The sequence below is a fragment of the Curtobacterium ammoniigenes NBRC 101786 genome, assembly GCF_001571045.1.
Classification (GTDB): domain Bacteria; phylum Actinomycetota; class Actinomycetes; order Actinomycetales; family Microbacteriaceae; genus Curtobacterium; species Curtobacterium ammoniigenes.
On sequence record NZ_BCSV01000008.1, the window covers coordinates 1 to 56,787 of the forward strand.

General features: G+C 67.6%; 50 protein-coding genes and 2 pseudogenes (1 of these 52 only partly in view). 25 read left to right on the top strand and 27 right to left on the bottom strand.

Going from position 1 to position 56,787, the window contains the following annotated elements; translation table 11 throughout:
- Positions 1-726, bottom strand: a pseudogene (locus CAM01S_RS13570) (DDE-type integrase/transposase/recombinase); the annotation flags it as partial.
- Positions 727-1,042: 316 nt separating this feature from the next.
- Here CAM01S_RS13570 and CAM01S_RS13575 point away from each other — a divergent pair.
- Together CAM01S_RS13575 and CAM01S_RS13580 are read left to right on the top strand one after the other, a co-directional pair.
- Positions 1,043-1,618 (top strand): hypothetical protein, encoded by a 576-nt coding sequence (locus tag CAM01S_RS13575; protein WP_157071588.1) that lies wholly within the window; start codon positions 1,043-1,045, stop codon positions 1,616-1,618.
- Positions 1,599-2,714, top strand: coding sequence for an XRE family transcriptional regulator (locus CAM01S_RS13580; RefSeq protein WP_066522912.1), 1,116 nt, complete (start codon positions 1,599-1,601; stop codon positions 2,712-2,714). The genes CAM01S_RS13575 and CAM01S_RS13580 overlap by 20 nt, the downstream gene beginning before the upstream one ends.
- A 215-nt stretch (positions 2,715-2,929) precedes the next feature.
- Here the strand turns inward: CAM01S_RS13580 and CAM01S_RS13585 are convergent, their stop codons facing one another.
- Both CAM01S_RS13585 and CAM01S_RS13590 read right to left on the bottom strand, forming a co-directional pair.
- A complete protein-coding gene (locus CAM01S_RS13585; RefSeq protein WP_169795881.1) occupies positions 2,930-3,328 on the bottom strand; it encodes a sigma factor-like helix-turn-helix DNA-binding protein in 399 nt (132 codons plus the stop codon).
- Between the two features lie 328 nt (positions 3,329-3,656).
- A complete protein-coding gene (locus tag CAM01S_RS13590; protein ID WP_066522916.1) occupies positions 3,657-3,938 on the bottom strand; it encodes a hypothetical protein in 282 nt (93 codons plus the stop codon).
- 599 nt (positions 3,939-4,537) lie between these two features.
- Here CAM01S_RS13590 and CAM01S_RS13600 point away from each other — a divergent pair.
- Both CAM01S_RS13600 and CAM01S_RS13605 read left to right on the top strand, forming a co-directional pair.
- A protein-coding gene (locus CAM01S_RS13600; protein WP_157071589.1) for an IS3 family transposase occupies positions 4,538-5,775 on the top strand; the annotation gives its coding sequence in 2 pieces (ribosomal slippage) (positions 4,538-4,814 and positions 4,814-5,775; 1,239 coding nt in all).
- 260 nt (positions 5,776-6,035) lie between these two features.
- The gene (locus tag CAM01S_RS13605; RefSeq protein WP_066522921.1) at positions 6,036-8,036 is read left to right on the top strand and encodes a nuclease-related domain-containing DEAD/DEAH box helicase; all 2,001 of its coding nucleotides are present in this window, start codon (positions 6,036-6,038) and stop codon (positions 8,034-8,036) included.
- Between the two features lie 762 nt (positions 8,037-8,798).
- Here the strand turns inward: CAM01S_RS13605 and CAM01S_RS14755 are convergent.
- Positions 8,799-8,966, bottom strand: a complete 168-nt coding sequence (locus tag CAM01S_RS14755; RefSeq protein WP_157071590.1) for a hypothetical protein — start codon at positions 8,964-8,966, stop codon at positions 8,799-8,801.
- 188 nt (positions 8,967-9,154) lie between these two features.
- Between CAM01S_RS14755 and CAM01S_RS13610 the strand changes: the two genes are divergently transcribed.
- Positions 9,155-9,442 carry a hypothetical protein gene (locus tag CAM01S_RS13610; RefSeq protein ID WP_066522924.1) on the top strand — a complete coding sequence of 96 codons (288 nt, stop codon included), beginning with the start codon at positions 9,155-9,157 and terminating at the stop codon, positions 9,440-9,442.
- A gap of 303 nt (positions 9,443-9,745) precedes the next feature.
- On the opposite strand, the gene CAM01S_RS13615 is transcribed toward CAM01S_RS13610, so the two are convergent.
- Together CAM01S_RS13615 and CAM01S_RS15215 are read right to left on the bottom strand one after the other, a co-directional pair.
- Positions 9,746-10,483 carry an MBL fold metallo-hydrolase gene (locus CAM01S_RS13615; protein WP_066522926.1) on the bottom strand — a complete coding sequence of 246 codons (738 nt, stop codon included), beginning with the start codon at positions 10,481-10,483 and terminating at the stop codon, positions 9,746-9,748.
- 234 nt (positions 10,484-10,717) lie between these two features.
- Entirely contained in the window at positions 10,718-10,918 is a 201-nt protein-coding gene (locus CAM01S_RS15215; RefSeq protein WP_083528068.1) for a DUF3761 domain-containing protein, read from the bottom strand.
- Between CAM01S_RS15215 and CAM01S_RS13620 the strand changes: the two genes are divergently transcribed.
- A complete protein-coding gene (locus tag CAM01S_RS13620; RefSeq protein ID WP_083528069.1) occupies positions 10,874-12,091 on the top strand; it encodes an MFS transporter in 1,218 nt (405 codons plus the stop codon). The two genes, CAM01S_RS15215 and CAM01S_RS13620, sit on opposite strands and share 45 nt — an antisense overlap.
- A 31-nt stretch (positions 12,092-12,122) precedes the next feature.
- On the opposite strand, the gene CAM01S_RS13625 is transcribed toward CAM01S_RS13620, so the two are convergent.
- Positions 12,123-12,689: a YbhB/YbcL family Raf kinase inhibitor-like protein gene (locus tag CAM01S_RS13625; protein WP_066522928.1), complete on the bottom strand. Its 567-nt coding sequence runs from the start codon at positions 12,687-12,689 to the stop codon at positions 12,123-12,125.
- A 95-nt stretch (positions 12,690-12,784) separates the two neighbouring features.
- Between CAM01S_RS13625 and CAM01S_RS13630 the strand changes: the two are divergent.
- Both CAM01S_RS13630 and CAM01S_RS13635 read left to right on the top strand, forming a co-directional pair.
- Positions 12,785-13,243, top strand: a pseudogene (locus tag CAM01S_RS13630) (ribose-5-phosphate isomerase); the annotation flags it as partial.
- Between the two features lie 152 nt (positions 13,244-13,395).
- Positions 13,396-14,196, top strand: coding sequence for a triose-phosphate isomerase family protein (locus CAM01S_RS13635; protein WP_066522932.1), 801 nt, complete (start codon positions 13,396-13,398; stop codon positions 14,194-14,196).
- A gap of 97 nt (positions 14,197-14,293) precedes the next feature.
- On the opposite strand, the gene CAM01S_RS13640 is transcribed toward CAM01S_RS13635, so the two are convergent.
- Positions 14,294-15,499 (bottom strand): low temperature requirement protein A, encoded by a 1,206-nt coding sequence (locus tag CAM01S_RS13640; protein WP_306306293.1) that lies wholly within the window; start codon positions 15,497-15,499, stop codon positions 14,294-14,296.
- A gap of 96 nt (positions 15,500-15,595) precedes the next feature.
- On the opposite strand from CAM01S_RS13640, the gene CAM01S_RS13645 reads away from it, so the two are divergent.
- Positions 15,596-16,354, top strand: coding sequence for a GntR family transcriptional regulator (locus CAM01S_RS13645; RefSeq protein WP_066522939.1), 759 nt, complete (start codon positions 15,596-15,598; stop codon positions 16,352-16,354).
- Here CAM01S_RS13645 and tcuA read toward each other — a convergent pair.
- From tcuA to CAM01S_RS13660, 3 genes are all read right to left on the bottom strand, one after another.
- Entirely contained in the window at positions 16,335-17,870 is a 1,536-nt protein-coding gene (tcuA, locus tag CAM01S_RS13650) for an FAD-dependent tricarballylate dehydrogenase TcuA (RefSeq protein WP_066522941.1), read from the bottom strand. The two genes, CAM01S_RS13645 and tcuA, sit on opposite strands and share 20 nt — an antisense overlap.
- A 152-nt stretch (positions 17,871-18,022) precedes the next feature.
- A complete protein-coding gene (locus tag CAM01S_RS13655) occupies positions 18,023-19,456 on the bottom strand; it encodes an MFS transporter (RefSeq protein WP_083528071.1) in 1,434 nt (477 codons plus the stop codon).
- An 80-nt stretch (positions 19,457-19,536) separates the two neighbouring features.
- On the bottom strand, positions 19,537-20,760 hold the full coding sequence (locus tag CAM01S_RS13660; RefSeq protein WP_083528072.1) for a PrpF domain-containing protein: 1,224 nt from the start codon (positions 20,758-20,760) through the stop codon (positions 19,537-19,539).
- A 90-nt stretch (positions 20,761-20,850) separates the two neighbouring features.
- On the opposite strand from CAM01S_RS13660, the gene CAM01S_RS13665 reads away from it, so the two are divergent.
- Positions 20,851-21,771 (top strand): LysR family transcriptional regulator, encoded by a 921-nt coding sequence (locus tag CAM01S_RS13665; protein WP_066522948.1) that lies wholly within the window; start codon positions 20,851-20,853, stop codon positions 21,769-21,771.
- A gap of 72 nt (positions 21,772-21,843) precedes the next feature.
- On the opposite strand, the gene CAM01S_RS13670 is transcribed toward CAM01S_RS13665, so the two are convergent.
- The 8 genes from CAM01S_RS13670 to iolC form a co-directional block, all read right to left on the bottom strand.
- A complete protein-coding gene (locus CAM01S_RS13670; RefSeq protein WP_083528073.1) occupies positions 21,844-23,007 on the bottom strand; it encodes a transaldolase family protein in 1,164 nt (387 codons plus the stop codon).
- On the bottom strand, positions 23,004-24,059 hold the full coding sequence (locus CAM01S_RS13675; RefSeq protein WP_281176714.1) for a Gfo/Idh/MocA family protein: 1,056 nt from the start codon (positions 24,057-24,059) through the stop codon (positions 23,004-23,006). The genes CAM01S_RS13670 and CAM01S_RS13675 overlap by 4 nt, the downstream gene beginning before the upstream one ends.
- Before the next feature lie 13 nt (positions 24,060-24,072).
- Positions 24,073-25,029 carry a sugar phosphate isomerase/epimerase family protein gene (locus CAM01S_RS13680; RefSeq protein WP_066522952.1) on the bottom strand — a complete coding sequence of 319 codons (957 nt, stop codon included), beginning with the start codon at positions 25,027-25,029 and terminating at the stop codon, positions 24,073-24,075.
- A gap of 85 nt (positions 25,030-25,114) precedes the next feature.
- On the bottom strand, positions 25,115-27,013 hold the full coding sequence (gene iolD / locus CAM01S_RS13685; protein WP_066522955.1) for a 3D-(3,5/4)-trihydroxycyclohexane-1,2-dione acylhydrolase (decyclizing): 1,899 nt from the start codon (positions 27,011-27,013) through the stop codon (positions 25,115-25,117).
- A complete protein-coding gene (gene iolB, locus CAM01S_RS13690) occupies positions 27,010-27,921 on the bottom strand; it encodes a 5-deoxy-glucuronate isomerase (protein WP_373277715.1) in 912 nt (303 codons plus the stop codon). Before iolB ends, iolD begins: the two co-directional genes overlap by 4 nt.
- Before the next feature lie 14 nt (positions 27,922-27,935).
- Entirely contained in the window at positions 27,936-29,471 is a 1,536-nt protein-coding gene (locus CAM01S_RS13695; RefSeq protein WP_066522960.1) for a CoA-acylating methylmalonate-semialdehyde dehydrogenase, read from the bottom strand.
- Between the two features lie 9 nt (positions 29,472-29,480).
- A complete protein-coding gene (locus tag CAM01S_RS13700; RefSeq protein ID WP_066522961.1) occupies positions 29,481-30,443 on the bottom strand; it encodes a class I fructose-bisphosphate aldolase in 963 nt (320 codons plus the stop codon).
- Positions 30,436-31,470 (bottom strand): 5-dehydro-2-deoxygluconokinase, encoded by a 1,035-nt coding sequence (iolC, locus tag CAM01S_RS13705; RefSeq protein WP_066522964.1) that lies wholly within the window; start codon positions 31,468-31,470, stop codon positions 30,436-30,438. The genes CAM01S_RS13700 and iolC overlap by 8 nt, the downstream gene beginning before the upstream one ends.
- Positions 31,471-31,631: 161 nt before the next feature.
- On the opposite strand from iolC, the gene CAM01S_RS13710 reads away from it, so the two are divergent.
- From CAM01S_RS13710 to CAM01S_RS13735, 6 genes are all read left to right on the top strand, one after another.
- On the top strand, positions 31,632-32,645 hold the full coding sequence (locus CAM01S_RS13710; RefSeq protein WP_066522965.1) for an alcohol dehydrogenase catalytic domain-containing protein: 1,014 nt from the start codon (positions 31,632-31,634) through the stop codon (positions 32,643-32,645).
- A 70-nt stretch (positions 32,646-32,715) separates the two neighbouring features.
- A complete protein-coding gene (locus CAM01S_RS13715; protein ID WP_245631653.1) occupies positions 32,716-34,371 on the top strand; it encodes a molybdopterin-dependent oxidoreductase in 1,656 nt (551 codons plus the stop codon).
- A 2-nt stretch (positions 34,372-34,373) separates the two neighbouring features.
- Positions 34,374-35,297 (top strand): phosphotransferase, encoded by a 924-nt coding sequence (locus CAM01S_RS13720; RefSeq protein WP_066522967.1) that lies wholly within the window; start codon positions 34,374-34,376, stop codon positions 35,295-35,297.
- Positions 35,298-35,865: 568 nt separating this feature from the next.
- Complete coding sequence (locus CAM01S_RS13725; RefSeq protein WP_169795882.1) at positions 35,866-36,306, top strand: SdpI family protein; 441 nt, start codon at positions 35,866-35,868, stop codon at positions 36,304-36,306.
- Positions 36,307-36,616: 310 nt separating this feature from the next.
- Positions 36,617-38,224: an ABC-F family ATP-binding cassette domain-containing protein gene (locus CAM01S_RS13730; RefSeq protein WP_066522975.1), complete on the top strand. Its 1,608-nt coding sequence runs from the start codon at positions 36,617-36,619 to the stop codon at positions 38,222-38,224.
- 33 nt (positions 38,225-38,257) lie between these two features.
- Positions 38,258-39,061 (top strand): MerR family transcriptional regulator, encoded by an 804-nt coding sequence (locus CAM01S_RS13735; protein WP_066522980.1) that lies wholly within the window; start codon positions 38,258-38,260, stop codon positions 39,059-39,061.
- A 66-nt stretch (positions 39,062-39,127) separates the two neighbouring features.
- Here CAM01S_RS13735 and CAM01S_RS13740 read toward each other — a convergent pair whose 3' ends face one another.
- A complete protein-coding gene (locus tag CAM01S_RS13740; RefSeq protein WP_066522982.1) occupies positions 39,128-40,108 on the bottom strand; it encodes an aldo/keto reductase in 981 nt (326 codons plus the stop codon).
- A gap of 57 nt (positions 40,109-40,165) precedes the next feature.
- Positions 40,166-41,887 (bottom strand): alpha-keto acid decarboxylase family protein, encoded by a 1,722-nt coding sequence (locus CAM01S_RS13745; protein WP_066522984.1) that lies wholly within the window; start codon positions 41,885-41,887, stop codon positions 40,166-40,168.
- 102 nt (positions 41,888-41,989) lie between these two features.
- Here CAM01S_RS13745 and CAM01S_RS13750 point away from each other — a divergent pair, with 102 nt between their 5' ends.
- The 5 genes from CAM01S_RS13750 to CAM01S_RS13770 are packed head-to-tail and all read left to right on the top strand — an operon-like array spanning position 41,990 to position 45,284.
- Positions 41,990-42,451 carry an Lrp/AsnC family transcriptional regulator gene (locus CAM01S_RS13750; RefSeq protein WP_066523028.1) on the top strand — a complete coding sequence of 154 codons (462 nt, stop codon included), beginning with the start codon at positions 41,990-41,992 and terminating at the stop codon, positions 42,449-42,451.
- A 26-nt stretch (positions 42,452-42,477) separates the two neighbouring features.
- Positions 42,478-43,743, top strand: a complete 1,266-nt coding sequence (locus CAM01S_RS13755) for an MFS transporter (RefSeq protein ID WP_066522986.1) — start codon at positions 42,478-42,480, stop codon at positions 43,741-43,743.
- Between the two features lie 8 nt (positions 43,744-43,751).
- A complete protein-coding gene (locus CAM01S_RS13760; protein WP_066522987.1) occupies positions 43,752-44,318 on the top strand; it encodes an RNA polymerase sigma factor in 567 nt (188 codons plus the stop codon).
- Positions 44,315-44,971, top strand: coding sequence for an Asp23/Gls24 family envelope stress response protein (locus tag CAM01S_RS13765; protein ID WP_245631654.1), 657 nt, complete (start codon positions 44,315-44,317; stop codon positions 44,969-44,971). The genes CAM01S_RS13760 and CAM01S_RS13765 overlap by 4 nt, the downstream gene beginning before the upstream one ends.
- Positions 44,964-45,284 (top strand): hypothetical protein, encoded by a 321-nt coding sequence (locus tag CAM01S_RS13770; protein ID WP_157071592.1) that lies wholly within the window; start codon positions 44,964-44,966, stop codon positions 45,282-45,284. Before CAM01S_RS13765 ends, CAM01S_RS13770 begins: the two co-directional genes overlap by 8 nt.
- A gap of 102 nt (positions 45,285-45,386) precedes the next feature.
- On the opposite strand, the gene nagB is transcribed toward CAM01S_RS13770, so the two are convergent.
- The 5 genes from nagB to CAM01S_RS13795 are packed head-to-tail and all read right to left on the bottom strand — an operon-like array spanning position 45,387 to position 50,386.
- Positions 45,387-46,154: a glucosamine-6-phosphate deaminase gene (nagB, locus tag CAM01S_RS13775; RefSeq protein ID WP_066522995.1), complete on the bottom strand. Its 768-nt coding sequence runs from the start codon at positions 46,152-46,154 to the stop codon at positions 45,387-45,389.
- A 59-nt stretch (positions 46,155-46,213) separates the two neighbouring features.
- Positions 46,214-47,038, bottom strand: a complete 825-nt coding sequence (locus CAM01S_RS13780) for a carbohydrate ABC transporter permease (protein WP_066522999.1) — start codon at positions 47,036-47,038, stop codon at positions 46,214-46,216.
- Positions 47,035-47,994 (bottom strand): carbohydrate ABC transporter permease, encoded by a 960-nt coding sequence (locus CAM01S_RS13785; protein ID WP_083528076.1) that lies wholly within the window; start codon positions 47,992-47,994, stop codon positions 47,035-47,037. Before CAM01S_RS13785 ends, CAM01S_RS13780 begins: the two co-directional genes overlap by 4 nt.
- Positions 47,994-49,352 carry an extracellular solute-binding protein gene (locus tag CAM01S_RS13790; RefSeq protein WP_066523002.1) on the bottom strand — a complete coding sequence of 453 codons (1,359 nt, stop codon included), beginning with the start codon at positions 49,350-49,352 and terminating at the stop codon, positions 47,994-47,996. Before CAM01S_RS13790 ends, CAM01S_RS13785 begins: the two co-directional genes overlap by 1 nt.
- Before the next feature lie 56 nt (positions 49,353-49,408).
- Positions 49,409-50,386, bottom strand: coding sequence for a carbohydrate kinase family protein (locus CAM01S_RS13795; protein WP_066523005.1), 978 nt, complete (start codon positions 50,384-50,386; stop codon positions 49,409-49,411).
- A gap of 209 nt (positions 50,387-50,595) precedes the next feature.
- Between CAM01S_RS13795 and CAM01S_RS13800 the strand changes: the two genes are divergently transcribed.
- Positions 50,596-51,372: a DeoR/GlpR family DNA-binding transcription regulator gene (locus tag CAM01S_RS13800; protein ID WP_066523007.1), complete on the top strand. Its 777-nt coding sequence runs from the start codon at positions 50,596-50,598 to the stop codon at positions 51,370-51,372.
- Positions 51,369-52,727 (top strand): 6-phospho-beta-glucosidase, encoded by a 1,359-nt coding sequence (locus CAM01S_RS13805; RefSeq protein WP_066523009.1) that lies wholly within the window; start codon positions 51,369-51,371, stop codon positions 52,725-52,727. The genes CAM01S_RS13800 and CAM01S_RS13805 overlap by 4 nt, the downstream gene beginning before the upstream one ends.
- 119 nt (positions 52,728-52,846) lie before the next feature.
- On the opposite strand, the gene CAM01S_RS13810 is transcribed toward CAM01S_RS13805, so the two are convergent.
- Positions 52,847-53,455: an RICIN domain-containing protein gene (locus tag CAM01S_RS13810; RefSeq protein WP_066523011.1), complete on the bottom strand. Its 609-nt coding sequence runs from the start codon at positions 53,453-53,455 to the stop codon at positions 52,847-52,849.
- Between the two features lie 56 nt (positions 53,456-53,511).
- Here CAM01S_RS13810 and CAM01S_RS13815 point away from each other — a divergent pair, with 56 nt between their 5' ends.
- Together CAM01S_RS13815 and CAM01S_RS13820 are read left to right on the top strand one after the other, a co-directional pair.
- Positions 53,512-55,326, top strand: a complete 1,815-nt coding sequence (locus tag CAM01S_RS13815; RefSeq protein WP_174520437.1) for a Na+/H+ antiporter — start codon at positions 53,512-53,514, stop codon at positions 55,324-55,326.
- Between the two features lie 285 nt (positions 55,327-55,611).
- A protein-coding gene (locus CAM01S_RS13820; protein WP_217999746.1) for an ABC transporter substrate-binding protein crosses the window boundary here: on the top strand, positions 55,612-56,787 show its 5' portion. It continues 153 nt past the right edge of the window; the window shows 1,176 of its 1,329 coding nt (coding positions 1-1,176); it begins with the start codon at positions 55,612-55,614; its stop codon lies off the right edge, out of view.

Here is a 56,787-nt window from a genome sequence, read left to right on the forward strand (position 1 = left end):
GAAGGACCGGCCGGGCAGGAACGAGGTCTCCAGGAACCCGTTCGCGCGTTCCACGACGCCCTTGGTCTCCGGATCGAACGGCTTCGCCTGCACCAGCTTCGTCGCGAGGGTCCCAGTGAACGCGGCGACCCCATCGGCGAGGCGTCCGTGCCTACCGATGCCAGCCTCGTTGTCCCAGAGCAGCCGCTTCGGGATCGCGCCGACCTGCTCGGACAGCAGCGACCACATGCCCGCGAGCAGGTCCGGCGTCGTCCGGGACGGCAGCATCCTGGCGGTGATCAGCCGCGAGTACGACGCCACGACCACCAGCACCGGCGGCGACCCCGTCTGCCCGGAACCGAGCGGGATCCGAGCCGGCGGGAACCACAGATCGCACTGCGCCTGATCGCCCGGCGCATGCTCCAGCCGATCCGCGGGATCCCTCGGCGCATACTCCGGCCGCAGCAACGCGACCCGCTTCCGGAACCACGACGCCGACCCCACCCAACCGACGCGTTCCGCGATCACCGTCGCGGGCATCGTGGGGAACGACGTCAGCAGCGCACGGACCCTCGGCTCGAACACGTCGAACGCGGACGGGCCCGACGGACGCGAATACTCCGGCGGTCCCTCCGACCCTAGGGCTCTGGCGACGGTCTTCCGCGCCACACCCAACCGGTCAGCGATCGCTCGCTGCGACAGTCCCTCCGCCACATGAAGATGACGGTTCTCCGCCCACTCCTGCACGTTGATCACCCAGCCAATCTCGGCCTCAGGTGGTCCCCTTTTCAACGAGCGCTACTGGCAACCTTTTCGAAGAGCGTCGACACCGATGTTTAGAGGCGCGGTGCGCCGTGACTGTTGCTGCCACCTCGGCCGCCGAGTGTGGCGGCTGGACATATCTGCCGCGCCCGGGGTGCATCGCCCACTAAATGGCGACGCTCGACACAGCCGTCTCTAGCGGAGTAACAATCGGTGCGATATTATCGGCGGCGTGGATACATCAACGGCCGAGGAGATCGCTCGGGTTTTCGCGCCAGTGGGCACCGCTCTTCACTCGGTAATGCCGCGCGGCGTCAGCCTGGCGAACGACATGATGAAGCTCGGCGGCTTGAGCATCAGCACCTATCGCACGCAGTTCGCGCACAACATCGTCGGCTGCACGCACAGCCTGCTCGGCGTCACCGACATCGGTGACTGGGTGCTTGATCCGAAGGCGCACAAGAAGCAGCTTCATCTCTCGCGCGACCTTTGGTCGGCTCGCATGCTCGCGAGCACGTACGACGGATTGGTCCCGACCGCTGGGTCGAACCACGCGCGTCAAGGCTTTTACTCGAACCCGTCGGTGGTCTCCAAGTCGGGGCAGCAGGTGCTGGTTGAACAGCATGGCTTCATCATCGTATGGACTCTGGATCGACAGTCTGGCGATGTTGCGCTTGAGTTAGTCCACACTCTGTCGCCTTGGCGGTATGGTCAGGCCGAGCGGATCGATCTCCGGATGCCGCTCGTTCCGACCGAGGGGGACCTCTCGACTCTCCGGTTCGTTCCTGCCGACGACGACGACCTTGACGGCCTCGGCCTGATTGATCCGCGTGGCCGCTTCCAGGGAGGCACTTCCAATGGCGCCGCCTCGTCCTGAACGGATTCTTGCCGCGCGTGATCTTCTGGGGGAAACACTCCAGAGCATTGCCGCGTCGGCGGGAATCAGCCAAAGCTATCTATCCGAGATCGCAGGCGGCACACGGCCATTTACGACCGAGCAAGCGGAACGGCTGGCAGAGGCCACGAAACTCCCAGTTGAGTTCTTCGAGGTCGAGGCGCCGGATATTGAGGGGACAACTCTTCAGTTCCGAAAGCTGAAGTCCACCAAGGTCAAAACCACCAAGAAGGCGATTCAGTACTTCCGCGAGGCGTCACGTATCGCCCAGCGGGCGGCAATCATCGCAGGACTCAAGAGCAAGGCACTGCCCTTCGTCGAGTCATCAACCGGCCAACTGCTTGATGACGATGAGATCGAGTCAGTTGCTGAACGCACTCGGGCACTCATGGGGGTGGACGCGCTGGCTCCTGTGCCGAATGTGATGCGCGCCATCGAGCGCCTCGGCGTTGTTGTCGTGCCAGTACTACTCGACCCGACCGACGACGTGCATGTTGTTGGCCAGGGTCACTTCGGCATCTCACATGGGGACGAACACGGAGTGTCGATGGTCGGGTATTTCCCCGGTGCATCGCCGGACCGGGACAGGTTCACGCTGAGCCACGAGGTGGGCCACGTGCTGCTTCACGCTCATAGGAAGTCGGACGATCCCGAGCGCGAGGCCAACCGTTTCGCAGGCGCGTTTCTACTCCCGGAGAGGGTGGCGCGACGTGAACTCCACTCGCAGATTACGCTCAATCAGCTCGCTCACGTGAAGGCTGCCTACGGCGTCTCGATCCAGGCGCTCATCATGCGCGCGGTGGCCTTAGGAATCATCGACGCGCAGCGGCAGCGTTCGCTCTTTGTGCAGCTGAGCGCGCGAGGCTGGCGGCAAAACGAACCAGTCGAGATCGGGCCTGAGCACCCTGTTCTGATGGGTCGTCTGCTCGACATCGCGGTCTCTGAGAATGCTCCCGTGCGTGAGATTGAGCGCATTACGGCACTCCCACGTGCCTACCTTCGTGCAATGGCGCCAAGCCGTCCGCGCCGCGAGTCTCCCATCGGTAACGTCGTGCCGATTCGTTCGGCGACAGCCTGAAGGCTGGGCGGCGCATTCGGCTGCGAAGCAGCTCCGCACCGGCTGGATTGCGGCCAGCCACGTCCAGACGACCCGGTCGAGGTAGGTGTCCTTATCGGTCTCTTTGTGAAGGCGAATCCCAAACGGAATGAAGATCGGAAAGAGATCACTTTCATCGCCGGTGGCGAACTGAATCCGGCATGCCCGGCCGAGATGGCGGTCGCCCAACTCACCCGTCAAGATGGCAGCGCGTCGCTAAAGGACACACTCCTGGTGGTGGTGTCGAAGCTCTCGCTGCCGAGCTTCTTTCGGAGTACTCGCTTCTTGCCGCTCGGAGATGAGGGCTCGCTCCCGGCTTTGCGCCGCATCGCATCAAGGGCCTTCGTCTCCAACTGGCGGATTCGCTCTCTGGTGACCCGCCAGACTTCGCCGATTTCGTCAAGCGTCATAGGGCCGTCGAGACCGTCGAGGAGGCCGAAGCGACGCTCGATAATGTCCAGCGATCGCTCATCGAGACCGTCGAAGAGGCCGCGCATAAGACGCTCGCGATCGATTCGATCCTCAAGTGCTTCGAGCCCACCGTCCCACGGTTCATCTTCTCCGCGGTCGTAAAGCATCGCCTCGAGAGACGCCAAGTCCTGCGCCCGCTCGTCCGACGCGCGCAGTGAATCGGTAAGATCCGCGGCGTTAGAGCCGAGTGCTTCCCTGACCTGGATTTCCCGTTTGAGTGTCCCGCAAAAGCCCGTTGAAGGGGCGCCAAACGCTAGGCGCGCGGCCGTGGGTCTTCGCCACCGGGGAGCTCCGGCAGTGCGTCCCGGAGCGTCTCCTGACTGGAGAGATGCTTGCCGTCCGCACCACTGGGATGTCCCGACTTCACTCGGATCAGCCGGTTCCGAGGCTGACTATTTTCCGCTTGGCGCGGGTCGGGGCTGTTTGCGTGCCAGGTCCTGCCGAGATCGATGGTCAGGCGAGGTCAGGGGGCAGCGTGATGTCCAGTTGTTGAGCTGCCCAGCGGAAAAAGCCCATTCCGCTGAGGCGCTTATGGTCCCGGTCATGGGATGACAGGTCTTCCTCGTCTGTGACCCATCGGCCGTCCTGGCGGTCAGCCCACGTCCATGGCCAGCCGTTGTATCCAGACCGACCCTTGTAGCCGGCGGCCGTGCCAATGGCTCGCTGCTCCTCTATGGTCGCTCCCCGCCCCTGGCGGACGTTGATGGCATGGACTCGACCGAAGAACACGACCATGCTCCATTGCTGCTCCTCCGACGTTCCCTTCGGTTTTGGTGGAAGGCGTGGCGCATCGAACTCCGGGTCGAACGTCGCCCCAGGCTGAATTGGAGCCGCGGCCGCGGGGCCTGCGGTTGATCGAGGCGACCGTCCGCCTTGCGTCCGGAGTGCCTCGAGTTGATCTGCGATTGCTCGGTGCCCTTCGATGAGGATTGTGAGGGCGTCTTCGTGCAGTGACATTTGGTTGTCCGATTGACTTGTCGCTAACTTCTTAATGAATAGCTTCAACGTACGCCAGCCGCCCCGCTTCGTCAAGAAGCCACCGACTTCTAGCTGCTCCAAAGCACCGCGGGCAGTTCGTCGGGTCCATGACCTGGGCGGAGAGGCGAACCGCTGGGGGCCGGCCCATCTGGGCAGGTTTGCTCCTCCGCCTCTAGAACAGCCATGGCGAGGGCACCTGTGGTGGCTCGAGCGTTCCCGCCGCCTTCCATCGACACCAGGTAGATCGTGTTCGTCGGCGTGACTAACTTCCAGGTCGAACTGCGGCCGGTTGTCGCCGGTGTCCGTGCTGAATAGGCCTGGCTTTCGTTCCGTTCTTTATCTCAGGATGGATGACGATGCCGAAGAAGTTTGACCCGGGGATGCGGGAGCGTGCGTTGCGGATGCTCGCTGAGGCGATGCCGGACCACAAGAACAAGACCGCAGCAGTGCAGCATGTGGCGGGGCTGCTTGGGATGAGTCCGGAGACGTTGCGCACGTGGGCGCGGAGGATGGACATCGACGCGGGCCGGGTGCCTGGCCCGACGAGCGAGATGCTCGAGGAGAACCGGCGGCTTCGGCGTGAGAATGCGGAGCTGCGGAAAGCGAACGACGTGCTGAAGGCTGCGAGTGTGTCTTTCGCGAAGGAGCCAGGCCGGCCCTCGACGAGATGATCCGGTTCATCGACATGCACCGGCATCGTCTCGGGGTCGAGCTCATCTGCCGGGTGCTGCGCCCGGCGGTCCGAGGGTTTCTCACCGCTCGTGGGTATCGGGCCGCGAAAGCCCGTGTCCCGTCCGCACGGCAGCTGCGTGACGACCTGCTGGTGCCGGAGGTGACCCGGCTGCACGCGGAGAACTATGGCGTCTACGGGCGCCGGAAAATGCACGCGCTGCTGCGCCGGCACGGGTGGGACGTCGGCCGCGACCAGACCGAACGGCTCATGCGGCTGGCCGGGGTGCGTGGCGTGCAGAAGTCGAAGCGGGTGTTCACCACTCGCCCTGACAAGTCGGGGCCGCTGCCCAGCGATCTTGTGAACAGGCGGTTCAGCGCCCAGGCGCCGCGGCGTCTCTGGGTGTGTGACGTGACCTACGTCGCAACGTGGTCCGGGTTCGCCTATGTCGCGTTCGTCACTGACGTGTACTCCCGGCGCATCGTCGACTGGAACGTCGCGGCGACGTTGCGGTCGGAGATCCTGCCGATGCAAGCGCTCGATATGGCCGCCTGGAACGCAGGTGGTCGACTGGACGGGCTGATCCATCACGCCGATCACGGATCGAACTACACCGCGATGGTCTACACCGACCGGATCGTCGAACTCGGCGCCATCCCGTCGACCGGGACCGTCGGCGACAGTTTCGATAATGCGATGGCGGAGGCGATCAACAACCTCTACAAGACCGAGCTGATCCGCCAGCAGGGCCCGTGGCGCACGGTCGAGCAGGTCGAGCTCGCGACCCTCGAATGGGTGTGGTGGTGGAACAACTCCCGCCTCCACGGCGAGCTCGACATGCGCACCCCGATCGAGGTCGAGAACGCGTACTACGCCGACCACGAATCAGGCCTACCGGCAACCGCCGGACAGGAAACCGGATAGGAACCAAAGCCAGGCCTATTCATGCCGCGGCGAGTGTCAGTAATCGGAAGCGAGCGTGGCCTAACGGACCCGGGCTCTACAAGGAAGAGCGGCGGGGCGACGAAATTCTTCCCCTTGTACCTCGAATTGGGAATGCTCCTTCCGTGCGCCGCCCGGAAGACTAACTGCGAAGCTGATCATCGTTCGGGTCTGCAGGCGGGGAGCATCGCGTGAGCACGGCGGGGAATTCTGCCCGTGAAGAGGGGCGACGCCTTCAAGCGATGGCTGCCGAGCATGAGCGGCTCGCGGTCCAAGCGCGGGAAGCAGCCGAACGCTGGATGCTGGCCCACCGAACCGAGCGCCACGTCGCCGGGAGCTTGGCCCCGCTCACCGCCGCCGGCTATTCGTTCCTGCACGATCGCGGGTGGCCCGGATCCCGGTCGCGAGCGCAGATTGACCATGTGCTTGTTGGCCCCGGCGGACTGTTCATCGTCGATACGAAGGCTTGGGCGGACGTTGAAATCGCAGCGGGGCATATCTTCCGCGGGCAAGCCGACGTCACCGACGAGCTCGGTGGTCTCGCCGACGTTGGCTACGGCACCGAGGCGGTCATGGCCGACCTCGGCCTGGCCCCGGGAGAGGTCCACGTTGGTGTGGTCCTTGCGGGCCGGGCGCTGCCGCCGACGGAGGTCAGTGGGGTCGTGGTGGTCGGCGAGAAGCAAGCTGCCCGACACGTGAACAGCTACGGCAAGCGGCTGACCGACACCCAGGTCAACGCGGTCTTGGGCGCCGCGCTGGTTCACTTTCCCGTCCTCGACTCATCGCCGATCTTCCTCGATACGAGTATCGCCGAGCCCGTTCTCGCCGAGGCGGAGCCCGAACCGCTCCTCGACATCGAGGAGGTCACCGACATATTGCTTGCGGGCCTGCTGGCCGCGCCGATCGAAGAGTGGATGGCGTTCCTCCATCCGTCGCAAGCAAAGCTCGTGCGGCGTGGGTTTAACGGACCGGCGCGCATCCGGGGAGCTGCGGGGACTGGGAAGACGGTGGTGGGCCTCCATCGCGCTGCATACCTGGCACGAGCGCAGGGTTCTAGGGTGCTGTTCACGTCCTACGTGCGGACACTTCCGGAGGTGCAGCGCAACTTGCTTGCACGGCTCGCGCCGGAGGCCGTCGAGCGTGTCGAGTTCGTCGGCGTTCACGCGTTCGCGCTTCGCCTGCTCAAGCAGCGTGGGATTCGTCTCAACGTTGATCCGGTCGAAGAGGAGCGGAGTTTTGTCGCTGCGTGGCGAACCGTCGGGCTCGGTGCGGCGCTCGCCCAGAGCGATCCGAACCCGAACTATTGGCGTGACGAAATCCGCTACGTGATCAAGGGTCGAGGGCTCAGTCGGTTCGAGCAGTACGCGGATCTCGTGAGGACGGGACGCAAGCGCCCGCTCGGGCTCGAACTCCGGCGCGAAGTCTGGAGGCTCTTCGTCGCGTACGAAGCCGAACTCCGAGCCCGCCATCTCCACGATTTCGACGACGTAATCTTGCGAGCCGAAGCATCACTCCGCGAGACTCCGACGGCCGACTACGGGTCGGTGATCATCGACGAGGCGCAAGACCTGACGTGCGCGATGGTGCGGATGCTCTTCCTGCTTGTCGGTGACCGTCCGGATGGCTTGACGCTCATCGGCGACGGCCAGCAGTCGATCTATCCCGGCGGCTTTTCTCTGACGGAGGCCGGCGTCTCAATCGCGGGACGCGGTGTCGTGATGTCGACCAACTACAGGAATACGAAGGAGATCGCCGCGTTCGCTGCGTCCGTGATCGAGGGCGACCAATACGCGGACATCGAGGGCAACGACCGTAGCCGCGACGAAGCGGCAGATATCCCGCGCACTGGCCCTGAACCGACGTCGCGCCGGTTCAGCAGTCGGCGCGAGCACGACAAGGAATTCGTCGCACAACTCAAGGCGCTTCCCTGTCCGCCCGGTGATGTTGGCGTTCTCTGCCTGACGAATCAGGGTGTTCGAGAGGCAGCCCGCGCGTTATCTGCCGCAGGCATTCCGGTTCTCGAATTGACCAAGTACGAGGGTCTGCCCGTCGACGCGGTAAAGGTCGGGACGATCAAGCGCGCCAAAGGACTCGAGTTCAAGCAGGTGCTGCTGCCGCGTGTCCCTCCGGCGCTCATGGAGCAAGCCGACGCGGACGACGAAGCGATGACGATTCATCGGCGAGAGCTCTACGTCGGGATGACGCGCGCGCGAGACGGGTTGTGGGTCGGCGTGTGCGCGTGACCGGGCGGAGCAGAAGTCGTGTTGACAGGGAGCCGAGTGGGTCTTGTGGCTATCAATAATTGGTGGGCGGCTGACACGTCCGAATCATTCTGGATGGAAATCACTGATCGGGATGACCTGGGGGAATCGCTTTGGGCCCCTCAAAGAGACGCGAGCGGAAAGGAATCTTGGTCCTACTCACTCGTGAACTATGTTCAGCCGGGCGATAAAATTTACCACTGGCATTCCGACCGGGCCGGAGAGCCGGCGATAGTGGGCTCCTCAATTGCGGTAGGGCCCTGGTCTGTAGAGCAAAGATCCTGGCAGGCGCACGGCACGAGAGGACGAGCGCGTGGCGTTCCAACCGTCGGACCGGCTTGGGTGATGCCACTCCAGGGGTTTGTCGAGCTTGAAAAACCCGTAACTAGGAAGCACCTCAATTCCATGTACGCGGAGGTGGCTCAGGTCCTCGAAGACGTTGCACTGGAGGCCGGCGGGCGTTCCTACGCGCCGTTTCAGCGGTACGGTGGCCGGGAGATTCGCGCTCAGCAGGCGTATCTCACGAAGTTCCCTCGTGCCTTGCTTGAACTCGTACTCGGTTCGAACCGCGATGCTCTTGCAAATATGCAGACTGAATCGATCCCAGCTCGCTCACCGTCTCAAGGTTACCTACGGGATGGGGAAGCTCGGTCGGCTATTGAACGCCATGCAGTCAGACTGGTTAAACGGCATTACCTTGATATGGGCGCGGTTCGCATTGAGGAGCGCGGGAAGCCATTCGATCTATTGATTGAGCTCGCCGGAGTAGAACGACATGTCGAGGTGAACGGTTCTACCGGTGCGGATATAGCCACAGTTCAGCTCACTCAGGGAGAAGTGCTGCACGCGGAACGCTTTGGAGTCACGGATCTCGTAGTGGTCGACGAAATCAAGTGCTGGCGAGATCAGCATGGTGAGATCCGCACTGACGGCGGGCGCGTCCGAGTCTGGCGAGAATGGATTCCACTCGCCCGTAACTTAACCCCCACTCACCTCAGATATGAGCTGCCGAGCTAACCGGCTCGCCTGGCAAGGGTCCGCTCGAACCCCCACTCGGGGGCTCGCCTCACGCCGTACCCGCCCGCTACCGTCACCCCGTGATGACAAATCCTCCTGTTCCTGTCGTTCCTTCGCCGACGGGAGGTGGCTTCCTCGCCGCACTGCTCGGTGCGGGCCTCGTCGGCTTCTTGCTCATGCTCGCGATCGTCGTGGTCGCGTTCGTCCTGAACGCCTGGATCGCCGGAATCTGGCTCCGGCTGCTCGTCCGGTTCCATCGCGGCTGGTTCGACCGCGAGTACGCGAGGGCGAGGGGTGTGTGGGGGCCGAACGTGCCTCCGTCTCCCGAGGGCCGACGGTTCCTTCGCGAGCGCGGCCCCCGGGACTGGTAGGGAACCCGACGCGCAAGCGGCACCGCTCAGCCGATCCCGCGCCTCCGGCCGAGCCCCGACTGCGCATCCCGGCTGTCCGATGGTCGCCCGACGCGGTGCGCCCGTTATGCTGAATCCGGCTTGCGGAGATCCCCCCATCTGCGCAGGTCCGACGCCCGGCGAGTCCCCCCACTTTGCCGGGCGTCTTCTCGTTTTCGGGCCGCATCGAGCATCGCAGCCCTCGCGTCAGTCGCTCAACCGCTCAACCGCTCAACCGCTCAGACACTCACGTGCGCACGCGCACAGACGCACAGGCGCAAGCGCTCAAGCCCCGCTGTGCCGCCCCGAGAGCAGTGCCGGCCCGTGCCCGGGGAGGATCGTGAACGATCGCGAGATCCGCTCCGCCGTCTGCCGCGCCTTCGCCGGGTCGGCGCTGAACATCGGATCGATCGCGCCGGCGCGCGGACGACGATAGATGGCGTGGTCGGTGACGAACGCGTCGCCGGTGATGAGGACGTCATCGCCGAGCACCTCGAACACGGTGCTGCCCGCAGTGTGCCCGGGCGCTGCGACCGCGCGGAGGCCCATCCGCGCAAGCTCCTGCGGCGTGAACGCGCGTGCGGACGGGATCGCGGTTTCGCGCAGACCGCCCGCCCCGATGGCCGCACGCAACCACGTGATCACGCGCGGGCTCAGCAGCTTCAGCCCGATCTTGCCGACCGTGATCTGCTCACGGTCTGGCCCGCGGACGGCGGTGACTTCCGCCTCCGCTGCGATCACTGCAACATCCGGATGCCGCTCGAGGATCGCCGGAATCGCGCCGATGTGGTCCGTATGCGCGTGGGTGACGAGGATCGCAATAAGGTCCGGCATCGCCGCCCCATCGGCAGCGGTCGCGATGGAAGCGAGCACCGCCTCCGCCTGGTCCGCGTACCCGGCGTCGACGAGCACGATCCCGCGGGGCGTGCGCACCACCGACCAGTTCACGAGCTCCGAATGCGCGAACCACGCGCGCTCTGAAATGCGCTTGACCGTCGCAGCGGCAAGGGGTGAGGCGGGCATCGGACTCCGTCGGGATTTCGGGTAGGCGGAGGAGACCGAAACCGCTGCACACACGTCGAGCCTGGGCGACTCAGCCGATCCGCGCCCGTGGGTGGCGTGCGTGGATCTCGTGCGTGCGGCGGGAAAGCCCCCAACTGCTCTGACCATAGACCGGTCGGTGCACCGCAACAAATTCGAGACGACTCAGGAGGAGCGGTGTGCGTTCAGCGTCCACATTGCGCTGTGGAGACTTCGCTAGAGCCAGGCGGCCACGCCACCGTGCGACGAGCAGGTGCCGCGGCGGCTCTGGCTGAAGCTGTAGGTGCCGTCGTTGCACTTCGCGGTCGCACCGCTCGGCGCGATCTGTACAGTGGCGCCCCGGGACTGATCACCGAAAGGACCCGCCATTCCATGAGCAGCAGCGCGCAACGCCGAGCAGCGCACCCGGCGCCGCATACCGCGATGACGCGCGGCCGCACCCTGCTGTTCGCGATCGGCGCGGGCGCTGCGGTCGGCAACTTGTATTGGGCGCAGCCACTGCTCGACGACATCGCGTCCGCCCTCCACACGTCCACGGCGGCGGCGGGCCTCCTCGTGACGCTCACGCAGATCGGCTACGCGATCGGCATCTTCTTCGTCGTACCGCTCGGCGATGTCCTGAACCGCAAGCGGCTGATCCCGGGGATCCTGCTCGGCTCGGCGGTGGCGCTGCTGTTCGCGGCAGTCGCGCCGACGTTCGGCGTGCTGCTGCTCGCGTTGGCGCTCGTCGGCGTGACGACCGTCGCCGGGCAGCTGCTCACGCCGCTCGCGGGCGATCTCGCCGATCCGGAGCGCCGCGGACACGTCGTCGGCACCGTGACCTCCGGGATTCTGACCGGCATCCTCATCTCCCGCACCGTGAGCGGGTTCGTCGCGGACCTCCTCGGCTGGCGCGCGATCTACGTGATCGCGGCGATCGCAGCCGTCGTGCTCGCCGGTCTCCTGCGGCGTGCGATCCCCGCGTTGCCGCCGAAGGACCATCTGCCGTATCCGTCGCTCATCGGATCGGTGTTCCGTGTTGTCGCCGATCATCGCACGGTCCGCGTAACGCTCGTCATCGGTTCCACGGGCTTCGCCGTGTTCACGATGTTCTGGACTGCCCTCACGTTCCTGCTGAGCGGAGCGCCGTACCACTACTCCACGAGCGCGATCGGGCTCGTCGGACTGGCCGGTCTCGCTGGTGCGCTGGCGGCGCAACGGGTGGGGCGCCTCCACGACCGCGGCCTGTCGGTGCCCGCCACGGGAGGTGCGCTCGCCGTCGCCCTGCTCGCCATGGTGGTCGCCGGGCTCGCGCCGCACTCCATCGTGGTGATCATCATCGCGGTGATCCTGCTCGATATCGGCGTGCAGGCCACGAACGTGCTCAATCAGACGCGCGTGTTCGCGATCGACCCCTCTGCCCGGAGCCGACTCAACACCGCGGTCGTCACCGTGAACTTCGTCGCGGGGGCGATCGGATCGGCGCTCGCGTCCGTGCTGTGGAACGCCGGCGGCTGGGTAGCCGTGTCGATCGGGGGAGCAGTGCTGTTCGGATTCGCGCTCACCGTGTGGGCCGTGCACCGGAAGGGTGCGCTCGTCCTCGGGGAGTGACGGAGGCGCGTCGGCGGCAGGACCGGTCAGCTCAGCTGATCTCGTACGTGCCGTCGAGCCGACCGCGCCCGATCACGTGCCCGCGCATGGCGGCGATCACATCGTCGAGCCCGAACGACTCCGGCATCTCCAACGCCGTATCGACCGCGTACAGCTGGAAGACGTAGCTGTGGGGTCCGTGGGACCGGACGGGGAGCGGTCCGGCGTATCCGCGCCTCCCGAGCGCCGCGCGACCATGCCGCAACCCGCGGACCGGGCTCGGATGCACGAGGGCGCCCTCCGGAATGCTCTGGAGGCTCGGCCCGATTCCCACGGTCAACACATGCACCGCAGGTCGCTTGGTTGGTGCGTCGGGGTCCTCGGCGATCAGTACGAGCTCCTCCGTGCCAGGCGGGGGAACGGTCCACTCGAGCGGCGGTGACACGTTCGTGCCTCGGATCCGCCCGCGGTACCGCTCAGGGATGGGGGTGCGGTGGTCGAACGCCGGACTCGTGAGCGTGATCGATGCGTCGGCCTGCAGCTCCGGGCGGTGCCAGGCGAGCGACTGCTCACCGGCACGCCGGTTGCGGAGCAGGACGCCAAGAGGGTTCGCGGGCATGTGTCGAGTATCCGCTCTTCTCCACAGCTTGCGTCTTCGTGCGTCCGCGGCCAGGTGGCAGGGCCGACAATTGATCCGACACGGAAGGAAGACTGATGAGCGAGCAGCTTCGTCTTGTCGTCGGCTGCGACGATGCAGGATTCGAATACAAGGAAGCCATCAAGCGTGACCTGGAGGCGGACCCGAGGGTCGCCTCCGTGGTGGACGTCGGCGTCGACGCGGACGGCCACACTGCCTACCCGCACATCGCGGTCGACGCCGCCCGAAAGGTCGCCGCGGGTGAGGCCGACCGCGCGATCCTGATCTGTGGCACCGGGCTCGGCGTCGCGATCTCCGCGAACAAGGTGCCGGGGATCCGAGCGGTCACCGCGCACGACTCGTTCTCGGTGGAGCGATCGATCCTGTCGAACGACGCCCAAGTGCTGTGCATGGGGCAGCGCGTCATCGGAATCGAGCTGGCGCGGCGCCTCGCGAAGGAGTGGCTCGGGTACCGATTCGACACCGCGAGCGCATCCGCCGAAAAGGTCGCCGCGATCTGCCAGTACGACGGGTCACAGCCCGTCGGCGTTGACGCCGTCGGCGGCACAGGCGCAGGCGCAGGCGCCGCGGACGCAGGCGCCGCGGACGCAGTCGGAGACGCAGCAGCGGCCGGCGTCGACGAAGGTTCCGCTGGAGTGAGCGTCAGCAGCGGCGCGCACGCAGGCTGATGGCGCTCGCCGCGGTGCGGCCGCCCTACACGGTCGGGGTGTCGCTGAAGATGTACTTCGGCCACGCCCAGACCGTGACCTGGGCGACCGACGTCGCATCCATCGCCCGCACGCACCAAGCGGTGCAATCCGGCCTTGTCGAACTGTTCGTCATGCCGACATTTCCGTCGCTCGTGCCTGTTCGGGAGGCCCTGATCGGCTCCGGCGTGATCCTCGGCGCGCAAGACCTCGCCACCGCCGACTCCGGCGCGTTCACGGGAGAAGTCTCGGGCAGCGAACTCCGCGAACTCGGCTGCGACCTCGTCGAGATCGGCCACGCCGAACGACGCCGCCTCTTCCACGAAGACGACACTGTGGTCGCCGCGAAGGTCGACGCCGCATTCCGAAACGACCTCACCCCACTTATCTGCGTCGGCGAGGGAGTAGAGCAGGATGCCACCTCAGCCATCGCCGCAGTGACGCAGCAACTCGCCGCATCGCTCGACGGACCGGAGGCGCGTGCCGAGTCTCACACGCACGCCGCGCCCCGACGCGGTCCGGTCGTCGTCGCCTACGAGCCGGTCTGGGCGATCGGAGCCGCAGAGCCCGCCCCCCGACCGCACATCGTCGCCGTGCTCGACGGCATCGAAGCATGGCTCGACAAACGCCCAGAGCTCGCCGGATCGCGTGTGCTCTACGGCGGAAGCGCCGGCCCCGGACTCCTCACCGCTGGCGAAGGCCGCATCCGCGGGCTGTTCCTCGGCCGCTTCGCACACGACCCATCGGCGCTCGCCGGAGTCCTCGACGAAGTGCACGACTGACTCCGATATCGACGTCAGGCACACTGACTCCGATATTGACGTCAAGTGCGTCGACTGCGATGCCGATGTCAGGTGCGTTGATCATGAGATCCGCAGGTCAGCGGCCGGCGGCAGCATTCACCGGCCGCCGCCACACCAGCACCGCGACCGTCGCAGCGAGCACGACACCGGTCACCGCGACTGGCACGGGGGTCAACGGATCGACGAGGACCAGTGTCGCCGCGACTGGTACCGCCGTGTTCACGATTCGGTCCGCATTCGGACGGATTAGGACCAACCAGGCGGCAAGAACGAACACGGCGACCGGAATCGAATACGCGAACGCGGCAAACGTCGAATGCGCCGCCCCGCGGCCCTCCAGTGCGTCGATCTCCAACTCGATCCCGGCCGAGAATGCGCCAGCAGCCGCGAAGACGAAATAGTGCCCGTAGCCGTAGACGAGCGAACTGCGCAGATTCCGAATGGCACGGTGATGCGGCGGCCAGAAATACATCCACCACAGCGCCGCCGTCACGACCAGTGTCAGCGCGCCAAGACCGACTAGCCCGAGCAGTCTCGCGTTCGCCCCGACCGAATCAGCGCCTCCGCTTCCGCCGCCGTCGAGCGCGGCGATGATTGCGTTCGCGGACGCCAGCAGGCTCTCGCCCAACACGATCAACGCGAACTCGCCATATCGCTCCGTGATGTGATGCGGATGCCATGGCGTCTGACCATTGCGCTCGCTCACGATCGGAACCGCCAACTCCGCAGCGACGAGCGGCACCAGCACGAACGGGAACACCGACCCCGGCAGCAACAGCGCACCCAGCCAGCAGATCTGGACGAGGCCGACGCCGATCGCGTACACACGCGCGGTTCGGTGAATGGCCTGATCCGAGCCTCCGGCCCGAAGCCATTGCGCGACCAACGCAGCACGCATCACCACATACGCAAGAACGAGCAGCCGGAAGTCTTGATGATCGGAGGCCGGCGCAATGCCCGCCGCAAGCACCAGCACGCCTGCCATCTGCACGAATGTCAGGAGCCGATACAGCCAATCGTCGGTGGCGAACGAGGTCGCGAACCACGTGAAATTCATCCACGCCCACCAGATCGCGAAGAAGACCATCGCGTAATTGGCAATAGCGGAGCCAACATGGCCCCCAGCCAGCCCGTGATGCATTGTCGACGCGCCAATGCCCACCGCGATCACGAACACCAAGTCGAAGAACAGCTCCAACGACGACGCGGTGCGGCCCGGCTCATGGGGATCGCGGGCGCGCATGGGAATCAGCCGCAGCCTCCCGACCGGCGGAGCAGTCACGGGACGAGCGTAACGCCGAGGCGGCGCAGCAGCACGAGACGATGACGCCGGTCGTCTCGCAGTAACATTGTCACAACAAAGTGCAGCGAGGACCCCATGCCCGACGATGGCCGACTTCCCGCCGACCTGTTCCTCGATCTGGACCGGTCGGGCCCGGTGCCGCTGTACTTCCAGGTCGGATCGCGCCTCGAGGAAGCGATCCGCTCCGGAAGGATCCCGCCCGGCAGCCGACTCGAGAACGAGATCGCGCTCGGGGAGCGCCTGAGCCTGTCGCGCCCGACGATTCGTCGCGCGATTCAGGACCTCGTCGACAAGGGCCTCCTGGTTCGGAGGCGCGGGATCGGCACGCAGGTCGTCCACGGCCCCGTATCGCGCAAGGTCGAGCTGACGAGCCTGTGGGACGACCTGCAGGCCGGATCGCAGGGGCCGTCGACAAAGCTGCTCGACCGCACCACAGTCGGCGCGTCGGGAGCGGTCGCGGAAGCGCTCGGCGTTCCGCAGGGCAGCGCTGTGCTGCATATTCGCCGCGTCCGGTTCGCAGATGACGCCCCGATGGCGGTCCTCGAGAACTATCTGCCGCCGGAACTCCTCGACGCCACCGACGAGGAGCTCGCCGCGCACGGCCTCTACCAACTGCTGCGCATGCGCGGGGTGACGATGCGCGTGGCGAAGCAGCGGATCGGCGCCCGCGCAGCGAGCCGTGAGGAGTCGAAGCTGCTCGAGATCGACGACCTCGCACCCGTACTCACCATGAGCCGTACTGCGTATGACGCGTCCGGCCGTGCCGTCGAATACGGCACGCACTGCTACCGGCCGGACCGCTACTCGTTCGAGGTCACGCTCGTCGACAAGTAGCCGCTGCCGCCACGCCGGCCCGACGACCGAACACCATGCCCGCGGCCAGCCCGGATCCGCCCGGATAGTTGCCGCTGAACAGGCCGCCGAGCACCTCGCCGCACGCGAACAGCCCCGGAATGGGCGCGCCCGCTGCATCGAGCACGCGACCGTCGACGTCGCCGCGGAGGCCGCCGAACGTGAAGGTCACCCCGCACGTCACGCCGAACGCGAAGAACGGCGCCGAGTCGAGCGCAAGCGCCCAGTTGCTCTTCGGCGGCTCTACGTCCGCGCGCCGACCATCCTTTACATTCGGATCGAACCGATGATCGGTCGCAATGCTCGCGTTGAACGCCGTAACCGTCCGCGCGAGCCCCGCCGGATCGATGCCCGCGCTCGTCGCCAACCCCTCGATGGTGTCCGCGGTGACCACCGAGACGCCCGGCATGTCGTACTCCTCCGACCGCAGCATCGGGCGGGTGCGGGCATCGAAGATCTGCCACGCCACCGATCCGGGCTGCTCGAGAATCCACCGGCCGTACTTCGCATAGGTGTAGTTGCGGAAGTCCGCGCCCTCGTCGACGAACCGGTTGCCGTCGCGGTTCACGATGATGCCGAGCGGATAGCTCTGCCGCGTCAACCGGTTCGTCAGTTCGCGGTTGCTTTCGTTCTGCGCCGAGAACGCGTCCCACTGCACGCTGTGCGCGGTCGACCAGTCCCCGCCCCGTGCCGCTCCGTGTGCGAGCGCGGCGAGCAGCATGTCGCCGGTGTTCGCAGGCGTTCCGCGGACCTTCGCTCGCGCCCAACCGGGCCCCAGATACTGCTCGCGGAGTTCCGCGTTCGCCTCGAATCCGCCCGCCGCGAGGACGACGGCGCGCGCTCGGTATTCGCGACGCGCGCCTCCCGATGCGTCCACGCCGACCACGCCGACGACCTGTCCGTCCTCCACGATGAGGTCGACGCAGTGCACCCCGTACCGGACGTCCTCGCCGAGCTCCTCCGCCACGCGTGTGTGATCAGCGATGTTCCCCTCGCCGCCGCCCACGTTGCCGATATGGAGGCCGCCCCAGAAGAGATAGCCCCCCTCGGTCTCGTAGGCCTGCCGCTCGAACATCAGCCGATACGCCAGGCCGAGCCGCTGCAGCCACCGCAACGTGTCCTGACTGTCCTCCACGAGAACGCGGGTCAGATCCGGATCGTTGCGCCCATTCGTGACCCGAGCGAGGTCCGCCGCGTACTCGTCCGCCGGGTACGGCGGAACGGTCGCCCGTTCGATGCGCGGGTCGGGTTCGATCAGGTCGCGGAGGTCGTCGAGCCCGTTGTGCGCGATCCGCGTCGCACCCGCCGTGTAATAGCTGTTGCCACCCGCGCGGTCCTTCGGCTCCCGTTCCAACACCAGGACGCGCAGCCCGGCAAGGCGTGCCGCATGCGCTGCGCTGAAACCCGCGTTCCCCGCGCCGACCACGATCACGTCCGCGTCCAGTGCGTCGCGACCGGGTTCGGGAGCGTGTGCATGAGCGGGGGTTTCCGTGGACATGGGGATCCTTTCGACGGGGAGTGCGCGGAGGTGGGGGTTGTGCGTGAGCGCTGCGCTGGCGCGGATTACTGCTGGTCCGCGGTGCGCGCGCGGGTGCTGGTGACGCACCACGGGCCTCCAGTTCCACACCGGAGGCCCGTGGTCGCGTCCGATCAGACGGTTGCGTCGGTGCTGCGCGCGACTGCCGCGCCCGCGGGCTGCCGCAGTCGTTCGTCGGGCTCGCGACGCTCGTTGAGGTCCTCGAGGTTGACCTTGCCGGTGCGGGGGCCGAACACGGCGATGCTCACCGCGACGACGAGCCAGCAGAGCGCGATGTACATGAACACCGAGCTGTAGCCGAGCGAACCGAACAGTGCCGCCACGATGAACGGGCCGCCGATGTTCGCGAGCCGGCCGATGCCGTACGTGAACCCGGTGCCGGAGTTGCGGACCTCGGTCGGGAACAGTTCCGGCGTGTACGTGTACAGCAGCGCGGCGAACGTCTGGATGAGCATGTTCACGCAGAAGCCGAAGATGACGATCGCGACCGCGCTGAACGTCAGCCCGTACAGGAAACCGCTCGCCGCCGTTGCGAGGCACACGATCACGAGCGGCATCTTGCGGCCGAAGCGATCCGAGATCGGCCAGGCGAGGAGCGCACCGGGAACAGCCCCGAGCGTCGTCAGCGCGGAGAAGCCGATCGAGTGTACGAGCGAGAATCCGTGGGCCACGAGGAGCGTCGGAACGAACGAGGTGAAACCGTAGAAGCCGAGGGTCTGGAAAATCCACACGACCGACAGGAACAGGGTGCGACGCCCGGTCAGACCGCTGAACAGCGCACGGTAGCGCGAGCCGGACTGCTGCACTGCCGTCAGCGACACCGTCACGGTCGACGGTGCGACGGACGGCTGCTGCGGCAGCGGTGGGAGCTGACCGGCGCCCGACTCGAACCGTTGTAGCGCCTGATCCGCTGCATCGGCCCGCTCGTGGCGGAGCAGCCACCGCGGGCTCTCCGGCATCCGCACCACGCCGGGGATCGCGAGCAGCGCCAGCGCGCCGATCACGAACACGAACCGCCAGCTTTCAGCGCTGATCGGGATGATCCCGCGCGCCGCGAACGAGATAACGGGAATGCCGAACAAGCCGATCGCCATCACCGCTGCCTGCATGCGGCCTCGCCGCGCGGCCGGCATCGTCTCAGACACGTACGTGGTGGCGGCGACCGTCATCGCGGACAGGCCGACACCGGTGATGAAGCGGATCACGGCGAAGCTCGCCTCGTTCCAGCCGGCCGCGTTCAGCAGCGAGCCGACCGAGAACACCGCCGTCGCGACGATCAGCGCCCGACGACGGCCGATCGCGTCGGAGAAGCGGCCACCGAAGACCGCGCCGACGAACATGCCGAGGAACCCAGCCGACGTGACGAACGCGATCGTTCCGACGCTGAACCCGAGCGTCTTCGTCAACACCGGTGCCACGTAGGCGAACGTGTTGAGGTCACCGAATTCGAACAGGAACACGACGGCGAGCGTGACGAGCACCACCCGGTGCGTTCGCGTGATGGGTAGGCGGTCCAGGCGGGCCGCCACCGTAGCTTGGTTGAGCATCTATCCTCCTTGATAGCTGTCTGGCTGGGGTCGGGTGGGGTGAAGTGGGCTGGGGTGAAGTCTCAGTCGGTGACGCGGGGTCAGGCGGCCGAGTCGGCGAAGACTGAGCGCGCGGCGGCTTGGGCTTCTGCGGCGGCCGGCGCTCCTGCGGCGCCTGGGGCTCCTGCGGAGGTCAGCGCGACGGCGGGCAAGGGCACCTCGAGCTGCGCGGTCGCGAGCCGGCGCGCGGCACGCCACAGGACGACGGCGACGACCGCGCCATGCTCGTCGCGTTCGATCTCGGTGGTGACGACGCCCGATGGTGTCCCGATTCGCAGCACGTTCGCATCGCCGCGCCGGGCGGCGGCGTTCGCGACCGTGCCGGCGTGGTCGGCGGCGATGGTGAGCGCAACCGCCGAGGTCAGTCCGATCGCGGGGTGCGGCTGCAACATCGACAGCATGCGTGCCGAGAGGTCGTAGTCGTCGGCGCTGACGAGCTCGCCCGTCGTCGTGCGGTAGTCCGTTGGCGGGGCGACGATGCCAATCTTCGGAACCGCGTCGGCGGCCTCCTCGATCGTGCGGCTGAGGCCCGCGGCCACCGACGCGTGCCTGCGGAACGTGATGAGGGCCTCCAGCTCTGCCGTGATCTCGTCGATCGACTCATTCCCACGGAGCCCGATGGACTCGGCGTCGATCAGCGCACAGATGGCGCCCGCGTCGACGATCGTGACGGTGCCGCTGCGGCCAGCCGCGTCGATGAGCTGGGCCGGACGTCCGGTCGGGAGGGTCGGCCGGCCGGCGCGGGAGAACGGAGCGAGGAAGCGCAGCCCGACGGGGACGCCCGTGCCGACGACGCCGGGAACGGTCTGCGCGCCGGTGTGCGGAACGCGGCCGCCCGGTGTCGCGACGACGGCGTCGAGCCGGGCCCCGGTGTTCGTGTTGAGCATGCGGACGACCGTGCGGTCCTCGTCCGGGGGGACGAGACCCTGCTGCACTGCGTACAGGCCGACGGCGGTCGCGCAGTTGCCGCAGTTGCTGCCCCACTCCACGATCCGCTGCCCAATGCCGACCTGCGCGAACGTGTAGTCGACGTCGACATTCGGCGTGCGTGAGCGGCGGACGATCATCGCTTTCGAGGTGGTGGACGATGCGCCGCCGACCCCGTCGATCTGCCGCGGGTCAGCGGCGCCGAACGCTGCTTCGAGGATCGTGTCGGCGGGCAGGTCGGCTTCGGCGAGACGATCCGCGTCGAACAGCCAGCACTTGCTTGTGCCGCCGCGGATCCACACCGCCGGAAGTTCCGTCCAACCTGTCGTCGTTGCCATGCAGCAATGGTGGAGGGTGGGCAGGATTCACACCAGATGAAAAACATGGAGCCGCTTTCAGTTCTGCTGGAGGCTGGGTAGGCTGCGCGCATGTCGCTCGATGTTCGTCGGATGCTGATTCTCGAGCAGGTTGCCGCGGTGGGGTCGCTGACTGCGGCGGCGTCTGCGCTGCATCTGACCGTGTCGGCGGTGTCGCAGCAGATCGCGCAACTCGAGCGGGAGGCTGGCCAACCGTTGGTTCTGCGCGGCCCGCGCGGCGTGTCCCTCACCCCGTCTGGGCGCATCGTCGCGGAGCATGCGGCGTCGGTGCGGATGCTGGTGTCGGCAACGGAACGGGAGTTGCGGGATCTGGAGGGCCTCCAGAGCGGGTCGTTGCGGTTGGGAACGATTCCGACGGTGACGGAATCGTTCCTGCCGGATGCGATTTCGGCGTTCCGGTCGGCGCACCCCGGGGTGGCGTTGTCGGTGCACAGTGCGCAGATCTCGGAGTTGCGCGGCATGTTTCTGGCGCGTGAGGTCGAGCTGGCGGTGATGTGGGAGCGGGAGAGTGAGCATCTTGAGCAGGAGCAGCCGCTGGTGACGACGCCGCTGCGGGAGGATCCGAGCGTGCTGCTCGTGCCGGCGGATCATCCGGCGGCCTCGCGGCCAAGCGTTCGGCTTGAGGAGTTCGCGCATGAGCACTGGATCATTCGCGCGTCGCCGCAGGTTCGCGCGGTGCTACGGGATGCGTGTGAGCAGGCCGGGTTCGAGCCGGTCGTGAGCTTCGAGGCTCGCGGCTATCAGGAGGTGCAGGCGATGGTCGCCATCGGCATGGGTGTTGCGCTCGTGCCGACGCTGTCGCTCGCGACGCTGCGCGGGGACGTTCGGGCGCTGCAGCTCACGCCGCATGCGCCAGCGCGACGGATCGTGCTGGTGCAGCGGCGGCGTGCGCGGCTGTCGCCGGCGGCTGCCGAGATGGCACGCGTGCTGCGTGTCGTCGCTGCCGCCTATGAGCCCGTCGGGCGTGGCTGACCGCGGCTATACGGCCGGGGGCCGGGGGCCGGGGGCCGGGGGCCGGGGCAGCTTGACGGGCGCAGCTGACCGCTAGACCGCCGGCACGAGCACGTCGCGCACGAGTGCGTCGAGGTCCGCGTCGGCCTGCAGAAACTGCCGAAGCGTGCGGACGGTCGCGCCGAATGCGTCGAACTCGTCGATGGTCATGCCGTCGGCGTCGTAGCCCTTCGCGAACTCCGGTGTTGCGGCCCGGAGCGCGTCGAGTACATGCGACGGGACGTCGTCGTCGATCGCGTTCGGGCGGAACGGGACCGCGTTGTCGTTGATGTCCTTCGCCCACTGGAATGGCGGCGAGATGACAAGGTCGCCGCCCTGCAGCTCGGACCACTGCATCGGGTTCCGGAACGCGGCGACGAGCACGCGTGAGCGGAATCCGCGCTCCCGGAAGATCCGGTAGGCGTGTTTGACCGCTCCGACCCCGGCCCACTCGAGGTAACCCGGGTCGATCATGATCCGGTCCCGGGCGATGACCGCTTTCAGCCAGTCGTCCAGCCGCCCCGCCATCAGCGTGACCACGTGTCCGAACTCCCGATCGGGAAGGCCGTCCGCCGCACGACGGTCGAGCGCGCGTTCGATGGCCTCGCCCACGGCGACGACCTGCGCCACGGTGAAGGACACGGTCGCGTTGATCGACACGCCTCGGTACGCGGCCTCTTCGATCGCGGCGATCCCAGTCTTCGTCGCGGGGATCTTGACGATGATGTTCGGCGCGAGCTGCGAGAACCGCTCTGCCTGCTCGACGAGCGCGTTCTTGTCGCGGTGGAGGCGCGGGTCGGTCTGCATCGACAGCCTCCCGTTCCGCCCGCCGGATGATTCGAATGCGGGCAGGAGCATCGCGGCTGCTGTCACGGACAGTTCCTCGACGGCCTTCCAGCCGAGCTCGGCTTCGGTTGCGGTCGGGTGCTCGGCGGCGAGTTCGCGCAGGCGCGGCAGCCAGGTCTCCGGGTCTTGCCGGATGCAGGTCAAGGCGATGACGGGGTTGCAGGTCGCACCGACTGCACCGAACTCGCGAATCGCGGTACCGAGTTCGCGGGGGTCGGCAGAGTCGTTCCACAGCGCGGTCGGCGTCTGCTCGACCGCCTGAAGGGTGACCGGACGCGAGTCGGTGCTCTGGGCGGCCGAGCCAGCTGGTCCCTGGGCAGGTGCGGTCTGCACAGGTGCTGTCTGGGCGGCCGCGGGCTGTGCGGCGGTCATGCGCGGTCTCCCGCGGCGACGGCGAAGACCTCGTCGTAGAACGTCGGTTTCGTGACCGCGTACTCGACGGGTTCGAGCGCGCCGGTCTGCTGTGCGCGGACGGCGACCTCGGCGACGACCGACGCGGTGTAGCCGTCCCAGGCGCTCGGACCGTCGATCCCGCCGCCGCGGGCCGCGTCGACCCAGCGCTGCACCTCTTCGTCGTAGGCGGCGCTGAATCGCTCCTTGTACGACGGCGTGATCGGCTGCGCCGAGAGACCGGCGGATACGACGGTCTGCGAGGTCTCGCGGCCGATGTACGCGACGCCGGACTCGAACACCGCCTCGGTCGTGACCTGATAGCCGAACTGCACGTTGACGCTGATCTCGACGATCGCGAGCACGCCCGATTCGGTCGTGAAGAGGACGAACTGCGGCTCGGGCAGTCCGGCCGGCGCAAGCGAGTTGGAGCGCGGCTTCTTCACTTCGACGGACATGATCGGCTCACCCGTGAGGAACGGGATGATGTCGATCTCGTGGATCACCGAATCTTTGATGAGCATGTCCTCGCCGTAGTTGGGCGGGGTCGTCGGGTTCCGGTGTGCGTGATGCAGGGCGAGGAGCGCGCCGTTCGCGCCGGATTCCCGGAGCGCGAGGAGCTCCTTGTATCCGGCGTCGAAGCGGCGCATGAACCCGACCTGGATCACCGGACGGCTCGCGTGCTGCTGTTCGAGTTCGACGATGCGAAGCGAGTCCTCGGCCAACGTGGTCAGCGGCTTCTCGCACAGCACCATGAGCCCGCGCTCGAGTGCGGTGACGAGGATCGGCTCGTGCAGGAAGCCGGGCGTCGCGATGATGACCGCGTCGATCGCGGTTGCGTCGAGCGCCTCGTCGAACGAGGCGGCGGCGATAGCACCCGGCGCGAGCGCCGCCGCCGCGGCGGCACGCCCTTGGTCGGGCTCGACGATCGCGACGACGTCGGCGTTCGAGATCTTCGCGGTGATGCGGCGCACGTGGTCGGCGCCCATTTGGCCGGCGCCGACGACGGCGACGCGGAGGTTGTCAGTGCTCACTGTGCTGGTTCCTTCAGGCGGCGCGGGCGGCGGAGGTGGATCCGAGGATGTGCTCGAACGTGCGGGTGGCGATCGGGCCGGGCACGTCGACGGCGCAGCCGTACATGTCCTGCTCGACGATCCCGAAGATGTTCGGGTTGAGACGCGCAACAGCTTCGATGATCGGCGCGAGATCGGGCGTGCCCTGTGGCGGCTCGATCATGATCCCGTTCGCGACTGCGGTGGCGAACGGCACATCGTTCTTCAGCACGTCGAACAGCTGGTTCGGGTCGACCTGCTTCAGATGCAGGTAGCCGATGCGTTCCGGGAACGCACCGATGATGCGGAGGCTGTCGCCGCCGTAGTACGCGAAATGCCCGGTGTCGAGGCAGAGGTTGGTGTATTCGGGGTTGGTGACCTCGAGGAACCGCACCGTCTCGGTGTAGGTGCCGACATGACTGTCCGCGTGGGTGTGGAACTGCTGGTGCACCCCGAACTCCTCGAGCAGAGCCTTGCCGAGCCGGTCGTGACCGGCGCCGAGGCGCGACCACTGTTCGTCGGTCAGCGTGCGCGGCTCGAGCACCTCCGAGGTCGCGTCAGAGCGCCACAGATCCGGAATCGTGACGAGGTGTTCAGCGCCGAGCTTCGCGGCGAGTCCGGCAACCTTGACGGCCTGGTCCCACGCACGCTGGAACTGGTCATCGCCCTTGTGGAATCCGGTGAAGACCGTGCCGGCAGACAGGCGAAGTCCGCGCGACTCGAGCTCGTCGGACAGCTGGCTGGGATCGGTCGGCAGGTAGCCGTACGGGCCGAGCTCGATCCACTTGTAGCCCGCTGCGGCGGCCTCGTCGAGGAACCGCTGCCACGGCACCTGCTTCGGGTCGTCCGCGAACCAGACACCCCACGAATCGGGCGCTGTGCCGATGCGGATGCTCGGAGTGGCGGAACCCGCTGGGGCGTCGTCGTCGGCGGCGGGCGCGGTGTCGGTCATGCGTCGGTGTCTTTCTGTGCGGTGCGGTCGAAGTGGCGTCGAGGAGACGGAGGAGACGGGAAGGCGAGGGGAGATGGGCTGGCGGTCAGCCGAGCAGGGGGCGCTGTGCGGTGACCTGCTGCTCGTACTCGGCACGGGCGCGCTGCGTGCTCGCGAGCGTCGATGTCTCCGCGACGGGGACGTCCCACCAGCCTTCGCCGTCGGGTGCGTACCGGAGCGGGTCGGCGTTGATGTGGATCAGGGTCGTGCGATCCGACGCTTTTGCGGAACGCACGGCAGCGCGGAGGTCGTCGATCGCGTTCGCGGTCGGCTCGATCTCGATCACGTTCACCCCGTAGGAGCGAGCGTTCGCCGCAAGGTCGACGGGCAGCGGTTCGCCGTTTTCGAACGAGCCGGTGTCGTCGCGGAACCGATACTTCGTCCCGTACCGCTCGGAACCGACCGTCTCGGACAGGTGCCCGATCGACGCGAACCCGTTGTTCTGGATGAGGACCACAACGATCTTCAGCCCCTCCGCCACAGCGGTGACGAGCTCCGTGTGCAGCATCAGGTAGGACCCGTCGCCGACCATGACGATCGCGTCGCGCTCCGGAGCCGCACGCTTCACGCCGAGGCCACCGGCGATCTCGTAGCCCATGCACGAGAACGCGTATTCGACGTGGTACCCGAGCGGGTCGCGGACCCGCCACAGTTTGTGCAGATCGCCCGGCAGGGAGCCGGCCGCCTGGATCACGACGTCCGTCGGGTCAGTGGCCGACTGCACGGCGCCGATGATCTCGGTCTGACCGGGCAGCGCAAGACCGGACGGTTCGAACGCGGCATCGACGACACGGTCCCACGCCTGCTTCCGCTCCGCGATCGCGTCGGCGTACGGCGCGTCGACCGTGAACGAGACGAGGGATTCCTGGAGGGCGACCAGGGCCTCCCGTGCGTCGGCGATCACGGGCAGCTGCGTGCCGTGCTTGTAGGCGTCGAACGCGGCCACGTTGATGTTCACGAACGTCACGTCGGGGTTCTGGAATGCCGTTCGGGAGGCGGTGGTGAAGTCGCTGTACCGGGTTCCGATCCCGATCACCACGTCCGCTTCTGCGGCGGTGCGGTTGGCCGCGGTGGTGCCGGTCGCGCCGACGCCGCCGAGGTACTGCGGGTGGTCCCACGGCATCGATCCGCCGCCCGCCTGCGAGGTGCCCACCGGGATCCCGGTGGCGTCCACGAGGTCCCGCAGTGCTGACTCCGCGCCGGAGTAGAGGACGCCGCCACCGGCGACGATGAACGGTCGCTTCGCGCTGCGGATCGCGGCGACCGCGCGCGCGAGCGGGCCGTGCTCGGGGAGCGGTCGGCGCAGATGCCATTCGCGGGGCTGGAGGAACGCGACGGGCACGTCGAACGCTTCGGCCTGGACGTCCTCGGGCAGCGCGATCGTGACCGCTCCGGTCTCGGCTGGGTCGGTGAGCACGCGCATCGCCTGCAGGGCGATCGAGAACAGCTGTTCGGGGCGTTCGACGCGATCGAAGAAGCGTGACAACGGACGGAAGGCGTCGGTCACCTGGAGCGACGTGTCGTGCGGCATCTCGATCTGCTGCAGCACGGGGTCGGTCGTGCGGGTGGAGAACGTGTCACTCGGCAGCAGCAGCGCCGGCAGTCGGTTCGTGGTGGCGAGCGCTGCACCGGTGAGCATGTTCGCCGCGCCCGGACCGACCGACGCAGCAGCCGCGAATGTGGCACGCCGTCGGCGCATTCGGGCGAACCCCACGGCTTCGTGCACCATCGCCTGTTCGTTGCGGGCCTGGTGATAGGGCAGCAGACCGGGCTGGTCCTCGTGGAGCTGCTTGATCGCTTGCCCGACCCCGGCGACGTTGCCGTGCCCGAAGATGCCGAAGATCCCCGGGATGGTCCGCTCGCGAATGTTTCCGTCAACGGTCCATTGGTTCGCGAGGAACTCGACGAGCGCTTGGCCGACGGTCATGCGACGGGTGGTGCTCATCGCAGGGTCTCCTTCGTGTAGGGCAGTCGGGGGTCGATCGCTTCGGACTCCCACTGCGCGCGCACCCAACCGTGCGCGGGGTGATCGGTGATGTTCCACACCCGTTCGGGATCGGGGCCCGCCATCACGTTGAGGTAATACATGTCGTACCCCGGGGCGGCGACGGCGGGGCCGTGCCACCCGTACGGCACGAGCGCGATATCGCCGGAATGAACCTCGCGGAACTCGTCGATCGCGCGGTCGTCCGACGCGGAGGTCCGGTGCAGCGCGAACGGGGCGGCGGCTGTCGGAGCATCGGCGCCGCGCTCGACCGCGGTCTCGTAGTAGTAGATCTCTTCGAGGTTCGACTCTGCCCCCGGCACGAGGGTGTCGTGCTTGTGCGGCGGATAGGACGACCAGTTACCCGCCGGCGTGATGACCTCGCAGACGATCAGCTTCGCGGCGTCGAGCGCCGCGGGGGTGCCGAAGTTGTGGACCTGCCGACTCGCTCGGCCCGCTCCGCGGAGTTCGACGGGCACGGCCGTCACGGGCACGTACGCTGCGCCGCGGTGGACCGTGGTCGGCGCCTCCGCGACGGCGACGCGACCAGCTCCCGTGATCGTGGCGCCCGTCCGCGGGCCGAGGTAGAGCGTGTCGGTCGGGCCCTCGAAGACGCTCGCCCGGCCCTCCAGCGACTGTTCTCCGTTGCCCGCTGCCCCGTCGAACCGCACGTGGAACGAACCGGCGAGCGGCACGATGATGCGTTCGACGTCATCCTCGGGGAGGCGCAACTCGCCCCCGTCGACGATCGCGCCGATGCGGATTCCCGTGTGCTGCCAGCCGGGGATCCTGCCGTCGATCACGTCGGTCCAGCCGTCTTCCGGGTGGGAACCTGCCGGGTGGAACCAGGTCTGTTCGTCTGCCACGATGCTTTGGCCGCGGTTCAGTTGTTCGACGGGAAGCCGAGGTTGATGCCGCCGTGCGATGCGGGATCGAGCCAACGGCTCGTGATCGCCTTCTGCCGGGTGAAGAAGCTCACGCCGTCCTGCCCGTACGCCTTGGTGTCACCGAAGAGCGAGTTCTTCCAGCCGCCGAACGAGTAGTAGGCGACCGGGACCGGAATCGGCACGTTGATGCCGATCATGCCGACCTGCACTTCGCGTTGGAATCGGCGTGCGGCGCCGCCGTCGTTGGTGAAGATGGCGGTGCCGTTGCCGAATTGGCTTGCGTTGATGAGTTCGAGTCCTTCGTCGTAGCTCTCGACGCGGACGACGCTGAGCACCGGCCCAAAGATCTCGTCCGCGTAGACGCGGCTCGTGGTGGGCACGCGGTCGATCAGCGTCGGGCCGAGCCAGAAGCCGTTCTCGTCCCCATCAGGTCGGACGGTGCGGCCGTCCACCACAACGACCGCACCGTCCTGCTCTGCGACCTCGATGTACGAGGCGACCTTGTCGCGGTGCTGTTCCGTCACCAGCGGTCCCATGTCGGCACCCCGTCGGCCGTCACCGGTGACGAGCTTGCCGGCGCGATCGACGATCTTCGCGATCAGTTCATCCGCGATGCTGTCGACCGCTACAACCACCGACACGGCCATGCAGCGTTCGCCCGCGGAGCCGAAGCCCGCGTTGATCGCGTTGTCTGCAACGAGGTCGAGGTCGGCGTCCGGAAGGACGAGCATGTGGTTCTTCGCGCCGCCGAGCGCCTGGACGCGCTTGCCGTGCGCGGTCGCGGTCTCGTACACGTACTTTGCGATCGGCGTGGATCCGACAAAGGAGATGGACGCGACGGCGGGGTCGGTCAGGAGGCCGTCGACCGCGAACTTGTCGCCGTTCAGGACGTTGAACACGCCGTCCGGCAGCCCAGCCTCCTGGAACTTCTCGGCGAGCCAGATCGCCGCCGATGGGTCTTTCTCGCTCGGCTTCAGCACGACCGTGTTGCCCGCGGCGATCGCGATCGGCAGGAACCATAGGGGCACCATCGCGGGGAAGTTGAACGGCGAGATGATGCCCACGACGCCGAGCGGCTGCCGGATCGAGTAGACGTCGATCCCGGTGCTGACCTGGTCGGAGAACTCGCCCTTGAGGAGCTGCGGAATACTCGTCGCCAGTTCGACGACTTCTTGGCCGCGAGAGATCTCGCCGAGCGCGTCGGAGAGCACCTTGCCGTGCTCCGCGGTGATGATCTCGGCGAGTTCAGCCTTGTCGCGATTGAGGATCTCCCGGAACGCGAACATGATCTGCTGCCGCTTCGTCAGCGACAGGTCGCTCCACGCCGGGAAGGCGGCCGACGCGGCCGCGATGGCGCGGTCGATCTCGTCCTGGTTCGCGAGTGCCACCCGCTTGGTCATCGCGCCGAGCGCGGGGTCGTAGACCGGGGCGGTGTTTCCGGACGCGGACTCGACGCGTGCGCCGCCGATCCAGTGGCCGACGACGGGGAGATCGGTGTTCGTGGCAGCGGGGGCGGGAGAGGTGCTGGTCATGTTCGCTTCCTAGTTGGAGGGCACTGGCGAATTCGAGACGGTGGGCCCGACTGCATCCGACGCGGTCGAGGAGGCCGACGCGCCCGCGGGATCGCTCTGATGGACGAGGGCGGCTGCGGTGTCGACGGCGGCGGCGACGTCGCCGTCGGGTGGGTAGAGCAGCGTGCGGCCGACGACGAGTCCGCGGACCCCGGGGAGCGAGAGCGCGCGTTCCCAGCTCGCGTAGGTCTCCTGGGGGTGGGACGACGGGTCGCCGCCGAGGAGGAGCGTCGGCAGTGTGGTCGCCGCCATCACGCGATCCATGTCGTCGACGACGGGGAGCTTCAGCCAGCTGTACGCGCTGGAGGTGCCGAGACCGGACGCGATCGTGACGGAGGTGACGACCGCCTCCGGGGTGAGGTCGTTGACGATGCGCTCACCCTGCCAGGTCGACATGAACGGTTCGAGCATGATCGGCAGCTGCAGCGCGACCGATTCGCTCACGGTGGTAGCGCTTGCTTCGAGCGTCCGCGCGGTGCCGGGATCCGCGAGGTTCACACGGAGGAGGAGCTTGGCGAAGTCGAACCCGGCGTCCTTGATCGCGCGGGGCGAGTACGCGGTGAATCGGTCGTCCATCTCGAATGTGGCGCCGCGGAGACCGCCACGGTTCATCGAGCCGACCACGACCTTGCCGTCGAGTGCGCCGAGCAGCACCAGGTCCTCGAGGATGTCCGGCGTGCCGAGCACTCCATCGACCCCGGGCCGGCTCAGCGCGGCAACGAGGCGTGCGAGCAGTTCGTACCGGTTCGCCATCGCGGATTCGTCGCTGCGAACAGCGAGCGCGCCGCGCGCCGGATGATCGGCGGCGACGATGAAGAGCTTGCCGTCGGCACCGAGCAGCGGACGGCGCCGACGCGTGGCGAGTGCCTCGGCGATTCGGTCCGGCGACTGGGCGCGGATCTGCCGGAGTGCCGCGAAGTCGAGTTCAGGCATGGGGGCCACCCGTCTCGCTCCCGGTGCCGGACAGGTCGCGGCGGGCGTCTTCGGCGTCGAGAAAGGCCCGAACTTCGGCGCTCGACGGCATGGCGGTCGAGCATTCGAACCGGGTCGTGACGATGGCTCCGGCCGCGTTCGCGAACCGGATCACGCGATCCAACGACCACCCGGCGAGGAGCCCATGGCAGATCGCCCCGCCGAAGCCGTCGCCCGCACCGAGGCCGTTGATCACGTCGACTCGATGCGGCAGGACCTCGACCGTTTCGTCGCGCGTCTTCGCGAGCACGCCCTTCGGACCTTGCTTGACGATCGCAAGCTCCACGCCGCGATCCAGCAGCGCATCGGCAGCGCGCAGCGGGTCCGTCTCGCCGACCGCGATCGCGCACTCTTCGCGATTGCCGACGGCGACGGTGGCGTGATCGAGCGCGACGGCAGCCTCTGCGGTCGCTTCTGCAGGGGTCGACCAGAACATCGGTCGGTAATCCAGGTCGATCACGGTGTGGAACTGTCGGCCGCGCGCCGCGTATGCCGCGTGGTGTGCGCTGCGGCTCGGTTCCTCGCTCAGGCCCGTCACGGTGGTCCAGAAGATGCGCGCCGACCTGATCGCGTCGACCGGGAGGCTCTCCGCCGTGATCATGAGGTCCGGCGCTTTCGGCGCGCGGTAGAAGTACAGCGGGAAGTCGTCCGGGGGGAAGATCTCGCAGAACGCGACCGGGGTGTTGAGATCCGGCACGGTCTCGACGAAGTCGTTCCGCACGCCGAAGCCGGGCAGCGTCTGTCGGATGTAGCGCCCGAACGGGTCGTTCCCGGTGCGGGTGATCACTGCGGTTCTGCGACCGTGCTGCGCGGCCGCGATCGCGACGTTCGTCGCGCTGCCGCCCACCGACTTCGAGAAGGTCTCCACGCCCTCCAGGGGTCCAGTGGTCTGCGGGTAAATGTCGACGCTCACGCGACCCATGGTGATGAGGTCGAGCACCGCAGACGCGACGGCGTCGTCGCTCTGTGCAGCAGTGCTGGTGGTCATGGCGCGGTGGAGGACTCTCTCGACGGTGACGGGCGACGCGAACCCGTGGGGCGCCTCCGATGCTACAGCCAGTTTGACGCTATGTCATTACATGGAGAGTGGGTGATGATGGAGACCTGGACAGCGACGGCGCTCCCGGCGCCCGCGGAAGCAGGAGACCCATGCACGCGCTCACCGCGCACGGCCCCGACGACCTCCGGATCGAGGACGTCCCGTTCGACCCACCGGCGGGATCGGCGATTGTGCGGCCCACACACGGTGGCATTTGCGGCTCGGACCTGCACTACGCCGCGGAGGGACGGGTCGGCGCATTCGTCATCCGGCAGCCGCTCATTCTCGGTCATGAGATCGTCGGCGTGGTCGAGAGCGACCCGTCCGGACGACACTCGCCCGGAACGCGCGTCGCGCTCCACCCGGCAACTCCCGATGGCACGTGCTCCGCGTGCCGCGCCGGAAGGCCGCACCTCTGTCCCAACGCTCGTCACCTCGGCAGCGCCGCCACCGACCCGCACACGCAGGGCGGTTTCGCGGAGCGGGTCGGGGTGCGGCCGGAGCAGCTTCGGGAACTGCCGACGAGCCTCCCGAGCGAACGGGGAGTGCTTGCCGAACCGCTCGCCGTCGCGATCCACGCCCTCGGTCGGGCGGGTGCGGTTGCCGGGCTGCGCGTCCACGTCTCCGGTGCCGGACCGATCGGGCTGCTCGTCGCCCGAGCCGCCGTCGCGCTCGGCGCGGCGCGCGTGACGGTCGCCGACCTTCTCGAGCCCCCACTCGACCTTGCCCGAACGCTCGGCGCAGCAGATGTGTTTCCGCTCCGTGATCGCACGCCCGAACCCGAGTCTGCGGACATCGTCGTGGAGGCGTCGGGTGCGCCCGCTGCGCTCGGCGCGGCTGTCGACGTGGTCGCCCGAGCCGGGATCATCGTGCAGGTCGGTTCGCTGCCCTCGGTGCCGCTCGGCGCCGACATCGCGCGCATCGTCAGTAAAGAGGTGCAGATTCGCGGTTCATTCCGATTCGTGCACGAGATCGACGACGCGATCGCGATGCTCGACCGCGACCCCGAGTTCGGCCGGATCGTCACGCATGTGCTGCCATTCCGGGAGGCCGTACAGGCCTTCGCCATCGCCGCGAACCCGGCGGTGTCGAGCAAGGTGGTGATCGCGCTCGACGAGGCGTAGGTCGCCTCCCCGCGGGCCCGTCCACAAGCACCATCGCCCGCGCAGTCCGCTCCGAACGAAGGTTGATACCGTGTGGCCGCTCGTCGGCCCAGCGGTGAGCAAGGCGAGGCGAGCACGACGAACGGAGCAGGCAGTGCGTGCGGGTGACGAACGAACGCGAAGCGCGCGGGCGTTCGCAGCGCTCGCGGGTCTCGCCGCCGGTGCGGCGTTCGTCGCCGGTGGTGAGGTCGCAGCGCTGGTCCTCGGCGGCCAGGGCAACCCGCTCGTGTCCGTCGGGGGCGCGCTGATCGATCTCGCCCCGCGGCCCGTGAAAGACCTCATGGTCAGCTGGTTCGGTACCGGCGACAAGCGTGCGCTGATCGTGCTCATCGTCGCGGTCATGGTGGTGCTGTGCGCGCTCGCCGGCGTCCTTGCGCTCCGCGCACTCGGGCGGGGCGTCGCGCTGTTCGGGCTCGGTGCCGTCCTCGCAGCGGCGAGCGCGATCACCCGCGCTGGCGCGAGCGGTCAGGCTGCGATCCCGTCGCTCGTCGGGCTCATCCTCGCGGTCCTCACGCTCGGGCTGCTCGTGCCGCGGGCCGCCGCGCTTGGGTCGCGTGCGCGGAATGCCGAGTTTCTCGGCGTCGGGGACACACTCGACCAAGCGCCGCCTCGTACCTCGCGACGGACGTTTCTCGCATGGTCGGTCGGCACCGCCGTCGTCGGTATCGGCGTCGCCCTGGTCGCGCAGACGAGGCTCACCGCAGCGGCGACCGCCGAGGCCGCGCGACGTGCGTTCCACCTGCCGAAGCCGGCGCGCGCAGCCGCACCCGTGCCTCCCGGATCGGATCTGCACATTGCCGGGCTGACGCCCTACGTGACGCCGGCGAACGATTTCTATCGGATCGACACGGCGCTGCAGATCCCGACGGGTGATGTCGCCTCGTGGGCGATCAGCGTCGACGGGATGGTCGAGCACCCATTCACGATGACGCTCGACGAGTTGCTTCGGCAGCCGCTCGAGGAGCACATGCTCACGCTGAGCTGCGTGTCGAACGAGGTCGGCGGGAACCTCGTCGGGAACGCGACCTGGCTCGGCTATCCGGTGCGGTCGCTGCTCGCGCGTGCCGCACCGAAGAGGGGCGCCGACATGGTGCTCAGCGCCAGCATCGACGGGTTCACCGCGGGAACGCCGCTCGCATCGCTCACCGACCCGAGCATCCAAGCGCTCATCGCGGTCGGCATGAACGGCGCACCGCTTCCGCCGCAGCACGGGTTCCCGGTGCGGATGGTGGTGCCGGGCCTCTACGGATACGTGTCCGCGACCAAATGGCTGACCAAGCTGACGGTCACCCGGTTCGCCGACGCGACGAGCTACTGGGTCGACCGCGGATGGCTACCGGAAGGCCCGATCAACCTGACCTCGCGGATCGACACACCCCTCGACGGGGCGACGGTCGCCGCTGGCAGCACTGTTGCGGTCGCCGGCGTCGCGTGGGAGCCACACGTCGGCATCAAAGCGGTCGAGGTTCAGATCGACGGAGGCGCGTGGCAGCCCGCAACGCTCGCCGACGCCGTATCCGCGGACACATGGAAGCAGTGGGTGTTCCGCTGGACCCCGAGCGCCGGAACGCACACCCTCCGTGCGCGAGCGGTCAACGTGAACGGTGCGGTGCAGTCGGGCAAGAATGTGCAGCCCGGGCCTGGCGGCGCCGAGGGCTGGCAGTCGATCACGGTGCACGCGCGGTGACGATGCGAGTCCACGCAGACGAGCTCCGCGTTGACGAGGGGACCGTCGCTGCACTCGTCCGCGCGCAGTTCCCGCAGTGGGCGGATCGTCCGGTGCACCGCCTCCAGGTCGACGGAACTGTGAACGCCATCTTCCGGATCGGCGAGGATCTTGCGGTTCGAATGCCGATGCAACCGGCAGATCCCGTCGCCCTGGGTGCGGCACTGGCTGCTGAAGCCGAAGCCATGCGGGCGCTCGGCTCCGCCATCCCGTTCCCGGCGCCCGAACCACTCGCAATCGGCCAGCCGGACGCTGCCTATCCGCTTCCGTGGAGCGTGCAGACCTGGCTGCCGGGAGCGGTTGCGGACCCGGTGACCCTCGCGCGGTCGGAGGCGCTCGCCGCGGACCTGATTCTTCTCATCAGCAGCATGCGCGCCCCTGACACGCACGGCCGCACCTTCGACCGGGCCGGACGCGGGGGCGATCTCACCCACTCCGATGGGTGGGTCGCCGAATGCCTTCGGCAGAGCGAAGGTCTACTGCCGGTGGAGCGGCTTGCAGCGTATTGGAAACAGCTTCGGACCCTTCCGCGTACCGGAACCGATGTGATGACACACGGGGACCTCATTCCGGGGAACATCCTGGTCCAGCGCGAGCGTCTCGTCGGCGTCCTCGATGGAGGCGCGTTCGGGCCCGCCGACCCCGCACTCGACCTCATCGCTGCATGGCACCTCTTCGACGCGCCACCACGCGACAGCATCCGACAGGCACTCGGCAGTTCGGACATCGAGTGGCTCCGCGGCGCAGCGTGGGCGTTCGAGCAGTCGATGGGTCTCGTCTGGTACTACCGGGAGTCGCTGCCCCGGATGAGCGCGCTCGGACGAAGCACCCTCGCGCGGCTCGGCGAGGATCCCGAGGTTCGGGAGTTCGTTGGAGGCGCCACCTAGTCGAGGCAGAACTCGTTTCCTTCGACGTCCTGCATCACGATGCACGCCTCGTTCGCGCCTTGGAAGACCCTCGCTGCGTCCGTCTCTACGGCCTTATTGATCTGCTGCAGTGTGATTGTTCCTGTAGAGACCGCCCGAGCCGCTACTACTGTTTCGGCATCGATTTGGAGCGCCGAGGAACTCTGATGCCGCTACAGGTCGCTTTCATTTACATCAACTCAGCGCTCGCGAAATTTTCCGCTCCAACTTGGGTGGAAGGAACAGCGCTCTGGTATTGGATTCAGCACCCAGGCTTCAATGCGCGACCAGGGGAACTTCGCGTCGGCCTCGACGTGCTCGGGAATCCGTATATCGCGGCCGCAGTAGCCTGGGGAACGATTGCCCTTGAGCTAGCTATCGGTGCCGCTATCATCCTTGCTGGTCGCCGTAGGAACCTCCGAATCGGAGCCATCGTCGTGGGCGCGACATTCCACCTGATAATCGCGGCAAGCATCGGACGTGTTGCGTTCTTCTTCGCAATGATCGGCGGTCTGGTTCTCGCACTGTGGCGCCCATGGGATGCCGTCCCATGGCTCTGCATCCGGCCAAGGCGGGCCTGAGTATGAGAGAGAGTCTCATGATGAATGCAAGTGTCGGCATCTTGCCCGCAATCGCGGTCGCGATTCTGTTGACGATGATCGGATGGGGCTTCTACATCACTGGAAAGGCAGCACAGAGCGGGCTACGAAATCGAGCGATCGGTTTTCGGCTTCCAGCGCTCATGCAAAGCGAACAGGCGTGGAAGGCCGGACACAGCGCCGCTCTACCGACGCTCAAGCGGTGGGCACTCGCCATCACTGTTCTCGCTGCCGGATCTATCGCGGCGAGCATCAATGCCATCGTGTACCTGATGACTCTGGCATTGACCGTCTTCACCCTCTTCATGCAAGTCGCCGTCGCAGCGATTCTCGCGCACCACGCCGCCATGAAATCCCGAACCGATCGACCGGGCTTTCACGCCAAAAACTGAAGCATCATGGCGATTCGGCCCGCCCCCTGTCGAGAAACACTTGCGCCCGCCCCGACCCCGCGCATACAGTGCTGAGGCCCCGTCGCGATTGCGCGGGCGCTGATGCGGGACGACCGGTCGGCGCCGCGGATGGCGGCCACGGGGAGCCCCGACCGAGAGCGATGTGCTTTGCGCCCGATCACCGGTACTGCGACGCCGCAGCAGCTGCACCTGCGCTGACACCGTGACCTTGCCCGCTTGACGCGAGCGCTGCACCCATCGTGGTGCTCCGGTGTCGTGCGCCCGATCGCGCATTCCGGGAGGCTCCCACATGCCCATCAATCCATCTGTCGTTCTCGACGACCTCACCTTCGCCTGGCCGGACGGCGACATCGTCGTGCGGCACCTCACCGCCGCGTTCGGTCGCGGTCGAACCGGTCTCGTCGGCCGCAACGGAGCCGGCAAGTCGACGCTCATTCGGCTCATCACTGGCAGCCTCCCGCCGACGGAGGGGACCATCCACACAACGGGAGCGGTCGACGTGCTGCCGCAGCGCCTCCAGACCGACTCTGGTGGCACGGTCGCAGACCTGCTCGGCATTCGCTCGACCCTGGCGGCGTTCCGAGCGGTGCTCGACGGCGATGCCGATCCGGCCCTTTTCGACGCGATCGGGGACGACTGGGACATCGAATCGAAAGCGGAGGCGGCGCTCGCGTCCGTCGGATTCCGCGCCTCCGATCTCGACCGACCAGTGACGACCCTGTCTGGTGGGGAGGCGGTGCTCGTCGCTGTCGCCGGGATCCGGCTCCGCGGCGCTCCGGTCGCGCTCCTCGACGAGCCGACGAACAACCTCGACGGTCGAGGACGTCGGCTGCTGCTCGACATAGTCGACGGCTGGCGAGGGAGCCTTATCGTCGTGAGCCACGACCGTGAACTCCTGGAGCACGTCGACGAGATCGCAGAACTGCGAGACGGAGGAATCACGGTGTTCGGCGGCACCTACGCCGAATACGAGGCGTACGTCGCCGTGCAGCAGGACGCCATCGAGCGGGAAGTCCGTGATGCCGAGCAGCTCCATCGCCGCGAGAAGCGGCAACGAATCGAGGCGGAGACGAATATCGCCCGACGTGCGAAGGCCGGCGCGAAGGCGGCCGAATCGCTCCCGAAGATCATCGCGAGCGGTCGCAAGCGCCGGGCGCAGGCGACCGCCGGACGCATCCGCGTCTCAACCGCGAATGCGGAAGCGGCCGCGCTCGCCGCGAGACAGGAGGCGGAGCTCCGGCTCCGCGACGACGAGTCCATCCACCTGGAACTGCCCGACCCGAACGTGCCGGCGTCACGGAGGATCGCGGTGATCGAGATCGCCGGACGGCAGCGCATCGTGCAGGGGCCGGAACGGATCGCCCTGCTCGGTGACAACGGTGCCGGAAAGTCCACCCTGCTCGAGCAACTCGTCGGCCACCCGCACGCGCGGCAACACCCCGAGTCGAACACGACCGCCAGCGCGTTCGTCGCTGCGGTCGCGTACCTCCCGCAACGAAAGGACACACTCGATGACGACCTGAGCGTGCTCGAGAACGTGCGACGCGTGGCACCCGCTGTCCCGCCGGCGGAACTGCGCAATCGGCTCGCGCGCTTCCTGATCCGCGGCGACACCGTGGACCGCCCAGCGCGCGTGCTCTCGGGCGGTGAGCGCTTCCGCGTCGCGCTCGCCGCGCTCCTGCTCGCCGACCCGCCGCCGCAACTGCTCGTCCTCGACGAACCGACGAACGACCTCGACCTGACGAGCATCGATCGGCTCGTCGAAGCGCTGAGCGCCTACCGCGGCGCGCTGGTCGTCGTGAGTCACGACACTTCGTTCCTCGACCGCATCGGGGTCGACGAGCGGCTGACGATCAAAGGTCGGGGCCGTGGAGGATCTCCGCAAAACGGCACTTGACCCTCCCGCTGCGGCAGGGTCGATGGTGGAGCCATGACATCTTCACCTGACGACGAGAACAGCATCAGCGTCGGCGCTGCCGCGGCGGAGATCGGTGTCACTGTGCGCACGCTGCGCCACTGGGACGAGATCGGGCTTGCCAGGCCGTCCTCCCGGTCGAGCGCGGGATACCGGCAGTACGCACCGGCCGACGTCGAGCGCCTCCGGCGAATCGCCGTATACCGCGCACTCGGCATGGAATTGGACGAGATCGGCCAGGTGCTCGACGATCCGGCGATCAACGTCGTCGACTCGCTTCGGAACGAGCGCGCGAAGCTCGGCGAGCGCATCGAAGAACTCCGTGCGCTTCAGAGCGACCTCGACCGGATGATCGCCGCGCAGCACGACGGCGTTCTCCTCAGTGCGGGGGCGCAGCGCGCCATCTTCGGCCCCGAGTGGGATCCGTCATGGTCGGAAGCGGCCCGCGAACGGTACGGCGACACTCCGCAGTGGCGGCAGTTCGCCGAACGTTCCGCGGGCGGGTCGGCGAGCGATTGGGCCGCCGCCACGGATGCCGTTCGCATCGTCGAGCAGGATCTCGCGCACGCGATGGACGCGGTGATGCCCGGCAGCGACGAGGCCAATGCCCTCGCCGAAGCACACCGCGCGACGTTGAGCGCCTACTTCCCGATCACACGGAGCATGCAGGTGTGCCTCGGTCGCACGTATACCGATGACGCGGCATTCATGGCGCACTACGAAGCGGTTCGGCCCGGTCTTGCAGGGTGGCTCCGCACCATCATCGAGGCGAACGCCCAGGCACATGGAATCGACCCCGCCACGGCGACCTGGGGGTGAAGCCCGGTACCCGCGGCACGTCCCGCGCCCACGTAGCCGCGTCGAGGCGGCCGCGCGCGGCGCGGCTCACCAGCGTTCGTGCACGACGCTCCGGAACCACCGGTCGTAGAGATCCCGGACCGTCGCGTCGAGCCCGTCGGGCAGTTCGAGCGACCCGGCGTCGGCGTTCGACCGCGCCTGCTGCGCGTTGCGCGCCCCGGGGATCGCCGCGGTCACACCGTCCTGCGCGACCACCCAGGCGATCGCAGCCTGCGGCACCGAGACGCCGTCGGGCAGGGCTGCAGCGAACTCTTGCGCCGCCTGCACGCCGTCGCGGAAGTCGACGCCGCTGAACGTCTCACCCTGGTCGAACGCCTCACCGTTGCGGTTGTAGTTGCGGTGGTCTTGCGCGGGGAACTCGGTCTCGGTGGTGTACTTGCCGGACAGCAGCCCAGATGCCAACGGAACACGCGCGAGGATGCCGACCCCGGCCTCCTTGGCGGCGGGCAGGACACGATCGAGCGGCTTCAGACGGAACGCATTCAGGATGATCTGCACGCTCGCCACGTTCGGCCGAGCGATCGCGGTGAGCGCCTGATCGGCGGTCTCGACGCTGACCCCGTACGCGGCGATCGAGCCGTCCGCGACGAGCGCGTCGAGGGCGTCGTAGACGGCGTCGTCCTCGAACACCGCCGTCGGCGGGCAGTGCAGCTGCACGAGGTCGAGCGTGTCCTGCTGCAGATTCGTCCGCGAACGGTCCACCCAGGTGCGGAAGTTCTCGGCGACGTAGTTCGACGCCACCTGCTCCATACGGCGGCCCATCTTCGTCGCCACCGTGAGCGGGACATCCGGATGGGAGGCGCGCCACTGTCCGATGAGCCGCTCACTTGTGCCGTCGCCATACACGTCGGCGGTGTCGAACAGGGTGACCCCGGCCTCCACCGAAGCGTCCATGACCGCGAATGCGTCGTCCTGCGAGACGGGACCCCAGTCGCCGCCGAACTGCCAAGTACCGAGACCGATCACCGAGACATCGCGGCCGGTGCGGCCGAGTGTGCGCTGCTGCATGAAGACGACGCTACTAGCGACGTGCCTGGTTCCGCGCTGGGTCCCATCCCGCGCGCGTCAGTGCCCGTTCGTCGCGCTGATCGACGTCGCGAGCGCGGTCAGCAGACGGGGTGCGTCGAGCGGCGGCACGACGACCTCGATGAACACCGGCAGGTCCCGGTGCTCGTCTGCGGCGACCAGGGCGCTGTCGAGCTCCCCGACGGTTCGCGCGGTGACCGAGAGTGAGCCCTCGGGCGCGCCGAGCGCCGACGGCACCTCAGCCCACCGCCACTGGGCGATGTCCTGGTACAGCGCCTCCGGGCTCCGGATGAGCCGTTCGACCGTGTATCCGCCGTTGTTGATGAGGATCACGACCGGCGCGAGTCCGCGGGCGTACACGGTGCCGAGCTCCTGAACAGTCAACTGGGCAGACCCGTCACCGACGATGAGGAGGCTGCGGCGATCCGGCCGCGCCAGCGACGCTCCGAGGAGCGCCGGCACCGTGTAGCCGATCGACGACCACACCGGCGATCCGAGCAGATCAGAATGCGCTGGCAGGTCGAGGTCGAGCGCGCCGTAGAACGCGGTGCCCGCCTCTGCGATGAGCGTGACCTCTTTGTCGAGCCACCCTTGGATCGCCGACCACAGCGTGGCCTGGTCCAGGGGAGTGGCGGGGTCGGCCGGCGGGACGGGGGTGAGGGGCGCCTCCGGTTCGGAACCCGCGCGAACGGAGGATGCGTGCGCGACCGACGGGGCGAGCGCGGCGAGCTCGTCGCGGAGCAGCGCGAGCGACGCCTCGAGCGGCAGCTGCATGACCGCGCCCGACGCGGTCGTCGTCGTCGCGTCGAGAACGATCGCCTGCTCCGGGTCGAACCCGGCGCTCGCGAACCCGGTGGTGAAGTCGCTGTTCACCGCGCCGACCACGATGAGGACGTCGGCGCCGTCGACGGCGGCGGCTGTCTCCGCGGCCCGGGTGAACTTGCCCATGTAGGTGCCGAGCGATGCCGGATGCCCCTCGTCGAGCGCCGCTTTCGCGCCGATCTGCGTCGCGACGCGGACGGCGGAGGACGCCGCGATCTCCGCGATCATCGGCTCGAGCGCACGACGGTGCACGAGGGGGCCCACGAGCAGCACCACATCCGAGGCGCCGGCAAGTCGCGTGCGCAGCATCTGCCGGAACGTCGCCGCGCGCATGCTCGTGTCGGCCGCGTGGGCGAGCGGCGCGCCGCCGTCGCCGGCCATGTCTGCGCCACCGAGGCCATCGGCGTCGATCTCGGCAACCGCGACGTCGAGCGGCACGCCGATGTAGACCGGCTTCGACAGGGACAGTGCGGCGCGGATCGCGGTCGTGATCTGCTCGGCCGCGTGGTCGGCGGTCAGCACGACGTGGTGGGCGGTGATCTCCGCGCCGATCCGGACGAAGCGGCCGAAGTCGCCGTCGAGGAACGTGTGGTGTATCGGTGCGCCGGACGCCATCGCGGGCGTCGCCGGCATGCCGACGATGTGCACGACGGGAACATCTTCCGCGTAGCTTCCCGCGATGCCGTTCACCGCCGACAGCTCGCCCACCCCGTACGTCGTGACGAGTGCTGAGATGCGCCGGCTCATCCGCGCGTTCGCGTCGGCGGCGTAGGCGGCGTTCAACTCGTTCGCCGCACCGACCCACTCGACCGCGTCCGCGGCGAGGATCTCGTCGAGCAGTGCCAGATTGAAGTCGCCAGGCACCCCGAACAGGTGCTGCACGCCAACGCTGTGCAGCGCGTGGGCAAGGTATCGGCCGACCGTCATCCGCTCACTCATGGTCGTATCGAACTGCGTGGAGGCGCGTACCAGCAATACCGCCCCGTATTGTTGGGCAGATCCGTCGATTTCGTCCCATCGACGGCGAAGAAGGTGATCAATATGACCAATGTTGATGCGGTCTCTCGGCGGATCCTACGCGCGCTCGACGAACAGCCGCGCGCCACCGTCGCGTGGCTCAGCGAGCGCCTCGCCGTCGCCCGCGGCACCGTGCAGGCGCGGCTCGCGGCGCTCTACGAGCCGGGCGTGCTCCGACCGTCCACGACGCTCGTCCGACCGGACGCACTCGGCCTGTCGGTCCGCGCCATCGTCACGGCCGAGGTCGACCAAGCCCGATTCGACGAGGCGATCCGCGCGCTCCGAGCGATCACCGAGGTCGTCGAGTGCGTCGCGATCGCCGGCCAGTCCGACCTGCAATGCCAGGTGTATGCGCGCGACTCCGCGGACCTGTACCGGATCGGGCAGCTCATCCTCCGCTGTCCGGGCATTCGCCGCACCGCGACCGCCGTCGTGCTGCGGGAACTCATCGAGTACCGCGTCGGCCAGCTGTTGGACGGCCACTGACCGGTGGCGTGGGAGGATCGGAGACCGTGAGCGACGCCGATCGCGCGCCCCGCGCCTCCCTGGATCTCCTCGGCGTGCCGCCGTTCGTGCGCACCGGGTCGACGTGGTTCCGATACGGGCAGCTCGGGCTCGTCGGATTCGTCATCGACGGATACGCACCCACGGTTCGGCTCGTCGCGAGAGACCTGCACATCCCGGTCTCGCTCGCATCCCTGCACGCGACGGCATTCGGCCTCGGGTTCATCGTCGCCTCCTTCGTCGCGCCGCGGCTGACCGCACGGGTCGGGAGGATCACCACCGGCTGGCTCGGCGCCGTCGGACTGTGCCTCGGGGTCGGGTTGTACCTCCTCAGTCCGGTGTTTGCGGGGACGCTTGCGGGCATCGGCATCGCAGGGTTCTCGGGCACACTCGTCCAGTCCTCCGCCTACGCGCACCTGTCCGCCTCGCACGGCGCCAACAGCCCGCGTGCGATGAGCGAAGGGTCGGCGGTGGCGCAGGCGACCGGCATGTTCGCGCCCGTCGCCGTCGGAGTGGCCAGCACCACGGTGCTCGGCTGGCGGGGCGGCCTCGCCCTCGACATCGTGCTCGTTGCGCTCCTCGGCTCCGCCGCGTGGGCCCTCGCCCGTCGTCGGTCGGGAGGCGCGACTCGCGGAACCGACGCCGCTCCGGTCCGCAGCATGCGAACCCAGCGCGCGGGGCGCCTCCCGACCCGGTTCTGGGGAGTGTGGGCGTCAGTCGTCGTCGTGCTCGGCATCGAGTTCTGCATGTCGGTCTGGGCGCCGGTCGACCTGGCGCGGCGGCCCGGTATCGCCGACGCCGTCGCGACCGCGAGCCCCGCGTTCATGCTCGGCGGGATGCTCATCGGCCGCGTCGCCATGGGGCGGCTGACGCAGCGCTGGCCGGTCGACGTGCTCATGGTCACGTCGATCGCGGTGAGCCTGATCGGGTTCGGCCTGTTCTGGGCGGTGCCGATCGACTGGGTGTCGGTCGTGTCGCTCGCCGTCGCCGGCCTCGGCATCGCGGGGCAGTTCCCGCTGTCACTCGCACGCCTCGTCGCCGCATCGGATGGTCGTCACGACGTCGCCTCGGCGTGGGGCACGCTCGCGCTCGGCATCGCGATCGCCGGAGCGCCGGCACTGCTCGGTGTGCTCGGCGCAGCGGTCGGCGTGACCACGGGCCTCCTGCTCGTTCCCCTCCTGTGTCTCGTGTCCGGAACGCTCGTGGCGCTGACGCCGACCAGCGCCGGACGCACAACGAACGCGTCCGGGCACGGCGCCGCCGCCACGGGTTGAATCGGGGCATGCTCGATCACCGCACCGGCGTGCGTCTGGAGGACGCGCCCGACGCCGTGCTCGCGAGCCGCGCTGCGGACGGGGACGTCCGGGCGTTCGAGTTCCTGATCCGGCGCTTCACGCCGCTGCTCCGTGCATATGCACGGCGGACGCTCGGCGCGACGGACGAGCTCGACGACGTTGTGCAAGACACCTTCATCACAGCGTGGGAGCGGCTCGACGACCTCGAGGACCCCGCCAAGGTGAAGTCGTGGCTCATGCGGATCGTCAGTCACCGCTGCATCGATCGCATCCGCGCCCGGCGTGAGCACGCGCAGGTCGACGACCTCGAGGTCCCGGGTGACGACAGCATCTCCCCGGACCGCGTCGCGGTCGCGCGATCGCGACAGGAGGCGCTCAACGCGGCGCTGGATGCGCTTCCGGACGCGCAGCGACGATGCTGGATCATGAAGGAGGCGCTCGAGTATCGGTACGAGGACATCGCGGCTGAGCTCGATCTCCCCGTGTCGACCGTTCGCGGCCTGCTGGCGAGAGCGCGAAAGAACATGATGCAGCTGATGGAGGCATGGCGATGACCGACCAGCCGCACGACGGAGCAAACCGCGACGCGCTCGGCACGGACGGGGTCGCGGCCGAGGTGCTCGGCACGGACGCGCTCGGCACGGACGATCTCGACGGTCACACCATCGACGAGCTCGCCGACTACCTCGATGCGGGGATGACACCGGCGGATCCGTCGATCGACGAGTCGCCCGCGTGCCAGAACGCGCTCGCCGCGCTCGTCCGGCTTCGCCAGGTCTCGATGGAGGCGCTCGAAGCGGACGCACGGAACGAGCCTCCCGCGGAGGAGTCCTGGATCTCCGGTCTACTGCGGAACATCTCCATCGAAGCCCGCTCCGGCCGTGACATCCCGCTGCAGGCTGAGCGTCCCACGGAGCGCGGCTACGTCACGGAGGGTGCGGTGCGGTCGCTCGTTCGCTCCGCTGGCGACGAGGTCCCGGGCGTCCTCGTCGAGCGCTGCCGTCTCGACGGCGACGTGACGGAGCCGGGAGCCCCCATCCGTGTCACGGTGGCGATCAGCGTGCGGTGGGGAGCCTCCATGCCGACCGCTGCTGACGACGTGCGCTCAGCGGTCGCCGAATCCCTCGCCGTGCACACCGACCTGCACATCGATGGCATCGACGTCGAGGTGCGGGACGTGATCGTCGAGGAGGGCACCGATGACTGAGATGGACCCGAGCCTCCTGTCCGATCTGGAGGCGGTGGTCGCCGCCGTCCCGGGCGTCGCCGCCGTCTACCCTGCGCGCCCGACCGCCTCGGTCCTCGCCGATGCGGCACGTCGGCTCGTCGCGACCAGGACCGTCACAGCGCTCCCCGGCGTCGTCATCGACGATGGCGTGGCTCGGGTCACGATCGGCGTGGCCGACGGGTCGGCTACGAAGGCGGTCGTCGGAGCGGTGCATGACGCGCTGCTCGCGGCGTGCGAGAAGGCGGGTATGCCGATCGACGCCGTCGTGGTGCGTGTCGCCCGGTTCGCCTGAACTCGATCAGCGCGAGTGCTCGCGGAACCACTGCTCGCGCCGACCGCTGGGCCGGCGACTCGCGCGGGAGGGCCCAACGCGATCGCCCGCGGCGGAGTCGTGTCACGACAACGGTACGGCCGCTGACCGGTAGTAGTCGGTCAGCGTCAGCCGTGCCGCAGCGGCCTCGTCGACGATCACCGTCGCTCGCGGGTGGAGCTGTAGTGCGCTGGCCGGAACCATCGCGGTGAGCGGCCCCTCGACGGCCGCGGCGACGGCATCTGCTTTGCGCTCGCCTTGTGCGACAAGAACGAGCTCTCGTGCCTCGAGGATCGTGCCGAGCCCTTGGGTGAGGCAGTGGCGAGGAACGTCATCGATGCTCTCGAAGAACCGCGCGTTCGCCGCGCGCGTCCCCGGGGCCAGTGTCTTCACGCGAGTGCGCGAGCCGAACGACGACGTCGGCTCGTTGAAGCCGATGTGTCCGTTCGCGCCGATGCCGAGGATCTGGATGTCGACGCCGCCCGCAGCGGCGATCGCCGCGTCGTAGGCTTCAGCGGCAGCGTCGAGGTCGGCAGCGCGCCCGTTCGGTACGTGCACTCGCTGCGGGTCGAATCCGAGTCGTTCGGTCACCTCTTGCGCGATCACGCTCGTATACGACTGCGGATGGTCCGCGGGGATGCCGACGTACTCGTCGAGTGCGAAGGCGCTCGCCCGTGCGAACGAGATCGAACCCATCTCGACGCGCCGCTGGAGGGCGGCGTAGATGCCAAGCGGGCTGGAGCCGGTCGCGACACCGATCGTGGCAGACGGGTTTGCGGCGATCACCGCCGAGACTCGCTCGGCTGCCGATTCCGCGACGGCCGTGCCCGATCCCATGATGAGCACCTGCATGTCTTATTCCTCCGTGTTCATGTGATCGAGGTCTACTGTCAGCGATTCGCGATTTCCGGTTAGCGAGTCGCGATTCCGCCGAGCATTCCGGAGATGAATCGCTTTTGGAGGAAGAAGTAGAGGATCACGATCGGCAGTGCGACGATCACGCCTGCAGCGGACAGCAGCGAGAAGTCGGTCAGGTGCTGGCCCTTGAAGAAGGCCAGGCCGAGCGGCGCCGTGCGGTGGTTCTCGCTGGTGATGAATACGAGTGGCATCAGGAACTCGTTCCACGTCCACATCGCCACGAGGACGCACATCGTCATGATGGACGGCATTGATGGCGGGACGATGACTCGCCAGAGCACCCGGAGATCGCGCGCGCCGTCGATGCGGGCGGCCTCAGAGATCTCGCCCGGGAACGTCCGGAATTGGTTCCGCATCCAGAAGATCCCGAACGCGAGTGACTGCGCGGTCTGCGGCAGGATCAGCGATGCGAACGTATCGGTGAGGCCGACCTGGCGAAGGTTGAAGTACAGCGGGATGATGAACGCCTCCTCCGGCAGCATGAGGCCCGCGAGCATCACGAAGAAGATGAGCCCGGAGCCACGGAAATCGAGGCGCGCGAACGCGAACCCTGCCAGGACTGCAAGCACCGTCGTCAACACGACGACGCCGACGGTGACAACCACGCTCGAGGTCATGTACTCGGCGAAGTGTCCCTGCGACCATGCTGCAGAGAAATTGCCGAGGTCGATCGTCGTAGGCACATGGAAGCCGCCGTCGTTGTTCGCGGGCGGGGTCACGGCCGAGAAGAGCACACCGATCAGCGGGATGACGGCGAAGAGCGCGAACAGGGTGAGGACGACGTAATCGACGGTCTTCTCACGAGCGGCGAGTTTCATGCGACATCCTTCGGTTGAAGGCGGTTGATGAGCGCCGTCACGATCATGATGACGACGGTCAGCGCGATCGCGACTGCCGCTGCGGACCCGACCTGGCCGGTGGTGAAGGCACGGTTGTATGCCTCGAAGGCGGGGACCGAGGTGGTATTGCCGGGACCGCCCGCGGTGGTCACGTAGACCAAATCGAAGGTCTTCAGCGCAGACACCACCGTGAGCGTCAATGCGACCGCGATCTGACCCCGGAGCGCGGGAAGCGTGATCGCGAAGAACTCGCGCGCCGGGCCTGCCCCGTCCAATCGCGCCGCCTCGAACAGGGTCGGTTGAATATTGCCGACGCCGGCCAGGAAGAGCACGAGACAGAGTCCGACATTGAGCCAGGTTCCGATGAACCCGATCGCGGGCAGGGCGAGCGAGTAGTCGCCGAGCCAGACCCGCGCGAGCGCACCGAGTCCGACGAGGCGCAAGGCCTGGTTGAGTAAGCCGCCGCTCGAATAGATCGAGACCCAGATCGTGGCGACCACGACGGACGCGATGACCTGCGGCAGGAAGAGCAGCGTTCGATATGCGCTCATGCCGCGCAACGCGTTCGCCCGGCTGATCAGGGCCGTCAGGAACAGCGCGATCGCGATTGGCACCGCCGCGTAGAACACCATGAGCAGGAGCGCATGACCGAACGCGCCGCGGAGGACCGGGTCGCTCAGCACGGAGACGTAGTTGGCGAATCCCGCCCATGTCGCCGCAGACAGGCCGTCCCAGTTGTAGAAGGAGTACTGGAGGGTCTGCAGGAACGGCCAGCCGAGGAAGATCGCGAATACCAGGAACGCCGGCAGGACGTAGAGGTACGCGGCCTTGCTTCTCCTGCGCTTGCGCGTCGTCGGCGGGAGAGACGGGGCCGTCGTGGCCGGCCGGTGGGCGGAGCGCGACGCCCCGCCCACCGATTTGGTCGTGACCGTCATCACTTGCTCTTCAAGAAGCTTGCGTAGTCGGACTGCAAGGTCTGCGTGAACTGCTGCGGGGTCACCTTCTCAGCCACAAGATCCTGTGCTGCTGCCGTCAGCGTGTCGTAGAACGTGGGCGTCGAGTAGTCCAAATACGCGGTGATCCCGTTCGATTGAGAGATGGTCTTGTACAGACCGGTGATGTCCCCGGCGAGCGTTCCGGTCGCAGGCTTGTCATCCGAAGGAACAACGGTGGGCAGGTTGCCGGTCTTCACAAGCACCTCGGAGGCCGCCCGGTCGGTGATGAAGTTGATGTACGCGGCGGCGGCGTCAGCGTGCTTCGTCTTCGACGTGAGCGCCCAAGCGAGGCCCTCTCCGCCTTCGGTCACGGGCGTCGTGCCGCTCGCGGGGGTGAGCGCCTGGAACCCGATGTTCTTGCCCTGGGGGGACTGCTCGAGCGTCGCCTCGTTCCACGTTCCGTCGATCAGGAATGCCGACTGACCCTTGCCGAAGTCTGCGGTGGCGACGTCCTGCGAGACGCCGTTGCCGCCCGGCGTGATGTAGCCGTCCTTCTGCCATCCCTGAATCGTCGCGGCGGCCTGAACCTCGTCGCTACCGGTCCATGAACCACTCTTGCCGGCAACGAGGCTGTTCACTGCATCAGCCCCGGCGAGCGCGGACAGGACGACGCCATAGATGTGGATTCCAGGGCTCTTCTCGACATCGCCGTAGCTGAGCGGCAGATCGCCCGCCGCCTTTACTTTTTGCATGTCGGTGGTGAATTCGTCGAGTGTCTTCGGCGGCGCCGTGATCCCGTCTTTGGCGAGGATCGACTTGTTGTAATAGACGCCGACGAGCTCTCCGGTCTGCGAGATGCCGTAGAGGTTGTCGCCTTGCCAGGTCTTGCCGTCGGTCGAGAACGAGTTCAACTTGAGCAGGCTCGACGGGTAGTAGCTGTTCCAGCCGTAGAGCTTCGCGTAGTCGTTGATGGGGCGGAGAAGTCCGGCTTTCACGAACGCGCCCATGTCGGGGTAGCCCTGGTTCGCCTGCACGACGTCCGGCGGATTGTTGCCGGAGAGCGCGAGTTTCAGCGTGGTCTTCAAATCGGTGAACGATCGGGATACGCGGTTGATGGTGACATTCGGGTACTTCTGCTCGAACTGTTTGTTCAGCTCCTGCTGAGCGGTGTTGATGCCGCCGTCAGTGTTCTGATCCCAGACGGTGAGCGTGATCTTGCCCGAGCCGACGCTTTTGGAGATCGGTCCGAGACTCTGTCTTGCCGAGGGTGCGGAGCCGCCTGGCGCGCAGGCGGCGAGTCCGACGGCGACGACTGCGGCGAGGCCGACAGCGACTGCGGCCTTCCTGAAGTGCTTCATGTGACTTCCGTTCATTCAAGCGGGGGAGGATGGCTGCTGCGAGCTCGGTGAGCGCGTCAGCGCGTGGTGGTCGAGGATGTCGGCATCAGGTCGTCAAGGAACGTCCAGTCGCCGGCGACGTTGTGGCGGGCGATGAACGCACGCAGGGTGGCTGGTGTTGGGGCGGTGGCAGCGCCTCCGAAGCCGGTCACGGAGATCGCTGCACAGGCTGCGGCGAACCGGAGGCGCGTCGCCAGATCCCAGTCGTGGAACCCGCCGGCCATGAACGTGGCGACGAAGACGTCGCCCGCTCCGGTCGGATCCCGCACGTCGACGGGGATCGACGGCGCCTCGGTGACTGTTCCGGCTGCCGCGTCCACGGCGATCACGCCGTCCGCTCCGCGGGTGACGACGGCGAGCGGCACCCGCTCGGCGAGCGCCTTTGCCGCGGCGAGCGCTGAGTCGGTGCGCGTGTACCGCATCGCTTCGAGGTCGTTCGGGACGAACACGTCGATCTCGGCGAGACGGTCGAGCACAGCGTCGGACCAGTCGCCCGTGTGGTCCCAGCCGACACCTCCGACGATCGTCGTGCCGCGGGCTCGGAGGCGCGCCACCCAGTCGGGCAGTGCGTGTCCCACGCCGACGTGGGTCGCGCCGATCGGACCGAGTGCTTCTGGCACGGTGAGCGGGACCTGCGGCTCTTCGTAGGTGATGAAGCTCCGGTCGTGCGGTCCGGTGAGTGCGACGCTGACGGGGCTCTGAAATCCGGGGATGCGGCGCAGGAGTGTGGTGTCCAGGTCGGGCTCCGCCTCGAGCACGTCGTGGATGTGGCGTCCGAGCGGGTCGTCGCCGAGCACGGCGAGGAGTTTGGTGCGTGCGCCGACCCGAGCGGCTGCGACGGCACGATTTGCGACACCGCCAGGCGTGATGGCGAACCCGTTCGCGTATACCTCGGTGCCGACGGCGGGCGCGTCGACGCCGGAGAACACGAGGTCGCAGAAGACCTCGCCAGTGAACAGCAGGTCGGCGCCGTCGGGCGCTGCGGGGTTGGGCACGGGGTCTCCTCGTCGTTGCGGATCCGTGAAAGCCGGTGCTCGAGTTTGCGCGACTTTGTACGAATTCCGCGTGATGTCGTTCAAGCCTGAGCGGCTAGTGTTTCGAGCACGTTACCGGAATGACGCACTTTTGTTAAGTCCCGTCATGGCATGGAACGAATGTGCGTGACTTTGCTCGACTTCGCGCAAGCGCGGGCTAGAGTGGCTGCATGATCCTGAGGGAGCGGCAGAACCGCATCATGAGCGCGCTGCGCATCGACGGCGCTGCCTCTGTCCGCGAACTGGCCGAGGCGCTGGCCGTCAGTGAGTCGACGATCCGGCGGGACCTCGAGATCCTCGATCGCAATGGCGAGCTCACTCGGACGTACGGCGGCGCGGTGCTCAAGCCGGGCGCCACCGTGCAGGAGACCGGGCCTGGTGACGTCGAGGAGCCGTTCAATGCGACGGCAGATGTCGATTTGAAGACCCGGCTCGCGGACGCGGCCGCGGCAATGGTGCCCGACGGCAGCGTGATCATCCTCGACATCGGAACCACGACGCCGATCCTCGCCCGGCGCCTGCGTGGCCGGGACATCACCGTCATCACGTCGAACCTCGCCGTGTTCGACGAGCTTCGCGACGACGAGGCGGTGCGCGTCGTCCTGCTCGGCGGCGTGGTTCGGCGGAACTACCGCACCCTGGTCGGCTCACTGGCCGAGCTGGCGCTCTCGCAGGTCAGCGCCGACATCGTCTTTCTGTCATGCACCGGCGTCCGCGCCAACGGGCACGTCGTCGACAACATGGCGGTCGAGGCGCCGATCAAGCAGTCGATGATCGCGGCATCGGACAAAGTCGTCCTCCTCGCCTCGGAGGTCAAATTCCCTGGCACAGGTGCGTTGCGCCTGTGCTCCCTCGCTGACGTCGACGTCCTGGTCACCACGACCGGTGCTCCGGACGAGACGCTGGCACTGTGCCGGAACGCCGGCGGAGAGGTCACGATCGCATGAAGCTCTGCATCCTTGGAGGCGGCGGGTTCCGCACGCCGTACGTCTACCAGGCCCTGCTCCGCGACCACGGTTCCCCCCGAATCGACGAGGTCGCGCTCTACGACGTCGACGAGAGCCGACTGCACACGATGACCGCGATCCTCACCGAGCTCGCGACCGGATTCGAGGACGCGCCCGCGCTCGCCCCCACGACGGACCTGCACCGCGCTGTCGAGGGCAGCGACTTCGTGTTCGCGGCACTGCGGGTCGGCGGCCTGGAGGGGCGTCGTTGCGACGAGCATGTCGCGCTCGATCTCGGCGTGCTCGGTCAGGAGACCACGGGCCCGGGCGGCCTCGCCTACGCGATCCGGACTGTCCCGGTCATGGTGGAGGCAGCGCGTGTGATCCGTGATCTCGCGCCGAATGCGTACGTCATGAACTTCACCAATCCCGCCGGGATCATCACCGAGGCGATGCAGTCCGTGCTCGGCGATCGGGTCCTGGGAATCTGCGATACGCCGTCCGGTCTTGGCCGTCGTGTCGCAGGAACGCTCGGCCTCGATCACACTCGCGTGCAGATGGACTACGTCGGCTTGAACCACCTGGGGTGGATGCGTCGCCTGCTCTACGACGGCCGGGACGTGCTCCCCGAACTCCTCGCCGATGACGGGAAGCTCGCCGCGATGGAGGAGGGCCACGTCTTCGGGGTCGACTGGATCCGGACGCTCGGCGTGATCCCGAACGAGTACCTGTTCTACTACTACAACAACCGTGATGCCGTGCGGACCATCGTCGACTCCGGCAAGACGCGCGGCGACTTCCTCGCCGAGAGCCAGGCGTCGTTCTACGAGCGCGCCGCGCAGGCGGGCGACAGCGCGGCCGACCTCTGGCGGACGACCGTGGCACGTCGGAGCGCGTCGTACATGGCGGAGGCGAAGGGCGGAACCCAGGACGCTCCAGCCGAGGTGCGTGAGCGGGAGACGGACCCGGCGCACCAGGGATACGCGGGCGTCGCGCTCGGCGTGATGGCGGCGATCAGCCGCAACGAGCGACAGACGATGATCCTGAACGTGCGGAACAGCGGAACCATTGCGGGCCTCCCGGCCGACGCCGTCGTGGAGGTCCCAACCATGGTCGACGCGAACGGCGTGCACCCCCTGACGACCGATCAACCGGATCTGCACCAGATCGGCCTGATGGCGCAGGTCAAAGCGGTCGAACGGCACACGATCGCGGCGGCGCTCACCGGCTCGAAAGACGAGGCGCTCAAGGCGTTCGCGCTGCATCCGCTCGTCGACAGTGTGGCGGTCGCGCGCGACCTCGTCCGCGGATACGTCGACCGCATCCCCGAGGTCGCTGCGGTCCTCACCCGCTGATACGGCGATGCCGGGTGCGAACCCTCCTGACGAGATCTGCACCCGGCATACGCGGTTGATCAGCTCGGTTCACGTGCCGGCTCGTCCCGGCACCGCAGACATCCGCTGATGGACGTCTCTTACTGCAGTGTCCAGCTCTGGTTGGAGGCGCCGTTGCAGTACCAGACATCGACTGTCGTTCCGTTGCTGGTTCCGGCCCCGGAGGCGTCGAGGCAGAGCGCGGGATTCGCGACCGAGGTGATCGCGCCTCCATTGGTGACCGACCATTGCTGGGCGGCGGAGCCGGTGCAGTCGGCAATACGCACGGCATCACCGGCGACGACGGACGCCCCGTTCGAGCCGGCCTGCATGCACATGTCGCCGTAGATCGTCAGCTCATTGCTGGCGGTGTGGTTCCACGACTGGTTGCCGCCGGCGTTGCAATTCCACAGGTCGAGCGCGGTGCCGGACGTCGTGCTGAAGCCGGGCACATCGACGCATCGTCCAGAGGCCGCACCCACGATCGCCTGCCCCGGCGGTGCTGCCGGGAGGCTGTTCACCGGCTCCGTCGACCCGTATCCGTAGCCCCACTCGAGTTGCGCGGCGCCGGATGCGCTGTTCGTCGTGAGGGTGCCGTTCGGCTGGAGCGCCTCCATCGAGTAGGAGTCGCCGGTGCGCAGACCAGGCCAGTAGACGAGCCCCATGTGATGCGCGCGGGCGAAGTCGGTCGTCGCCGCGAAGTACGACACACGGCGAAGAGTCGGACCAGCAGGGGCGATGGCGATGTTGACGTTAACATCTCGCGATGCACGTGATCTCCTTTGATCGATGGGGAGCCTCCACGGTGTCACGGCCGGTCAGGGAGCGTCAAGGCATCGCAGTCCAGGACCCGCGTGTCCGAGCGTTCGGGCAGCCGGAGTCCCTCGGACAGCAGCGCTCACGGCGACGACAATGGGCGTTCCCGTCGCTCGTCAGCGACCGCTCTTGTCGCAGTGGAGGCTCGGTGCTGCTCGGACCCGAAATCGTCGTCATCCTCGGCGTCGCGATCGCGGTGACCGCAGCGGTCGCGAACCGGATCCGGATCGCGCCGCCGGTCCTCCTGCTGCTCATCGGCGGGGTCCTCGGCTTCGTGCCCGCATTCGCAGCGGTGCACCTCCCGGCTGCCGCGGTTCTGCTGCTCTTCCTCCCGGCGCTCCTGTATTGGGACAGCCTGACGACCTCGTTCCGAGAGATCCGGAACAACTTCCGCGGCATCATGCTCATGGGGACCGTCCTCGTGGTCGTGACGGCAGCGGGGGTCGCCACGCTCCTCCACCTGCTCGACATGCCGTGGGGGCCCGCCTGGGTGCTCGGCGCCGCGATCGCGCCGACCGACGCGACGGCCGTGAGCGCGCTGACGCGGATGCTGCCACGCCGGAACGTCACCGTGCTGCGGGCGGAGAGCCTCGTGAACGACGGCACCGCGCTCGTCGTCTACGGGATCGCCGTGGCCGTGACCGCGGGTGAGCAGCATCTCACCGTCCTCAACGTCTCGGGCATGCTCCTGCTGTCCTACCTCGGCGCGATCGCCGCCGGGCTCCTGACGGCGTGGATCGGCATGCAGCTCCTGCGCCTGACAACAACGCCGATCATCGAGAACCTGCTGACCATGCTCGTTCCCTTCGTCGCGTTCCTCGCCGCAGATGCCGTGCACGCGTCAGGGGTGCTCGCGGTCGTCGTCGCGGGGATCGTCGTCAGTCAGGTCGCGCCGAAGCTCGATCAAGCGCAGACCCGACAGCAGGTGCGAGCCTTCTGGTCGCTGACCACCTACCTGCTGAATGCCTCCCTGTTCGTACTCGTCGGCATCGAAGCGAACGATGCTGCCCGACGACTGCCAGGCATCGAGATGCTGCGCGGACTCGCGGTCGTTGGCGCAGTGTCGCTGGTCCTGGTCCTGCTGCGATTCGCATTCATCAACACGGCGGTCGGCGCGATCTGGCTCGTCGTTCGCCGTACCGGCGGACGGGTTCGCGAGGGGCGGCGAGACCGTCTCATCAGCGGCTTCACCGGATTTCGCGGCGCCGTGTCGCTCGCTGCAGCCCTCGCAGTGCCAGCGACCACGGTCTCCGGCGCTCCGTTCCCCGATCGGGACCTCATCGTCTTCATCACCGCGGGCGTCGTCATCGTGACCGTGGTGGTGCAGGCACTCATCCTCCCCGTCGTCATGCGGCTCGCGCCGCTCCCGGCCGATGAATCCGTTGCCGAGGAGCGACGGCTCGCCGAACGAACCGCCGTCGAGGAGGCGCTTGACGCGCTCCCGCGGTTGGCGCGCGAAACAGGGGCCGACGACGACATGGTGGAGCGCCTCCGGAACGACTACCGGGCACACCTGGAAGTGGTGCGGGCACGCCAAGAAGAGGACGACGACCACCCGGTGCTGCAGCGACGCGACGCCGCGATCGAGCTCGAGCTTGCGCTCATCCGCCAGAAGGCCGCCACCCTCCTGCGGCTCCGCGACGAGGACAAGATCGACGACGTCGTGCTCCGTCAGGTGCGTGCCGAGTACGACGCCGAAGAGAACCGCCTGCTCGTGCATGAACAGAGCGACGAGCACGACGAGGGCGGCTCCTCACCCGCGTGACTGGTCCTCGCCGACCGGAGCCTCCGCGGTGGCGCGTAATTTGAACGTTCATGGTTGTGACCGAATCGCAACCTTGCGAACCGGACAGCTTCGTGACACCGTCTGGTGCGGAGGCATAGCTTTCCAGGAGCCGGGCGGTCGCCCGGTGACGGACAGCACCGCTCAACGGAGAGCGGGGCGCCAGCCTCGCGGCGACGCCCACGTTCTCGTCGACGGTGACGAGCACGAGGAGCACGAATGGTGTTCAAGAACGGCGGGACTTTCTCTCGCTCCCGGCGGATCAGAATGCAGGTTGCAGCGGCCATCACCGTGGCTGCATCGGCCATCGCACTGTCCGGGTGCAGCTCGTCCGGCGGCGGCTCGGGCAGCGGGTCGGGTGGCTCGTCGGGCAGCACCGCAGCGGCATCCGGCAACGCAACCAAGGGCAGCATCACGTGGTGGGCGAGCCCCATCACCACGAGTGGCACGGACCCGCGCACCGTCCTCATCAGCGCGTTCGAGAAGGCATACCCGAACATCAGCGTGAAGCTGGTCTCGGCGCCGAACGACACCGACACGAACCGCGCCACCCTGACCACCCAGATCTCGGGTGGTGGCGGACCCGATGTCTACATGGGTGACGTGATCTGGCCTGCGCAGTTCGGCGCGCACCAGCTTGCGGCGCCGCTGTCGAAGTACCTGCCGCAGAGCTACTGGAACACGTTCGCGAACGGCCTGGTCGCCGGAGCGACGTACAAGAACCAGGTGTACGGAGCGCCGTTCTTCGAGGACCAGGGCTTCCTGTACTACCGCAAGGACATCCTCCAGGCCGACGGCATGTCGGTTCCGACGACGTGGGACCAGCTCGTGTCGGACGCCAAGACGGCGCAGAGCAAGGGCCAGGTCAAGTACGGCTACGTGTTCCAGGGTGCCGACTACGAGGGGGCGACCTGCAACTACATGGAGTTCCTCGCGGACGCCGGCGGCAAGGTGCTGAACTCGAACGCGACGAAGTCGGCGCTCGACTCCTCCGCGGCGGTCAAGGCTCTGACATTCGAGCAGTCGCTCGTGAAGGACAACATCGCGCCCGCGGCGAGCTCGACCTTCCAGGAGACGCAGGCGATGAACACGTTCTCCGCCGGTGACTCGCTGTTCCTCCGCAACTGGGACTACGCGTACTCGACGTCGCAGGCGAGCGGCTCGAACGTGATCGGCAAGGTCGGTGTCGCGCCGATGCCGACGTTCTCCGGGCAGTCCACGCCGGGCTACTCGAACATCGGTGGCTGGAACCTGTACATGAACCCGCACTCGAAGAACCAGGCCGCCGACCTGACGTTCATCAAGTGGATGACGGGCAACGATGCGCAGAAGACCCTCGCCACGCAGTTCAGCGAGATCCCGACCAACCAGGCCGTTCGCACGTCGTCGGATGTCAAGAACGCCAACCCGGTGCTCGCGATCGTCTCGAAGACCAAGCTCATC

Coding starts and splice junctions, on each gene's coding strand:
- CAM01S_RS13620 (WP_083528069.1), top strand. CDS start 10,874: ATGAGCAGCAGCGCGCAACGCCGAGCAGCGCACCCGGCGCCGCATACC.
- tcuA (WP_066522941.1), bottom strand. CDS start 17,870: ATGTCCACGGAAACCCCCGCTCATGCACACGCTCCCGAACCCGGTCGC.
- CAM01S_RS13735 (WP_066522980.1), top strand. CDS start 38,258: ATGACATCTTCACCTGACGACGAGAACAGCATCAGCGTCGGCGCTGCC.
- CAM01S_RS15215 (WP_083528068.1), bottom strand. CDS start 10,918: ATGCGGCGCCGGGTGCGCTGCTCGGCGTTGCGCGCTGCTGCTCATGGA.
- CAM01S_RS13765 (WP_245631654.1), top strand. CDS start 44,315: ATGACCGACCAGCCGCACGACGGAGCAAACCGCGACGCGCTCGGCACG.
- CAM01S_RS13815 (WP_174520437.1), top strand. CDS start 53,512: ATGCACGTGATCTCCTTTGATCGATGGGGAGCCTCCACGGTGTCACGG.
- CAM01S_RS13730 (WP_066522975.1), top strand. CDS start 36,617: ATGCCCATCAATCCATCTGTCGTTCTCGACGACCTCACCTTCGCCTGG.
- CAM01S_RS13590 (WP_066522916.1), bottom strand. CDS start 3,938: ATGGTCGTGTTCTTCGGTCGAGTCCATGCCATCAACGTCCGCCAGGGG.
- CAM01S_RS13670 (WP_083528073.1), bottom strand. CDS start 23,007: ATGACCGCCGCACAGCCCGCGGCCGCCCAGACAGCACCTGTGCAGACC.
- iolC (WP_066522964.1), bottom strand. CDS start 31,470: ATGACCACCAGCACTGCTGCACAGAGCGACGACGCCGTCGCGTCTGCG.
- CAM01S_RS13625 (WP_066522928.1), bottom strand. CDS start 12,689: ATGCCCGCGAACCCTCTTGGCGTCCTGCTCCGCAACCGGCGTGCCGGT.
- CAM01S_RS13665 (WP_066522948.1), top strand. CDS start 20,851: ATGTCGCTCGATGTTCGTCGGATGCTGATTCTCGAGCAGGTTGCCGCG.
- CAM01S_RS13720 (WP_066522967.1), top strand. CDS start 34,374: ATGCGAGTCCACGCAGACGAGCTCCGCGTTGACGAGGGGACCGTCGCT.
- CAM01S_RS13745 (WP_066522984.1), bottom strand. CDS start 41,887: ATGAGTGAGCGGATGACGGTCGGCCGATACCTTGCCCACGCGCTGCAC.
- CAM01S_RS13700 (WP_066522961.1), bottom strand. CDS start 30,443: ATGCCTGAACTCGACTTCGCGGCACTCCGGCAGATCCGCGCCCAGTCG.
- CAM01S_RS13615 (WP_066522926.1), bottom strand. CDS start 10,483: ATGCCCGCCTCACCCCTTGCCGCTGCGACGGTCAAGCGCATTTCAGAG.
- CAM01S_RS14755 (WP_157071590.1), bottom strand. CDS start 8,966: ATGCTGATCTCGCCAGCACTTGATTTCGTCGACCACTACGAGATCCGT.
- CAM01S_RS13790 (WP_066523002.1), bottom strand. CDS start 49,352: ATGAAGCACTTCAGGAAGGCCGCAGTCGCTGTCGGCCTCGCCGCAGTC.
- CAM01S_RS13645 (WP_066522939.1), top strand. CDS start 15,596: ATGCCCGACGATGGCCGACTTCCCGCCGACCTGTTCCTCGATCTGGAC.
- nagB (WP_066522995.1), bottom strand. CDS start 46,154: ATGCAGGTGCTCATCATGGGATCGGGCACGGCCGTCGCGGAATCGGCA.
- CAM01S_RS13760 (WP_066522987.1), top strand. CDS start 43,752: ATGCTCGATCACCGCACCGGCGTGCGTCTGGAGGACGCGCCCGACGCC.
- CAM01S_RS13660 (WP_083528072.1), bottom strand. CDS start 20,760: ATGGCAACGACGACAGGTTGGACGGAACTTCCGGCGGTGTGGATCCGC.
- CAM01S_RS13605 (WP_066522921.1), top strand. CDS start 6,036: ATGGCTGCCGAGCATGAGCGGCTCGCGGTCCAAGCGCGGGAAGCAGCC.
- CAM01S_RS13800 (WP_066523007.1), top strand. CDS start 50,596: ATGATCCTGAGGGAGCGGCAGAACCGCATCATGAGCGCGCTGCGCATC.
- CAM01S_RS13635 (WP_066522932.1), top strand. CDS start 13,396: ATGGCGCTCGCCGCGGTGCGGCCGCCCTACACGGTCGGGGTGTCGCTG.
- CAM01S_RS13770 (WP_157071592.1), top strand. CDS start 44,964: ATGACTGAGATGGACCCGAGCCTCCTGTCCGATCTGGAGGCGGTGGTC.
- iolD (WP_066522955.1), bottom strand. CDS start 27,013: ATGAGCACCACCCGTCGCATGACCGTCGGCCAAGCGCTCGTCGAGTTC.
- CAM01S_RS13740 (WP_066522982.1), bottom strand. CDS start 40,108: ATGCAGCAGCGCACACTCGGCCGCACCGGCCGCGATGTCTCGGTGATC.
- CAM01S_RS13580 (WP_066522912.1), top strand. CDS start 1,599: ATGGCGCCGCCTCGTCCTGAACGGATTCTTGCCGCGCGTGATCTTCTG.
- CAM01S_RS13680 (WP_066522952.1), bottom strand. CDS start 25,029: ATGACCGACACCGCGCCCGCCGCCGACGACGACGCCCCAGCGGGTTCC.
- CAM01S_RS13575 (WP_157071588.1), top strand. CDS start 1,043: ATGCCGCGCGGCGTCAGCCTGGCGAACGACATGATGAAGCTCGGCGGC.
- CAM01S_RS13710 (WP_066522965.1), top strand. CDS start 31,632: ATGCACGCGCTCACCGCGCACGGCCCCGACGACCTCCGGATCGAGGAC.
- CAM01S_RS13725 (WP_169795882.1), top strand. CDS start 35,866: ATGGCTCTGCATCCGGCCAAGGCGGGCCTGAGTATGAGAGAGAGTCTC.
- CAM01S_RS13750 (WP_066523028.1), top strand. CDS start 41,990: ATGACCAATGTTGATGCGGTCTCTCGGCGGATCCTACGCGCGCTCGAC.
- CAM01S_RS13780 (WP_066522999.1), bottom strand. CDS start 47,038: ATGAAACTCGCCGCTCGTGAGAAGACCGTCGATTACGTCGTCCTCACC.
- CAM01S_RS13695 (WP_066522960.1), bottom strand. CDS start 29,471: ATGACCAGCACCTCTCCCGCCCCCGCTGCCACGAACACCGATCTCCCC.
- CAM01S_RS13785 (WP_083528076.1), bottom strand. CDS start 47,994: ATGACGGTCACGACCAAATCGGTGGGCGGGGCGTCGCGCTCCGCCCAC.
- CAM01S_RS13610 (WP_066522924.1), top strand. CDS start 9,155: ATGACAAATCCTCCTGTTCCTGTCGTTCCTTCGCCGACGGGAGGTGGC.
- CAM01S_RS13805 (WP_066523009.1), top strand. CDS start 51,369: ATGAAGCTCTGCATCCTTGGAGGCGGCGGGTTCCGCACGCCGTACGTC.
- CAM01S_RS13655 (WP_083528071.1), bottom strand. CDS start 19,456: ATGCTCAACCAAGCTACGGTGGCGGCCCGCCTGGACCGCCTACCCATC.